At 35.8% G+C, this 57,671-nt stretch carries 46 protein-coding genes, 1 other RNA gene, 1 pseudogene and 1 riboswitch (1 of these 49 running past the window's edge); of the genes and pseudogenes, 41 read left to right on the top strand and 7 right to left on the bottom strand.

Annotated elements, in window-relative coordinates; all coding sequences use genetic code 11:
* The 36 genes from BUB48_RS13240 to BUB48_RS13065 all read left to right on the top strand — a co-directional run.
* On the top strand, positions 1–1,085 hold the 3' portion of the coding sequence (locus BUB48_RS13240) for an ABC transporter substrate-binding protein (RefSeq protein WP_073026705.1). The gene continues 385 nt to the left of window position 1, outside the view; 1,085 of the gene's 1,470 nt are visible here — the last part of the coding sequence; its start codon lies beyond the left edge, outside the window; its stop codon occupies positions 1,083–1,085.
* A 63-nt stretch (positions 1,086–1,148) separates the two neighbouring features.
* Complete coding sequence (locus BUB48_RS13235; RefSeq protein ID WP_073026704.1) at positions 1,149–2,177, top strand: FecCD family ABC transporter permease; 1,029 nt, start codon at positions 1,149–1,151, stop codon at positions 2,175–2,177.
* The gene (locus tag BUB48_RS13230) at positions 2,174–3,385 is read left to right on the top strand and encodes an ABC transporter ATP-binding protein (protein WP_242944218.1); all 1,212 of its coding nucleotides are present in this window, start codon (positions 2,174–2,176) and stop codon (positions 3,383–3,385) included. Before BUB48_RS13235 ends, BUB48_RS13230 begins: the two co-directional genes overlap by 4 nt.
* Positions 3,379–4,485, top strand: coding sequence for an adenosylcobinamide amidohydrolase (locus tag BUB48_RS13225; protein WP_073026703.1), 1,107 nt, complete (start codon positions 3,379–3,381; stop codon positions 4,483–4,485). The genes BUB48_RS13230 and BUB48_RS13225 overlap by 7 nt, the downstream gene beginning before the upstream one ends.
* 60 nt (positions 4,486–4,545) lie before the next feature.
* Entirely contained in the window at positions 4,546–4,821 is a 276-nt protein-coding gene (locus BUB48_RS13220; RefSeq protein ID WP_139249992.1) for a hypothetical protein, read from the top strand.
* 165 nt (positions 4,822–4,986) lie between these two features.
* Positions 4,987–5,421 carry a cobaltochelatase subunit CobN gene (locus BUB48_RS13215; RefSeq protein WP_139249991.1) on the top strand — a complete coding sequence of 145 codons (435 nt, stop codon included), beginning with the start codon at positions 4,987–4,989 and terminating at the stop codon, positions 5,419–5,421.
* Between the two features lie 292 nt (positions 5,422–5,713).
* Positions 5,714–6,754, top strand: coding sequence for an ATP-binding protein (locus BUB48_RS13210; RefSeq protein ID WP_073026700.1), 1,041 nt, complete (start codon positions 5,714–5,716; stop codon positions 6,752–6,754).
* A gap of 20 nt (positions 6,755–6,774) precedes the next feature.
* Complete coding sequence (locus tag BUB48_RS13205) at positions 6,775–8,712, top strand: magnesium chelatase subunit D family protein (protein WP_242944217.1); 1,938 nt, start codon at positions 6,775–6,777, stop codon at positions 8,710–8,712.
* Between the two features lie 13 nt (positions 8,713–8,725).
* On the top strand, positions 8,726–12,073 hold the full coding sequence (locus BUB48_RS13200) for a cobaltochelatase subunit CobN (RefSeq protein ID WP_073026698.1): 3,348 nt from the start codon (positions 8,726–8,728) through the stop codon (positions 12,071–12,073).
* A 166-nt stretch (positions 12,074–12,239) separates the two neighbouring features.
* Positions 12,240–13,304 carry a BMP family lipoprotein gene (locus BUB48_RS13195; RefSeq protein WP_084524624.1) on the top strand — a complete coding sequence of 355 codons (1,065 nt, stop codon included), beginning with the start codon at positions 12,240–12,242 and terminating at the stop codon, positions 13,302–13,304.
* A gap of 118 nt (positions 13,305–13,422) precedes the next feature.
* Entirely contained in the window at positions 13,423–14,943 is a 1,521-nt protein-coding gene (locus BUB48_RS13190) for an ABC transporter ATP-binding protein (protein ID WP_139249990.1), read from the top strand.
* A gap of 11 nt (positions 14,944–14,954) precedes the next feature.
* Complete coding sequence (locus BUB48_RS13185; RefSeq protein WP_207648346.1) at positions 14,955–16,067, top strand: ABC transporter permease; 1,113 nt, start codon at positions 14,955–14,957, stop codon at positions 16,065–16,067.
* 1 nt (position 16,068) lies between these two features.
* On the top strand, positions 16,069–16,950 hold the full coding sequence (locus BUB48_RS13180) for an ABC transporter permease (protein WP_073026696.1): 882 nt from the start codon (positions 16,069–16,071) through the stop codon (positions 16,948–16,950).
* 141 nt (positions 16,951–17,091) lie between these two features.
* Entirely contained in the window at positions 17,092–18,495 is a 1,404-nt protein-coding gene (rpoN, locus tag BUB48_RS13175; RefSeq protein ID WP_073026695.1) for an RNA polymerase factor sigma-54, read from the top strand.
* A 204-nt stretch (positions 18,496–18,699) separates the two neighbouring features.
* Positions 18,700–19,740, top strand: coding sequence for a sugar-binding transcriptional regulator (locus BUB48_RS13170; protein ID WP_073026694.1), 1,041 nt, complete (start codon positions 18,700–18,702; stop codon positions 19,738–19,740).
* Positions 19,730–20,740 carry a type I glyceraldehyde-3-phosphate dehydrogenase gene (gene gap, locus BUB48_RS13165; protein ID WP_073026693.1) on the top strand — a complete coding sequence of 337 codons (1,011 nt, stop codon included), beginning with the start codon at positions 19,730–19,732 and terminating at the stop codon, positions 20,738–20,740. Before BUB48_RS13170 ends, gap begins: the two co-directional genes overlap by 11 nt.
* Positions 20,741–20,777: 37 nt before the next feature.
* On the top strand, positions 20,778–21,965 hold the full coding sequence (locus BUB48_RS13160) for a phosphoglycerate kinase (protein WP_073026692.1): 1,188 nt from the start codon (positions 20,778–20,780) through the stop codon (positions 21,963–21,965).
* Between the two features lie 76 nt (positions 21,966–22,041).
* The gene (tpiA, locus tag BUB48_RS13155) at positions 22,042–22,788 is read left to right on the top strand and encodes a triose-phosphate isomerase (RefSeq protein ID WP_073026691.1); all 747 of its coding nucleotides are present in this window, start codon (positions 22,042–22,044) and stop codon (positions 22,786–22,788) included.
* An 18-nt stretch (positions 22,789–22,806) separates the two neighbouring features.
* Positions 22,807–24,093 (top strand): phosphopyruvate hydratase, encoded by a 1,287-nt coding sequence (gene eno / locus BUB48_RS13150; protein ID WP_073026690.1) that lies wholly within the window; start codon positions 22,807–22,809, stop codon positions 24,091–24,093.
* A gap of 117 nt (positions 24,094–24,210) precedes the next feature.
* Positions 24,211–24,441, top strand: coding sequence for a preprotein translocase subunit SecG (secG, locus tag BUB48_RS13145; protein ID WP_073026689.1), 231 nt, complete (start codon positions 24,211–24,213; stop codon positions 24,439–24,441).
* Between the two features lie 122 nt (positions 24,442–24,563).
* Complete coding sequence (locus BUB48_RS13140) at positions 24,564–26,525, top strand: sodium-translocating pyrophosphatase (RefSeq protein WP_073026688.1); 1,962 nt, start codon at positions 24,564–24,566, stop codon at positions 26,523–26,525.
* A gap of 194 nt (positions 26,526–26,719) precedes the next feature.
* Positions 26,720–26,995 (top strand): DUF1294 domain-containing protein, encoded by a 276-nt coding sequence (locus tag BUB48_RS13135; protein WP_073026687.1) that lies wholly within the window; start codon positions 26,720–26,722, stop codon positions 26,993–26,995.
* Positions 26,996–27,250: 255 nt separating this feature from the next.
* Positions 27,251–29,368 (top strand): ribonuclease R, encoded by a 2,118-nt coding sequence (rnr, locus tag BUB48_RS13130; RefSeq protein WP_175548424.1) that lies wholly within the window; start codon positions 27,251–27,253, stop codon positions 29,366–29,368.
* A gap of 109 nt (positions 29,369–29,477) precedes the next feature.
* Positions 29,478–29,942 (top strand): SsrA-binding protein SmpB, encoded by a 465-nt coding sequence (gene smpB / locus BUB48_RS13125; RefSeq protein WP_073026685.1) that lies wholly within the window; start codon positions 29,478–29,480, stop codon positions 29,940–29,942.
* Positions 29,943–29,944: 2 nt separating this feature from the next.
* Positions 29,945–30,297: a transfer-messenger RNA gene (gene ssrA, locus BUB48_RS13120) on the top strand.
* A 515-nt stretch (positions 30,298–30,812) separates the two neighbouring features.
* Positions 30,813–32,864, top strand: coding sequence for a sigma-54 interaction domain-containing protein (locus BUB48_RS13115; protein WP_073026684.1), 2,052 nt, complete (start codon positions 30,813–30,815; stop codon positions 32,862–32,864).
* 148 nt (positions 32,865–33,012) lie between these two features.
* A complete protein-coding gene (cuyB, locus tag BUB48_RS13110; RefSeq protein ID WP_073026683.1) occupies positions 33,013–33,702 on the top strand; it encodes a cysteate racemase in 690 nt (229 codons plus the stop codon).
* Between the two features lie 352 nt (positions 33,703–34,054).
* Positions 34,055–34,852: a M55 family metallopeptidase gene (locus BUB48_RS13105; protein ID WP_073026682.1), complete on the top strand. Its 798-nt coding sequence runs from the start codon at positions 34,055–34,057 to the stop codon at positions 34,850–34,852.
* A 228-nt stretch (positions 34,853–35,080) separates the two neighbouring features.
* A complete protein-coding gene (locus BUB48_RS13100) occupies positions 35,081–36,472 on the top strand; it encodes an APC family permease (RefSeq protein ID WP_175548423.1) in 1,392 nt (463 codons plus the stop codon).
* 81 nt (positions 36,473–36,553) lie between these two features.
* Positions 36,554–38,167: an amidohydrolase gene (locus BUB48_RS13095; protein WP_073026681.1), complete on the top strand. Its 1,614-nt coding sequence runs from the start codon at positions 36,554–36,556 to the stop codon at positions 38,165–38,167.
* 60 nt (positions 38,168–38,227) lie between these two features.
* Positions 38,228–39,865: an amidohydrolase gene (locus tag BUB48_RS13090; RefSeq protein ID WP_073026680.1), complete on the top strand. Its 1,638-nt coding sequence runs from the start codon at positions 38,228–38,230 to the stop codon at positions 39,863–39,865.
* 118 nt (positions 39,866–39,983) lie between these two features.
* The gene (locus tag BUB48_RS13085) at positions 39,984–41,177 is read left to right on the top strand and encodes a hypothetical protein (protein ID WP_073026679.1); all 1,194 of its coding nucleotides are present in this window, start codon (positions 39,984–39,986) and stop codon (positions 41,175–41,177) included.
* A 473-nt stretch (positions 41,178–41,650) separates the two neighbouring features.
* Positions 41,651–41,986: a hypothetical protein gene (locus BUB48_RS18145; RefSeq protein WP_073026678.1), complete on the top strand. Its 336-nt coding sequence runs from the start codon at positions 41,651–41,653 to the stop codon at positions 41,984–41,986.
* A gap of 13 nt (positions 41,987–41,999) precedes the next feature.
* Positions 42,000–42,824 carry a hypothetical protein gene (locus BUB48_RS18140; RefSeq protein WP_073026677.1) on the top strand — a complete coding sequence of 275 codons (825 nt, stop codon included), beginning with the start codon at positions 42,000–42,002 and terminating at the stop codon, positions 42,822–42,824.
* A gap of 196 nt (positions 42,825–43,020) precedes the next feature.
* Positions 43,021–43,707: a M48 family metallopeptidase gene (locus tag BUB48_RS13070; RefSeq protein ID WP_073026676.1), complete on the top strand. Its 687-nt coding sequence runs from the start codon at positions 43,021–43,023 to the stop codon at positions 43,705–43,707.
* Between the two features lie 71 nt (positions 43,708–43,778).
* The gene (locus BUB48_RS13065; RefSeq protein WP_073026675.1) at positions 43,779–44,951 is read left to right on the top strand and encodes a pyridoxal phosphate-dependent aminotransferase; all 1,173 of its coding nucleotides are present in this window, start codon (positions 43,779–43,781) and stop codon (positions 44,949–44,951) included.
* Positions 44,952–45,155: 204 nt separating this feature from the next.
* Here the strand turns inward: BUB48_RS13065 and BUB48_RS13060 are convergent, their stop codons facing one another.
* Positions 45,156–45,653, bottom strand: a complete 498-nt coding sequence (locus BUB48_RS13060) for a chemotaxis protein CheW (protein ID WP_073026674.1) — start codon at positions 45,651–45,653, stop codon at positions 45,156–45,158.
* 45 nt (positions 45,654–45,698) lie between these two features.
* Entirely contained in the window at positions 45,699–46,733 is a 1,035-nt protein-coding gene (locus BUB48_RS13055; protein ID WP_073026673.1) for a PocR ligand-binding domain-containing protein, read from the bottom strand.
* Positions 46,734–47,366: 633 nt separating this feature from the next.
* On the opposite strand from BUB48_RS13055, the gene BUB48_RS13050 reads away from it, so the two are divergent.
* Positions 47,367–49,415, top strand: coding sequence for a methyl-accepting chemotaxis protein (locus tag BUB48_RS13050; protein ID WP_073026672.1), 2,049 nt, complete (start codon positions 47,367–47,369; stop codon positions 49,413–49,415).
* Positions 49,416–49,638: 223 nt separating this feature from the next.
* Here BUB48_RS13050 and BUB48_RS13045 read toward each other — a convergent pair whose 3' ends face one another.
* The 5 genes from BUB48_RS13045 to pdxS form a co-directional block, all read right to left on the bottom strand.
* Entirely contained in the window at positions 49,639–50,322 is a 684-nt protein-coding gene (locus tag BUB48_RS13045; RefSeq protein WP_073026671.1) for a Crp/Fnr family transcriptional regulator, read from the bottom strand.
* A gap of 190 nt (positions 50,323–50,512) precedes the next feature.
* On the bottom strand, positions 50,513–51,154 hold the full coding sequence (gene pcp / locus BUB48_RS13040; protein WP_073026670.1) for a pyroglutamyl-peptidase I: 642 nt from the start codon (positions 51,152–51,154) through the stop codon (positions 50,513–50,515).
* Between the two features lie 39 nt (positions 51,155–51,193).
* Positions 51,194–52,150 carry a DUF979 domain-containing protein gene (locus BUB48_RS13035; protein WP_073026669.1) on the bottom strand — a complete coding sequence of 319 codons (957 nt, stop codon included), beginning with the start codon at positions 52,148–52,150 and terminating at the stop codon, positions 51,194–51,196.
* 19 nt (positions 52,151–52,169) lie between these two features.
* Positions 52,170–52,868, bottom strand: a complete 699-nt coding sequence (locus BUB48_RS13030) for a DUF969 domain-containing protein (protein ID WP_073026668.1) — start codon at positions 52,866–52,868, stop codon at positions 52,170–52,172.
* Positions 52,869–53,193: 325 nt separating this feature from the next.
* Positions 53,194–54,066, bottom strand: coding sequence for a pyridoxal 5'-phosphate synthase lyase subunit PdxS (gene pdxS, locus BUB48_RS13025; protein WP_073026667.1), 873 nt, complete (start codon positions 54,064–54,066; stop codon positions 53,194–53,196).
* A 126-nt stretch (positions 54,067–54,192) separates the two neighbouring features.
* On the opposite strand from pdxS, the gene pdxR reads away from it, so the two are divergent.
* The 4 genes and pseudogenes from pdxR to BUB48_RS13005 form a co-directional block, all read left to right on the top strand.
* Positions 54,193–55,602: a MocR-like pyridoxine biosynthesis transcription factor PdxR gene (gene pdxR, locus BUB48_RS13020; RefSeq protein ID WP_073026666.1), complete on the top strand. Its 1,410-nt coding sequence runs from the start codon at positions 54,193–54,195 to the stop codon at positions 55,600–55,602.
* 95 nt (positions 55,603–55,697) lie between these two features.
* Positions 55,698–55,796: riboswitch (TPP riboswitch) on the top strand.
* A gap of 138 nt (positions 55,797–55,934) precedes the next feature.
* Positions 55,935–56,252, top strand: coding sequence for a thiamine-binding protein (locus BUB48_RS13015; RefSeq protein WP_073026665.1), 318 nt, complete (start codon positions 55,935–55,937; stop codon positions 56,250–56,252).
* 270 nt (positions 56,253–56,522) lie between these two features.
* Entirely contained in the window at positions 56,523–57,038 is a 516-nt protein-coding gene (locus tag BUB48_RS13010; protein WP_073026664.1) for a cysteine hydrolase family protein, read from the top strand.
* A gap of 368 nt (positions 57,039–57,406) precedes the next feature.
* A pseudogene (locus tag BUB48_RS13005) lies at positions 57,407–57,671 on the top strand (IS982 family transposase); the annotation flags it as partial.

Here is a 57,671-nt window from a genome sequence, read left to right as displayed (position 1 = left end):
GATATGAAACCTCATATGATAGCAAAACTTCAAAATTAAGCATAATGATTAAAGCTCTTCCGAATTATTTCTCTCAAAACTTCAGAATTGAGTACTTAGACGATGGATGCAAATTGGTTACTGACGGAGAGAACATTAGACATCTTCTGGTGCCTCAAGGTAAAGAAGTGCCTAAAGGTTATAAAGCGGACAAAATCATAAGAATACCTTTGAAAAAAGTTATGTGTGCATCATCTACTCAGGTAGGTCCCCTTGTTAAGCTAGGTGTTCTAGATACTTTGAAAGCAGTAACAACTTCGGAGAAAAATTGGGAATTAAAAGAAGTAAAAGATGCTTTTAAAAGAGGCAGTGTAAAGTATGTAGGCGGAGAAGGTATGGCACAGCCGGATTATGAGGTTGTTAAGGTTGTTAATCCAGATATGGTCTTCGCGTATACAGGAGTATATGGACAACAAGCTATGATTGAGAAACTATCTGAAATGGGAATTAATTGTGCAATTAATAATGAGTATCTAGAATCTCATTATTTAGGGCGCATGGAATGGATAAAGTTTATGGCGGCTTTTTATGATAAGGAATTAGAAGCAGAAAAAATACTTAATGATGCGGTAAAGGAGATTGATAATACTATAGCAAAAATTGCCGGCCTTAAAGAGCCAAAGGTTGCTTTGGGCAAATCATACAAAGGTAAAATGTCTGTGGCTGACTCAGGATCTTATGTAGGTAAGTGGATAGAGATGGCAGGAGGACAATATGTATTTAGTAATGTTGGAGTAGGAACATCCGGGAGCACTCAAATAAGCATGGAAGATTTTTATGCAAAGGCCATAGATGCAGATATATTGATTTATTCGTCTACAATTAACTACATGAATAAACCAACTATTGAGGGAATTGTTGAAGAGAATCCATTGTTGGCTAATATAAAAGCAGTTAAGAATGGCAATGTATGGGTGTATAGTGCTGATTGGTGGCAGACCATTCCTGATACTGACCGTTTTGTTAAGGATTTTGCAGCAGTTTTCCATCCGGAAGCTTTTAAAGGCTATAAAGTAGAGAAATTAATAAAGCTTCCAAGAAAGTAGAGGAAGAATAACATACATAGGGGTGTCGCCACCCCTATGTATTCAATTGTGTTGGAGGTATTTATGAGAGACATTGAGATGAGCTACGGCAAATATGTAGTGATTTATCTAATATTGATTATGGTTCTAATTGCCGTTTTTGTGATTAGCATTGCTGTCGGATCTGTGAAGATAAGTATATGGGAAGTTATTGATATTATTTTAAATAAAGTTCAAGATGATTCAGTTAATTCTACCATTGTTTGGAAGATTAGATTGCCCAGAGCGTTGGCTTCTATGATAGGAGGTGCTGCAATTGCAGTAGCTGGCTTATTATTTCAGATTTTCTTTCGTAATCCTATTGTAGATTCTTATATTTTGGGTGTATCTTCCGGCTCTACTCTTTTTATAGCATTACTGATGCTGGGCGGAGTTACCTTTGGATTCTCCACTTTATCACCATATACTCTTTTTATTGGTGCATTTTTAGGAGCTATATGTGTTACTGCAATTATTTTGATAGTTGCCTATAAAGTAAGGGATATTGCAACATTACTCATTATCGGATTGATGATAGGATATCTTTGTACAGCTGTTACCAATATTTTAAAAACTTTTGCTGAAAATGAAAAACTTAAAGAGTTCATCATTTGGACTATGGGAAGTTTTTCAGGATTTACATGGGATCAGCTTAAAATAATGACTATCATAGTTATACCCTTTCTATTTGGTGCTTTTATGATTTCAAAACCATTGAATGCCTTTTTACTGGGAGAAGAATATGCCAAAAGTATGGGAGTTAATATTAAGTTCTTCAGGATTTGCATCATACTTGTATCCAGTGTATTGACGGCTGCAGTTACAGCTTTTGCGGGCCCTGTTGCCTTTATAGGAATGTCAGTGCCGCACATTGCCAGGCTATCCCTCAGAACTTCAGATAATAGGATGCTTGTTCCTTTGTCCATACTATTTGGAGGTACAATAACAGTTTTATGTGACCTTATAGCACGAACACTCTTAGCACCAGCAGAATTGACTATAAGCAGTGTAACCTCCTTTTTTGGGGTTCCAATTGTGATCTGGCTGCTTTTGAAAAGGAGGACTAAACTATGAAGATGTTGGAAACCAGGAACTTGACTGTGGGATATGGCAATAAAGAAGTAGTTAGAGAAATGAACATTGAAGTATTAAAAGGACAGATTTTATGCATTCTTGGACCCAATGGTTCAGGTAAATCCACCATTTTGAAATCCCTTTCCAAACTCTTAAATCCATTAAAAGGTGACATTTACATTAAAGGCGAGAAATTATCAGATATTAAGGGTACAAGCCTTTCAAAAACTCTGGCGGTAGTTTTGACAGAGAGGCTTAATGTTGGATTTTTAACTTCTTTTGATATAGTTGCTATGGGCAGATATCCCCACACAGGAATCCTTGGCAGATTGACAAAATCAGATGAAAAAAAGATTTGGGAATGCTTAGGCATGATAAACGGAGAAAACATTGCTACCAGATATTATAATGAGCTGAGCGATGGTGAGAAGCAAAAAGTTCTCCTTGCACGGGCATTAGCCCAAGAACCTGAAATTATCATACTTGATGAACCTACTACCCATTTGGATGTCAAACATAAGCTAGAGGTAATGTCTATTTTAAAAAAGTTAAGCAAAGAAAAAGGAATTACTGTAATACTATCCCTTCATGATATAGATATTGCATTAAAAAGCTGTGATAGAGTGATGCTTGTAAAAAAAGGAGCAATCGTAGATTTCGGTTTTCCGGAAGAAGTAGGAAGCAATAAATCTATTTCAGATCTATATGACATTAAAGATGCAGGTTTTAATGCATTTTTGGGTACTATTGAGCTTTCTAACCAAAGCAAACCTTCCGTATTTGTAATTGGTGGGGGAGGGCATGGAGTACCTATTTACAGGTTATTGACAAAAAAAGGTATAGGAGTAAATACCGGTATAATTCATAAAAATGATGTTGATTATGAAATAGCAATTACCATGGGGTTAGATATTCAAAGTGAAACTCCTTTTAGTGAAATAAAAGATGCTACATTAGAAAAAGCAAAATCCATGATAGATAAAGTGGATACAGTTATAGATTCTGGATGTCCCTTGGGAAATATAAACAGGAAAAACATTGAGCTTTTGGCATATGCATTGGAATCGGGGAAAAAGGTGTTATCTATAAGAGATAAGGATGAACTTCAAAGGTGTTTAGCTATGAATTATTTAAATTTAAAGCTTTGTGACAGTGTTTCTGAGATAATGGATAATCTTGATATAGGCGGGGAGGGTTCAAAATGGTGATATACAAATTGTCAACAGGAGACGAAGTCCATAGATATCAAAAAAGCATAGTGATAAAGTTTAAAGATGATAGGAAGGTGCTGAGTACATCCTATCTTAATGGAGGATATAATGAAAAGCTAAAAGCAGTATACAACTATGATGCTAATCCGAGAGCAGGAATGGAATGCAAGCTTAGAGCAAACACATTGCGTGAGCATATGATTTTAATTACTGAAGAAATTGGCCTTGACCCTTATACTACTACTGGTCTATCCACTGCAGCTTCTATGGATAACGTATCAATCAAAACTGTAAGCTATGAGGACTTGACAGTTACTGCCATAGTAACGGCAGGAGTGGAAGTTAACGGCGGACGGGCAGGTGATCCGGCTTCTTTTCATGAACGGGAAGGTAAAGCGGTAATGCTAAAAGAAGGAACTATAAATATTTTGTTATATATCGATGCGGACATGCCTGAAGGAAGCATGACCAGAGCCTTGGTAACCTGTACTGAAGCCAAAACAGCAGCGTTGCAGGAGCTTATGGCAGGCAGCAACTATTCGAGAGGTATTGCAACAGGATCAGGAACAGACGGAACAATCATCACCTGCAACAGCAAATCCAAATTAAAACTGATAAATGCCGGTAAGCATTCTAAGCTAGGGGAACTCATAGGTTTGGCGGTAAAGCCTGCCGTAAAAGAAGCCCTTTATCTTCAAACAGGCCTTTGCCCAAAGAATCAATTCAGTATGCTAAGGAGAATGAAAAGATTTGGATTGGATGTTGATAAAATATGGAATAGATACAAGACAATAAGCTCAAATCCATTGGATAAGCCGGAGTTTGTAAATGAACTTGAAGTATTAGATAAAGAGGAAGAAATTGTAATACTAACTTCTCTTTATGTTCATCTTATGGATCAGCTGGATTGGCAGCTTATTTCGCCACATCAGGCAATAGAGGAAGGAAAGAACATCATCCAAAGACTTAAAGCAAGATATGCGATAGGTCAGGAGTTTAATTTCCGGTGGAATTCTTGTGATGAAGCAATAGAAGCAATGACGGAAAACTACGGAGTCTTAATGGCTGCAATTATTGAAGGTGGTAGGCATGTATAGTATTGTTTTATAATGTCCCCTATGGATTCCTCATGCAATTTCAAGGAAGCAGGTAAGCTATTGCAGAAGGAGTACGATGAAGAGATCCTTATTGATTTTATGGATAGCTATAAAATAGATAACTACAAAAAAGAATACCAAAAATGCATAAGTAAGATAAAAGCTTCAGATATAGTATTAATAATAATGCATGGCGGTTTGACTCATTTTAAGAGTTTTGATTCCATAATAGGCAAATTCACAGGCATTAAGAAGTTTTTTATCCGTTCCGGTTTTGATGATGAAAATAAAATGATGTTGGGGAAATCAGGTTTATCCCAAAGAGAGTATCAATAGATATTAAAATATGTTTTATCAAGCAATAAACTTAATTGCAAAAATTTAATAAAGTATCTTGCAGCCTATTATGGTGGCATGAAAATTTAATATGATTTACCTAAGCCATTGAAATGGGAAGGAATTTATTATCCCGGAAAAAATATTGAAAATCATAGGGAGTATTTGGCTAAAGCAAATAGATCAGGAAAGCCTGTAATAGGAATATTGCTTTACAGCAATTTTATCCATGTGCCTGTTCTTCAAGGCATGAGCACTTACCAGGCATATGAAGATTGGGAGACCAATCTAAGAGGTTTAGATACAATGTCTCTTACCTCTAATGTATATTATCCAGAGTTTGATGGGCAGATAATCACGGTTACCATAGCGTATTGCCAGCTTATAGAAAATGATATAGTCCAGAAAATAGTGCACAAGCCTATTTATGAAAGAATAAATAAAATATGTAGGCTTGCATTAAATTGGGCAAAACTGGCCATAAAACCTAACAAGGACAAAAAAGTTGCAATAATATTTCATAATATGCCTCCTCGAAACGATATGATAGGATGTGCCTTTAGTCTTGATTCTCCTCAAAGTGTTTATCTATATGTATAAGCTTAGATGATTCCTTCGAAGTCAATGAATCCATCTGGTAGATTTGGCTTATTACTTGGCAATATCGGAGGTATAGGCCTTTAACGGAAGCCTTTATCCATGCTCATCTATAAAATATTTTACAAATACTCTTCCTCTTACTCATACAAGTATTGCATTAAGAAATATAGGAGAAGATGTGCAAAGCATGATTTTGCATGTGGTTGTACTGCTATTGTATTTCATAGTTTTATTTGTAGCAGGTGTTAAATATTGCAAAAATGTAGAATAGAAGTTGGAAGGAGTTTCAAAGATGAAAAACGCAAAAACGGTATATCCATTTACAGCTATAGTAGGACAGGAAAAGATGAAAAAGGCTTTGATATTGAATGTTATTAATCCTCTTCTTGGAGGAGTATTGATAAAAGGAGAAAAGGGAACTGCCAAATCTACTGCCGTAAGAGCTCTAGCAGAGCTGCTTCCCGAAAGAACACAAGTAGAAGGTTGTATTTTTGGTTGTGATCCTTATGATAAAAGCGGCATGTGCATCACATGCCTGAAAAAATTGGAAGTAAATGTAAAACTTAATGAAGTAAAAGGAAAAATGAAAGTTGTAGATCTGCCTATAAGTGCCACAGAAGATAGAGTTGTGGGAACTCTCGATATAGAATATGCAATAAAAAAAGGCGAGAAAAAGTTTGAACCCGGTATACTTGCTCAGGCAAACAGAAATATTCTTTATGTAGATGAGGTAAATCTGCTGGATGATCATATAGTTGACGTTCTATTGGATTCTGCGGCTATGGGTGTCAATACCATAGAAAGAGAAGGGGTATCATTTTCTCATCCTGCGAGATTTATTTTGGTAGGTACCATGAATCCAGAAGAGGGAGATCTTAGACCCCAGCTATTGGATAGATTTTGCATGGTAGTCAATGTTACAGGAGAAAGAGAATCAGAAAAAAGAATGGAAGTAATAAAAAATAGGTTGGAATTCGAGAAAGACAGTGAAGCTTTTGCAAAGAAATGGAAGTCTAAGCAGCAGGAATTAAGAAATAGGATAAAAAAAGCCCAAGAGCTTTTACATGAAGTTACTTATGACGATAGTATATTGGAGATGGCTGCAAGAACAAGCATTGAAATGGAAGTGGATGGTCACAGAGCGGATATTGCCATGATAAAGACTGCAATGACAATCGCAGCTTTTAACGGAAGAAATAAAGTTTTGAACAGTGATCTATTGGAAGCTGCAGAACTTGTTTTACCTCATAGAATGAGGAGAACACCTTTCGAAGAAGGCATATTCAACATGTCAAGGGTCGAGAATGTTATTGGGCAAACGCATCAAGGTTAATGAGAGGGAGGGCTTTGCAAGTGAATTATGATTATGTGTTTCCCTTCGCAGCAATTATAGGGCAGGAGAAAGCAAAAAAGGCATTGCTCTTGAATTTGATCAATCCCAAAATAGGAGGCGTGCTGTTAAGCGGTGAAAAAGGTACTGCAAAGTCAACCTTGGTAAGGGGTATGGCAGTTTTAATGAAAGGAATGAAAGTGATAAATCTTCCTCTGAATACTACAGAGGATAGACTGATAGGAACTATTGATATTGAAAAGACCATAACACAGGGAAGGAGAAGCTTTCAACCTGGCATATTGAAAGAAGCTCATGGAAACATACTGTATGTTGATGAAGTAAATTTGCTGAGTGAGCATTTGGTTAACTGTATTCTTCAAGTGGCATCCTCAGGTTTGAACAAAGTCGAAAGGGAAGGTATTTCTGTTGTTCATCCTTGCCAATTTGTATTGGTAGGCACCATGAATCCTGAAGAGGGAAATATAAGGTCTCAATTTTTAGATAGATTTGGCTTGTTTGTAGAGATTAAGGGTTGTGAAGACCTATATGAAAGAAAAGAAATAATAAAAAGAAGGCTCGAATATGAAAGATCTCCATTGGATTTTATAGAAAAGTGGAGATTGGAAACGGATGTGCTATCACAACAAATAAAAGCTGCAAAAAAATATTTGAGCAAAGTCCAAGTATCGGATAATGTGATGAAGCTGGCAGCGGAGCTAGCTAAGGAAGCCAATTGCGCCGGACATAGGGCTGAACTTGTAATTATTGAAACTGCAAGGGCTATAGCTGCATACGAAAAAAGAAGCAATATATCAGTAGGGCACATAAAAGAAGCAGCAGAATATACATTACCCCATAGAAAGAGGGAAAAAACCACTAAACAGGAGCTGCCGCCGGAGACTCCGGAAATGGAGGAACAGAAGGAAAGCAATGAACAGCAATCAAAACAACCGGAAGAATATGAACCATCAGATCAAGCGGAACAGGAAGAAGAATCCGAAGCAGAGCAACAGGAGGATCCTAATACTTTGGAGCCAAAGCAGCAAGAAGATGGAAACTCCGAAGTTAAGGATAAAAAAGAAGAAAATGATGAAATGAGTATTGATCAGATAGATGATATTGGACGAACCTTCATTGTGAAAAATTTGGATATAAAAGCTATAGATCGGAAGAAGCGTAAGGGTGAAGGCAAAAGGATCAGAACCAAAACCGATGCTAAAAAGGGACAATATATAAGGTATAAGATACCTAAAAATAAGCTGCAAGATATAGCTTTTGATGCTACATTGAGGGCAGCAGCCCCATATCAGGCAATCAGAGAAAAAAAAGGTCTTGCTATTACAATTGATAATAGTGATTTCCGTGAAAAAGTGAGGGAAAAACGAACCGGCAGTACAATAATTTTTATTGTTGATGCCAGCGGTTCCATGGGAGCGAAAAAGAGAATGTCTGCTGTGAAGGGCGCTATAGTATCTTTGCTTACAGATGCTTATCAAAAAAGAGACAAGGTAGGACTCATAGCATTCCGTAAAAAAGAAGCCGATGTGTTGCTCAATATAACCCGTAGCGTAGACATGGCGGAAAAATGCCTGAAAACTTTGCCCACAGGAGGAAAGACGCCTCTTTCTGCAGGTCTTTTCAAGGGATACGAAGTAATAAGAACAGCTCAAAAAAAGAATCCTGATATGCTGCCAATAATAGTACTGGTATCAGATGGCAGGACTAATGCGTCAATCAACGGCGGAGATCCTTTTGAAGAAGCCATGGAAATAGCTAAAAAGATTAGAATGGAAGGTATACGCTCCATTGTAGTAGATACGGAACAGGGATTTATAAAGTTAGGAATTGCGAAAGATATCGCAAATGCATTGGGAGCACTATATTGCAAGCTTGAAGAATTGGAAGGAGAGCAATTGGCAGAAGCGGTACGTCAGTGTGCCATAGATTGTAACTATTGAAAGGGGTTATGCAATGAATAAGTCAGATATTTATGATGGTATTTTTCATCCTGAGGCAGATATTATTTTTGATTCATCAGAAAGTTATATGAAGTGGTATGAAAAGCATAAAAAAACTGACAATGGTCCCTGGATAGGTTTGCTTATTCATCAGAATAACTGGTTAAAAGATAATATTTTGGTTGAAAAGGTATTGATAGAGGAATTTGAAAGGGCAGGAATAAATGTTATACCGGCATTTAGCTATTCAACATTTGAAAGCAAAAAAGGGATAAAAGATTTCAACAGTGTTATCAAAGATTATTTTTCAATTGAAGGCAGACTTGTAATCGATGGACTGGTGAATTTTCAGATGTTAACTGCCATAGGTAATGGTAAAAGCGGCAGTTCCTTTCATAATGGAGTAGAAATATTTAAGCAAATGGATATACCTGTTTTTAGACCTGTTACTAGCTACTTTCAAAGTCAAAAGGAGTGGAGAGAGAATAAAAGGGGACTGTCATGTGAAATATCCTGGGCATTTACAACAAGTGAAATGATGGGAATGATTGAACCTATAATAGTAGGTTGTCGTAATGATGTTGGCTTTACTGAACCCATAATGGAGCGTATAAATAGATTTGTAAAAAGAGTTTCTAAATGGTTGGAACTGAGGCAGTTAAAAAACAGTGAAAAAAAGCTTGTATTAATGATACATAGTGCTCCTTGTTCAGGTGTTGAAGCAACTGTAGGTATCGGAGTAGGGCTGGATGTGTTTGAAAGCGTGGTGAAAATATTAAAGGAACTTAAGAATAATGGATATAGGGTAGGAAAAATACCAGATACCGGCCAGGAGCTTTATGAAATAATTATGAAACGAAAAGCATATCAGGATTTTAGGTGGACTACGGTGGAAAGCATAGTGGATGCTGGAGGTGCAATTTATTGCATGCCCATGGAAGGTAAGCAGGGCTATATGCAATTTTATGATAGATTTGATGAAAAAATGAAGCAAAAGCTGGAGGAAACATGGGGAACCGTGCCAGGGGAAGGAATGGTGCTTAATGGGGAGATAATAATAAGCGGATTGGCATTTGAAAATGTTGCCATAATGCTTCAACCCAAAAGAGGTTGCTATGGATCAAAATGTACCGGTGAAGTGTGTAAAATATTGCACGATCCCCAATGTCCTCCACCTCACCAGTATATTGCCACCTACAGATATATAGAAGAAATAATGAAAGCAAATGCCGTTATACATGTAGGTACAGGGGGCAGCTTGGAATACTTGCCGGGTAAAGCAAATGCATTGTCTTCCGATTGTTGGCCTGATTTGGTTCTTGGAAATCTGCCCAATATATACATTTATAATGCAGGAATAGGAGTAGAAGGTACAGGCGCCAAAAGGAGAAGCAGTGCTATAATACTGGATTATATGCCTTCCAGTCTGGCAGTGGATATGGATAAGATAAAACTGGCAAAGCTTATAGGAGAATATCTGGAAGCAGAAGAAGTGAACAATGATCAAGCTGATTTAATGAAAAAAGAAATAGAGAACATGGCGCAGGCAATTCCCAAAGCCAAAGAAATTATAAACTCGGAGCAGAATTTTTTAGATGGAGCCAAAAAGTTAAAAGGCCTTTTGGTGCAATCGGTAAACAACAACAGAGAGCAAAAGCTTCATATATTTGGAGAAGTACCTATGATAAAAGAGGCAGCGGCTTATATAAAAGAATCAATTGATGGAAGCAGTAAAAACGCATCAAAAATGAGAAAGGTTTGTAAAGATGAATATGAATATAATGTTTTAATGATGGAATTGATTTATCAATGCATAGAAGGGAATGAAATTGATAGCCCATATATTAATCAAATACCCACGGAAGTTTTAGATGACATAAAGATTGAGATATTTGAAACCTATGAAAGCCTAAAACAGGTAAAAAATGAAATAAAGAGCATTATAAGAGCCCTGGATGGGAAATTTGTGGAACCTGGGTTGTCAGGAATACCGGGAGATGATCTGAGATGTATATTGCCAACTGGCAGAAATTTCTATATTATGAATATAGAAAAGATACCCACACGGGAAGCATACATGATAGGAGCTAAACTTGCAGAGCAGTTGATTGAAAGATATGTCAAAGAGGAAGGAACACTACCTGAGAAGATAGCCATGAATATGATTTCAACAGATATATCGAGGACTAAAGGGGAACAGCTATCCATGATGATGAACCTCATGGGGATAAGACCTGTATGGAATGATAACGGAAAGGTAGAAGGGCTGGAAGAAATACCACTGGATGAACTTAAACGTCCCAGAATAGATGTAGTGGTCAGAATATCGGGAGTTTTAAGAGACGCTTATCCGGAAGCAGTAAATCTAATGGATCAGGCGGTTATTTTTGCTTCTTCTTTAGATGAACCCTTGGATAAGAATTATGTGAGAAGGAACACATTAAAAATTGCTGAAGCGTTGAAGATGGCAGAAGCAGATAATATCGAAAGACGTTCAACCATCAGAATATTTGGTGACAAGCCGGGAGCTTACGGAGCAGGAGTTGATCTTGCACTTAAAGCAAGTGCATGGAAGAAAGAAGAAGATATAGCAAAAATATTTACAGCATTTTCTGGTTATGCTTATGGCAATAATTTGAACGGTCGTATAGCTAATCATGAATTCATAGAAAATGTAAAAGATGCAAATTTATCATATGAAGCTACTATCTCAAGAAGATATGACATATTATCTTCCGGCTTTGCTGCATCTGTAGAAGGTGGTTTTAAAACTGTTAAAGAAATGTTCTCAGATAAAGAAATCAAGCAATATCATGGAAATACTGCGGATAAAGATAACATTTTGGTTTCTGGTATAAAGGATGAAATAGAAAAAATTATGGAGGAAACTTTTTTTAATCCTCTATGGAATGAGAGCATTAAGGAAAGAAATTATACAGGGGCTGCAGAATTGATGAGAAGAATACAGAACATATTTGATTGGGAGTGCTTATCGGAAAATATTGACGATAAAAACATTGATAGGATAGTGGACACATATGCAAATGATGAAAAAATGAGGGAATGGTTTAATCAACATAATAAATATGCAATTGAAGAGATATGCCGAAGATTTTTAGAACTCCATGAAAGAGGCAAGTGGAAACCCAATCCTGAAGTCTTAAAAAAGTTACAGAGCATTTATATGCAGATTGAAGGAGATATGGAAGAGTTGCACGAAAACATTAAAGGTGAATATCAGGGCGGAGAAATAGAGATTTTGAATCAAGATGATATCAAAGAGTGGAATGATAAGCTTAAAGATTTAAATGAAATATTTCATATGATATCAACTGATACTGAGAGAGAGAATACGCTATAATAATTATTGATATGTATTAAATATTGAATTTTAGGAAACTATTTATTATATAGAAATGGAATATAATATAATATTATTACTACAATTAGGCAGGAATTTAAAAAGTGGTGTAGAATATGTAATAAGTGTTGCATATTTTATATAAAAATTAAGGGGGAAGATGCAATTGACAAAACGAAATATTTCTTTATTGTTGGCTCTTGTGATGGTATTGAGCCTTCTTGCTGGTTGTTCTAAACCTGCAGAACAAACACCTGCAGAGCAAACACCAGCTGAGACACCTGCAGCAGAAGCTCCAAAGTATTCCTTTGGTATGGTTACTGACGTAGGCGGTATCGGCGACAAATCCTTCAATGATTCTGCTTGGGCAGGAATTGAAAAAGCCGGTAAAGAACTTGGTGTTGAACCAAAATTATTGCAATCCACAAAGCAAGACGATTATACTCCAAACCTTGGAAGCATGGCTCAGTCAGTAGATTTGACTTTGGCTGTAGGTTTCTTGTTTGAAGATGCTATGAAGACTACAGCTGATCAGTATGGAGACAAGAAATTTGGTGTAATCGACACAGTTGTTGACAAGCCAAATGTTATGTCAATAACATTTAAGGAACATGAAGGTTCTTTCTTGGTTGGTCTTATAGCCGGTCTTACTACAAAAACTAATACTGTAGGTTTTGTAGGCGGTATGGACTTCCCAACAATTCATAAGTTTGAAGTTGGTTATATTGCAGGTGTTAAATCTGTTAATCCAAATGCAAAAGTTATAGTTAACTACACAGGCGCTTTCGACAACCCTGACAAAGGTAAGGAAGTTGCATTGGCTCAGCATCAACAAGGTGCAGATGTAATATTCCATGCCTCTGGTTCTTGCGGAATCGGTGTTATCCAGGCTGCTGATGAAAAAGGCTTCTGGGCAATCGGTGTTGACCAGGATCAGGCAAAAGAATCTAAGAACAACAAAGTTCTTTGCAGCATGATCAAGAGAGTTGATACAGCTACATACACAGTAATCCAAGCTTATGTTAACAACACATTCAAAGGCGGCGCAGCAAATGCTTTAGAGCTTGGACTAAAAGACGAAGGTGTTGGATACAGCGACGGTGGAAACAATGTTCCAGCTGATGTAGCAGCAGTTGTAGAAAAGTACAAAGCTGCAATAAACGATGGAAGTATAACTATACCATCAACAAGAGAAGAATTGGAAACTTTCAAACCTGTTGAAATTAAATAGTAAGATATCCAATAAATAATAAAAGCTAGATGCGCAAGCCTCTAGCTTTTATTATGATTTAATTGTATAATATTTTTAGCTTGTATAAAAAGTTAGTGCTAGGAAGGTGGGAAATTTATTGTCGGCTGTTATTGAAATGAAGGGTATTGGCAAGTCCTTTCCAGGCGTAAGAGCTAATGATAATATTAATTTAACAGTAAATGAAGGCGAGATACATGTTTTACTGGGAGAAAACGGCGCAGGTAAAACTACATTGATGAATATACTTTACGGTCTTTATACTCCTGATGAAGGAGAGATATATGTCAAAGGCAAAAAAGTAAGAATAAGCAATCCAAATGTGGCAATTTCTCTTGGTATTGGCATGGTACATCAGCATTTTATGCTGGTACCGCCTTTTACGGTGGCAGAAAACATTGTTCTTGGATTAGAGCCTAAGAAAGGATTATCTCTTGATATGGAGAAAGCTATCGCTGATGTTGAAGAGCTATCAAAAAAATACGAGCTTAAGGTTGACCCGGGGGCAAAAATTCAGGACATATCAGTAGGTATGCAGCAAAGAGTTGAGATACTCAAGACTCTATATAGAGGAGCTGAAATCCTTATATTGGATGAACCTACAGCAGTATTGACTCCTCAGGAGATAGAGGAATTGGGAGTTATATTGAAAAGTCTTGTAAGTCAGGGAAAATCAATAATACTCATCACTCATAAGCTCAAGGAAGTAATGAGCATGAGCGACAGAGTAACAATAATCAGAAGAGGTAAGGTTATTGATACTTTGAAAACATCAGAGACAACTATGGAAGAACTGGCAGAAAAGATGGTAGGAAGAAAGGTTAGTTTGAATGTAGAAAAAGCCGAAGCAAAAGTAGGGAATCCTGTTTTACAGGTAAAAGGTCTGAGAGCATTGGACCATAGAGGCATAGAAGCAGTTAAAGGCATAGATCTTGAAGTACGAAGTGGTGAAATTTTAGGTATTGCCGGAGTTGACGGCAATGGACAAAATGAACTGGTGCAAGCCATAACAGGTTTGAATAAGGTTGAATCAGGTGAAGTAATCTTAAATGGAAAAAATATCACTAATCTCACACCAAAAGAAATAACTGACAGCGGTGTTGGTTATATACCTGAAGATAGGCATAAAAGAGGTCTGGTGCTGAATTTTTCGTTATATGAAAATAGCATACTAGGTTCTCAAAGAAATAAGAAGTTCAAAAAAGGTATGGGGTTGGATTATAGGAAGATTAGAGAATATTCTAGAAGGCTCATAAAGGAATTCGATGTGAGAACGCCTAATGAAAGAGTCAATGCCAGATCATTATCTGGTGGAAATCAACAAAAGCTCATCATTGCAAGGGAATTGGACAGAGAACCTTCATTGCTCATTGCATCACAGCCTACCAGAGGATTGGATGTAGGAGCCATTGAGTTTGTGCATCAAAGACTTATTGAGCAAAGAGATAAAGGCAAGGCAGTTTTATTGGTGTCATTGGAGTTAGATGAAATCATGGATTTATCCGATAGGATTGCCGTTATGTATGACGGGAAGATTGTCGGCATTGTTAATGCAAGAGAGACCAACGAATTTGAACTTGGTATAATGATGGCTGGCGGCAAGTCAGAAGAAAAGCATTAGGGGGTGTAGAAATGGAAAGCAGGATGGATGAAATTAAAAGTACGCTTAGAAATACGATTAAAGAAATCCTATATCCCCTAACTGCAATAATAGTGTCCTTCATTGTTGGAGGAATTTTAGTATATGCTTTTGGCAACAACCCTTTTGCAGCATATAAAGCTTTGTTTTTAGGGGCATTAGGAGATTTAAATAAACTTGGTGAGACACTGGTCACTACTACCACATTAATATTGACAGGTTTATCTGTTGCTTTTGCATACAGATGCGGCTTATTTAACATAGGAGCTGAAGGTCAATATATAATGGGCAGCGTGGCTGCAGTATGGGTAGGATGGGCTTTTCAAGGTCTGCCTTCTATATTGCATGTAACCATCACATTATTGGCAGGAGCATTAGCTGGCGGTATTTGGGCAGGAATTGTAGGCTGGTTGAAGGCAAAAGTAGGATCTCATGAGGTTATCAATAGTATAATGATGAATTATATTGCCATGAATCTGAGCAATTATCTTATAATGACAGCCTTGAACGAGCCGGGCAAAGCTTTTTCCTATGAAGTTGCTCCTACTGCTAAGCTGTGGAGATTTGCAGAGAGTTTTGAGCAATTTAAGTATTCAAGACTTCATATAGGAATAATTATAGCTATTATAATAGCTTTTATAGCATACTATTTGCTCAATAAGACTATCACAGGATATGAAATAAGAGCTGTAGGTTTTAATCCAAGCGCTTCTGAATACGGTGGAATAAATGTAAAGCGCAATATTGTTTTGGCAATGGTTATATCAGGTCTATTTTCAGGACTTGCAGGCGGAATTCAGACAGCCGGTGTGCAATATAGGGTAAATAACTTATTTGGACTTACAGGATACGGCTTCGACGGCATATCGGTAGCTTTGGTAGCTAATAATAATCCTATAGGTGTTTTATTGTCTGCTTTTCTATTTGGAGTATTGCAGAAAGGCGGACCTATGATGCAGATTGAAGGCATACCGAAAGAAGTAGTTGGAATTATACAAGGTATCATACTTCTTTTTGTTGCTTCAAACTTCGTGAGAATAACAGTTCAAAGATATAAAGAAAACAAAGAGATAAAATCATATATGAAGAAAGAGGAGGTAAAGTAGCATGTGGAATATAATTACTATATTATTCGGAAGCACTATACGATCAGCTACACCTCTTATCTTTACAGCATTAGGAGGAACCTTATCTGAAAGATCAGGCGTTATAAATCTGGGTCTTGAAGGTATGATGACTGTTGGAGCTTTCAGTGCCGTACTAGTATCATATTATACAGGATCTCCTTTTTTAGGTTTGCTTGGAGCCATAGCAACCGGAGCCTTTTTTGGATGGCTTTTGGCATTTTTGAGCATTCATTTTAAAGCAAATCAAACAGTTGTAGGTACTGCAATAAACATATTGGCAAGCAGCTTGACAACCTTCCTATTGGTTGAAATATGGGGTAAACCGGGACAGACTGACAATGTTAATTATTTTACACCTTGGGGACCATTTAATATGTTTACCTATCTTGCATTTATACTGGTAGCAATATCCTATTTTGTTCTATATAAAACACCCTTTGGATTAAGGATCAGAGCTGTTGGTGAGCATCCTAGAGCAGCAGATATCTTGGGTGTAAATGTTTATAGAGTCAGATACACATGTGTAATAATAAGCGGCATTCTAGGTGCTATCGGAGGAGCTGCATTGTCCATTGGATCTATCAGCTTGTTCAAAGAAGGAATGGTAGCAGGTAAGGGTTTCATAGCACTGGCTGCTGTTATATTCGGTAAATGGCACCCAATTGGTGCGGCTTTGGCATGTTTGTTCTTTGGCTTTGCAGATGCCATTCAGACAGTGTCAATGTCTCTTGGAATAAATGTGCCAAAAGAATTCTTATTTGCCTTACCTTATATACTGACAATGATGGCGGTTTCCGGATTAGTCGGAAAATCAGTTGCGCCTGCAGCTGATGGAATACCTTATGAAAAGGGAGAAAAATAAGCTCACATTGTGGGCTTATTTTTTTCATGAGTGATAAAATGGCGTTGGCGAGGTTTTTACTGCAAATTTATTAGGATAAAGCTTGCGCATATGATATAATATTATGTAAAGATAAATACTCATTTATGGGGGTGAAGGCGGATGAGAATGGGATACGATTTGGTTTTAGAGCAGCAGCAGAAATTGATTATGACACCGGAGTTAAAGCTTGCACTCAAGATACTTCAACTTCCGACAATAGAATTAGAAGATTTGGTGAAGCAGGAACTTGAGACTAATCCTGTTCTTGATGTTATAGAAGACATTCCAGAAGAAAAGCCGGAAGACACCGATATAAACATAATGGATAAGAACAAACTGTTAGAAGAAATAGATTGGAAGGAATATTTTCAATATCAAGGCAAAAGCTATTGTTTAGAGAACGCCGCCATAGAGGAGAGTCAAGAAAATAACTATGAGAACTATGTAAGCTACTCGGATACATTGAAAGACCATTTGCTTTTTCAGTTGAGGGCATTGAAACTAAGTAAATGTGAAAGAGCAATAGGTGAATATATTATTGAAAGTTTAGATGACAATGGATATTTGACATCTTCAATAGAGCAAATATCAGAAGAGCTTTCACTCAGCAGGGAGAAAATCAAAAAAGTGTTAAAGGTCATTCAAACTTTTGAACCTTTGGGCGTGGGAGCCCTTGATCTTATAGATTGTCTTTTGATACAAGTGAATGCATTAGGCTTAGCTGATGATAACCTAATAACCATAATAAGAGAGCATCTGGATGATATCGGAGCCAATAGGCTTCATCATATAGCTAAGAAGCTGTCCATCTCAGTTGTAGAAGTACAACATTACAGCGATATAATAAAAGGCCTGGAGCCGAAGCCTGGGAGAGCTTTTTCATGTGGTACAGACAACAGGTATATAATACCTGATGTGTATATAGAAAAAGTGGATGATGAATATGTGATAACCATAAATGACAGCTATAGTTCTAAGCTTATGGTTAACAGATATTATAAGAATATTATTAATAATGGGGACAAGTCTTCTGATACTATGACTTTTATTAATGATAAAATTTCCTCTGCATTATGGCTTATAAAGAGTTTGGAGCAAAGGAAAAATACGCTGTATAAAGTTGTGAAAGCTATCGTAGATTATCAGATGGACTTTTTTGAAAAAGGAAGCAGATATCTGAAGACCATGACATTAAAAGATATTGCGGATGAGGTGCAGGTTCATGAATCTACAGTAAGCAGGGCTATAAGCGGTAAATATGCCCAAACTCCCAGGGGATTATTTGAATTGAAATATTTTTTCAAGAGCGGTGTAGGAAGTCAGAGCGGTGAGGACATATCATCCGAAAGCATAAAAAAGATGATAAAATCAATTATAGATGAAGAAGATAATTCAAAACCAATTAGCGATCAAACCATAGCAGATCTTTTAGGTCGCAAAGGCATAAAAATATCCAGACGGACAGTGGCAAAATATAGAGACGAAATAGGAATACCTTCATCCTCGAGAAGAAAAAGATATTAAAAGTATAATATGATTCTTAATGGATAGATAAATTTTATAATATAAAAAGAGGTTATAACCTCTTTTTTTGCTTCATTAATGATGATTAATTTGCTTTTTAATACTAAAGATTCTAATATTTGCTTATAAATAAAAAATATTGTATAATCACATTGGGACAAAAAATGAACGCGGGACAAAATAAGTCCTATATAGGAGGGTGAGATGAATTACTTTATTGAAATTCAAAAAATAATAGCTCCGGAAATATCTGAAATAATAGAAAAAAGGTACTCCATACTTCTTACTATTAAGTACAATCAACCAGTTGGTAGAAGAAATATTGCATATCTTTTGGACGAAACAGAAAGATGGGTAAGAAGTGAATTGGATATTTTAAAGAAGCAAAATCTCATAAAGGTTGAACCTCAGGGTATGAGTGTGACAAAAGAAGGGGAAGAAATACTAAATCAGATATCGGTATATATGGAAGAGCTTAAAGGTCTGAATATGTTGTCCAGAGAACTTGAAACAATGCTAGGAGTGAAAAAAGTTATAATTGTGCCTGGAGATTGTGAGAAAAAGCCAGAAGTATTGAAAGAAATGGGAAGAAAAGCATTCGAATATATAAAGGGATACATTAGAGATAACTCAATAATAGCAGTAACTGGAGGTACTTCAACAATGGCTGTTGCAGAAAATGCAAAAGATTTGGATAAAAAAGAGGTAGTGGTGGTACCTGCTATCGGAGGAAATAACGGAAGTCATGCAACACAGGCAAATGCGGTTGCTGAGAAACTAGCAGCTAAGATAAATGCAAGCTATTATCCTTTATATTTGCCTCAAAATATAAACGAGGAAATGTTGAAAACCATGTTAGCTGATCCAAATATATCAAAAGTTGTTGATTTGATTGACCGTGCTGATATTTTCATATTTGGTCTAAGCACATTTGAGCAAATTGCAAAAAAAAGGAAGCTAGATGATGAAATGAAGAATAATTTAAAAAGAAAAGGTGCTTTCGCTGAAGCTTTTGGTTATTACTTCAATAAAAAAGGTGAAGTCATACACAAAAGTGGAAGTATAGGTATAAAAATAGAAGGATATGGAAATATTAGCACTGTCGTATGTATTGCAGGAGGTTTAATCAAAGCTGAAGCGATTATTTCTATTAATAAAGGAAAAGAAAAAAATATTTTAGTAATTGATGAAAAAGTTGGAGAACAAATATATAATATAGGGAGGAGTATGAATAATGGCTATTAGAGTTGGAATAAACGGTTTTGGGAGAATAGGAAGACCATTTTTAAAAATTGCTCAAGAGAAATTTGGTGCGGACATGGAAATCGCATTGATAAATGATTTAACAGAACCTGAGACCCTTGCCCACTTATTGAAATATGACAGCACATATGGAATATATGATAAGGAAGTTGAAGCTGGTGAGGACTATATAACTGTTGACGGTAAGAAAATTAAAATAAGTGCTGAATCAAAGCCTGAGAACATAAGATGGGGTGACTATGGTGTAGACATTGTAGTAGAGTCTACAGGAAAGTTTGTTAAAAAAGAAGATGCCCAGGCTCATATTCGTGGAGGAGCAAGAAAAGTCATCATATCAGCACCGGCAAAGGATGAAGACATTACCATTGTCATGGGAGTTAACGAAGGTAAGTATATACCAGAAGAACACAATGTTATTTCCAATGCTTCTTGCACTACCAACTGCCTTGCTCCGATAGTTAAGGTTATACATGAGGCTTTTGGCATTAAGAAGGGATTTATGACAACAGTACACTCTTACACCAATGATCAAAGAATATTAGATTTACCACATAAAGATTTGAGAAGATCCAGAGCAGCAGCCTTATCAATAATTCCTACTACTACAGGAGCTGCAAAGGCAGTATCTCTTGTAATACCGGAGATGAAAGGCAAACTCACCGGATTGGCTATGAGGGTTCCAACTCCAAGTGTATCTGTTGTGGATTTTGTAGCTGTGGTAGACAAGAAGGCAACTGTTGAAGAATTGAATAGAGTTCTAAAAGAAGCCTCTGAAAGCAGTATGAAAGGCATCATAGAATATTGTGAAAAACCTCTTGTATCAATTGACTTTAAAGGCAATTCTCATTCAGCGATAGTTGATGCTTTATCTAGCATGGTTCTTGATGATGATATGATAAAGGTTGTGGCTTGGTATGACAATGAGTGGGGATATTCCAACAGATTAGTGGATTTAGTCAAATATATTGCCGATAGGCTATAATAACCAGATTAATGCTATATGTAATGGAGGTTTGGGAATGTTAAATAAAAGAACAGTTGAAGACCTGGAAGTGGAAGGCAAGAAAGTACTGGTCAGAGTTGACTTCAATGTGCCTATGGACAAGGAGGGAAATATAACTGACGACAGAAGGATTAGAGAGGCACTTCCTACCATTACCTATTTAAGGGACAAGGGAGCAAAAGTTATACTTATGTCTCACTTGGGCAGGCCAAAGGGAAAGGTTGATCCTCAATACTCATTGAAGCCTGTCGCAAAAAGACTATCAGAATTGCTGATGCAACAAGTGATCATGTCTCAAGATGTGGTGGGTGAAGACGCGCTAAAAAAATCAGAATCTTTAAAAGATGGAGATGTAATGCTTATTGAAAATGTAAGATTCCATGGAGAAGAAGAGAAGAACGCCCCTGAGTTTGCAAAGAAACTTTCTTCTCTAGGTGAATTATATGTAAATGACGCTTTTGGTACTGCTCACAGGGCTCATGCTTCTACAGCCGGAGTGGCGGATTATCTTCCTTCAGCCGTTGGATTCCTTATAAAAAAGGAATTGGATGTTATGGGAAAGGCTCTATCAAATCCGGAAAGACCATTTGTGGCTATATTGGGTGGTGCTAAAGTATCAGATAAAATAGGTGTTATTGAAAACCTTATTGATAAGGTAGATGCCCTTCTCATAGGTGGAGGCATGGCATTTAATTTCTTAAAAGCTATGGGTAAAGAAACAGGAAAATCGATTCTGGAAGAAGATAAAGTTGAGTTAGCCAGTGAGCTTTTGAAAAAGGCAGAATCAAAAGGTGTAAAACTTTTACTTCCTGTAGATATTGTAGTAGCAAAAGAGTTCAAAGTCGATGCAGAACACATGACTGTTGATGCGGGAGAAATACCTGAAGATTATATGGGTTTGGACATAGGAGAAAACACCAGGAGAATATACAGTGAAATAGTTGAGAATGCAAAAACCGTTGTATGGAACGGACCAATGGGAGTATTTGAAATGCCAGCATTTTCAAAGGGCACATATGCCATAGCGGAAGCCATGTCAAAGGTAAATGGCACAACAATCATCGGTGGAGGAGATTCGGCTGCTGCAGTGGAACAGCTTGGTTTCGGAGACAAGATGACTCATATATCAACTGGAGGGGGAGCCTCCCTTGAATTCTTGGAAGGAAAGACTCTGCCCGGTATAGCTGTGATAAACGATAAATAGAATAATATGGTTGACAGCCATTCTCCATAATCAGATAATAGATTATGGAGAATGCTTTGTATAAGGAGTGAAAAAATTGCGAAAACCAATAATAGCAGGCAACTGGAAGATGCATAATACTATCAGTGAAGCTAGAGAACTTATTGAAGCTTTGGTATCACTGATAGAAAAAAAGGATAGAGAAATAATTGTGTGTCCCAGCTTTGTCTGTCTATCGGAGGCATCTAAGCTTTTGAAGGGTTCGGACATTGCTTTGGGTGCTCAGAATATGTATTATGAGGACAAAGGTGCCTATACAGGAGAAGTCTCACCGTTGTTTCTAAAAGATGTAGGGGTGTGCTATGTAATTCTTGGTCACTCAGAGAGACGTCACATATTTGGTGAAAGTAATGAGCTGATAAACAAAAAAGTTAAAGCAGCTCTGAAACATGGACTTAGTCCCATATTATGTGTAGGTGAAACTTTGGACGAAAGAGAAAATAATATTACATATGAAATCATAGAAACTCAACTTTATGAAGGTTTAGCAGGTTTAGAAAATGAAAATATGGCAAAACTTGTAATAGCCTATGAACCTGTCTGGGCTATTGGTACAGGAAAAACTGCCACAAAAGAAGATGCAAACGAAGTTATAGGGTACATAAGGAGACTTCTATCTGAGAAATTTGGTAATGAAATAGCCTCCGGTACCAGAATACTTTATGGAGGCAGTGTAAAGCCCGACAATATTAAGGAACTAATGATGATGAAAGAAATAGATGGAGCTTTGGTAGGCGGTGCAAGCCTTAAAGCAGAAGATTTTTCTAAGATTGCTAATTACTAAGATAGGAAGGTGTATATAATGTCAGCGATTATTGATGTGCATGCAAGAGAGATATTAGACTCAAGAGGAAATCCTACCATTGAAGTGGAAGTAGAACTGGAAAGCGGAGCCTTTGGTAGGGCTGCCGTACCATCTGGGGCTTCTACAGGAGCATTTGAAGCAGTAGAATTAAGAGATGGAGATAAGAGCAGATACCTAGGTAAAGGTGTTCTAAAAGCTGTTGAGAATGTAAATGAAATAATAGCTCCTGAAATAATTGGAATGGAAGCTATAAATCAAGTTGAGATAGACGAGCTTCTAATAGAACTTGATGGAACACCCAATAAGAGTAAGCTAGGTGCTAATGCAATGCTTGGAGTATCGTTGGCTGTAGCCTATGCTGCTGCAGAAGAAGCTCAGTTGCCTCTTTATCAATACTTAGGCGGAGTAAATGCAAAGACATTGCCTGTACCCATGATGAACATATTAAATGGAGGCAAGCATGCAGATAACAATGTGGACATTCAGGAGTTCATGGTAATGCCTGTGGGAGCCAATAGTTTCAAAGAAGCTCTTAGAATGTGTGCAGAAGTGTTTCATAACCTTAAGTCAGTTCTAAAAGAAAGGGGATACAATACAGCTGTAGGTGATGAAGGCGGATTTGCACCTAATCTAACATCTAATGAAGAAGCATTGCAGGTTATAGTAGAAGCAATAAATAAAGCCGGCTATAAACCTGGAGATGATATATATATTGCAATAGATGCTGCTGCAACAGAGATGTACAAGGAAGATGGTCTTTACCATCTTGAAGGGGAAGGTGTAGTGAAAAACTCTGAAGAAATGGTGGCATATTATGAAGATTTGGTAAACAGGTATCCCATTATTTCCATAGAAGATGGATTGGCAGAAGAAGATTGGGATGGATGGAAGCTGATGACTGAAAAACTTGGATCAAGAATTCAGATTGTTGGAGATGATCTGTTTGTAACCAATACCCATAGGTTGTCAAAAGGTATTGAAAGAGGAGTTGCCAACTCTATACTAATTAAGTTAAATCAGATTGGTACATTGACAGAAACACTGGATGCGATTCAGATGGCCAATAGAGCAGGATATACTGCTGTTGTATCTCACAGATCCGGTGAGACTGAAGATGTTACCATAGCAGATTTGGTGGTAGCAGTAAATGCGGGACAGATTAAAACAGGTGCTCCATCAAGAACAGATAGAGTGGCAAAATATAACCAACTTCTCAGGATTGAAGAAGGTCTTGGAACCATGGCCAAATTTGCAGGAAAAAATGCATTTTTTAATCTCAAATGAATAATTTGTCCAAAAAATATTAATAATAGGGGATAGAATTGTATCCCCTGTTATTGTAATTTAGAAGTCTTTGTGCTAAAATTACTTTGTTAAACCCTTATGATGGGAGGTGCAGCAATGAGAACATTCTTAGTAATAATTCAGTTTTTAGTTTGCATTACTTTAATAATCAGCGTATTGCTCCAACCAGGTAAAAGCGCTGGATTGTCAGGGTCAATAGCTGGTGGTGCAGAACAGCTTTTTGGAAAGCAAAAAAGTAAAACATATGAAGCTTTGTTTGCAAAAGTAACTACTGCTTCAGCCATATTGTTTATGATTTTATCCGTAGTATTAGTGGCCATAAAGTAGCAAATCCCAAAAGTATATACTTATAATTTACCTGGCTAATAGTCAGGTCAATTTATGTATAGAAATCAAATTTAAAAAATGAAAATTTAATACAGACAGGTAAGAGGAGGTTTAAGGAAGAAATGGATTTAATGTGGTTAGCTCCTATTGCAGGAGTATTAGCATTGATTTTTGCCGGAATCCTAGCTTCAGGAATATTGAAGAAAGATCCAGGCAATGAAAAAATGCGCGAGATCATGGGATACATCCATGAAGGTGCTATGGCATTTCTCTATAGAGAATACAAAGTTCTTGCAATATTTATAGCAGCTATGGTAATTATAATCGGTATTCTATTAAAAAGCTGGCTTACAGCTCTATGCTTTGTAGTTGGTGCAGCATTTTCAATACTCGCTGGTTACTTTGGAATGCAGGTAGCAACTAACGCAAATGCAAGAACAGCCAATGCAGCTCAGCATGGTCAGAATGAGGCTCTTGGCATCGCTTTCAAAGGCGGCGCAGTAATGGGTATGTGTGTTGTGGGACTTGGATTATTAGGTGTTGGAACTTTGTACATTATATTTAGAGATGTGAACATAGTTACAGGATTTGGTCTTGGAGCAAGCTCCATTGCTTTATTTGCCCGTGTTGGCGGCGGTATATATACAAAGGCTGCTGACGTAGGTGCAGACCTGGTTGGTAAAGTAGAAGCAGGAATACCAGAAGATGATCCAAGAAACCCTGCTGTTATTGCTGACAACGTTGGAGACAATGTTGGAGACGTAGCAGGTATGGGTGCTGACTTGTTTGAATCTTATGTTGGATCAATCATATCAGCTATAACATTGGGAGCCGCTTTAAGTGCAAGTACTGAAGGAGTTTTATTCCCATTAATGCTTGCAGCTATTGGTATAGTTGTTTCCATTATTGGAACATTGTTTGTAAGAACAGGCGAAAATTCTAATCCACAGAGTGCTCTTATGAGTGGTACTTATGCAAGTTCTATATTAGTGATAATTGCTTCATTCTTTCTCAGCAAATTCTTGTTTGGAAATCTTGGAGCATTTATATCTGTAACAGCCGGTGTTGTTGCAGGATCCATAATAGGTTTTATAACAGAAGTCTATACTTCAGGAGATTTCAAATATGTTAAGAGAATAGCCCAACAATCTGAGACAGGGTCAGCTACAACAATAATAAGCGGTCTGTCTGTAGGAATGTTGTCAACAGTTGCGCCTATATTGTTTATATCAGCAGCAGTAGTTGTTTCTTATATGTTTGGAGGACTATATGGTATAGCTCTTGCAGCTGTAGGAATGCTCTCTACTACAGGTATGACAGTTGCAGTTGATGCCTATGGTCCAATTTCAGATAACGCCGGTGGTATAGCAGAAATGGCTGAATTGCCAAAGTCTGTAAGACAAATCACAGATAAACTTGACTCTGTTGGAAATACTACAGCTGCTATAGGTAAAGGTTTTGCAATAGGTTCTGCTGCATTAACAGCCCTTGCATTGTTTGTATCCTATTCGCAGGCTGTTCAATTGGATAAGATAGATTTATTAGATCCATATGTAATAGTAGGATTATTCATAGGAGGTATGCTTCCATTCCTGTTTGGTGCTTTAACTATGGATGCTGTTGGTAAAGTTGCTTTTTCTATGATTGAAGAAGTAAGAAGACAGTTTAGAAGTATACCTGGTATAATGGAAGGTAAAGCTAAGCCAGATTATGCAAAATGCGTTGATATTTCAACTGCAGCGGCTATTAGGCAAATGATGTTGCCCGGATTATTGGCAGTCGTAGCTCCTATAGCAATAGGTGCTATCCTTGGAAAAGGTGCATTGGGTGGACTTCTTGCAGGTTCTTTGCTAACCGGTGTATTGATGGCTATAATGATGTCAAACTCCGGTGGTGCATGGGATAACGCTAAGAAGTACATTGAAGCAGGTAATCATGGTGGCAAAGGCAGTGATGCTCATAAAGCTGCGGTTGTTGGTGATACCGTTGGTGATCCATTTAAGGATACTTCCGGACCATCAATGAACATATTAATAAAGCTAATGACAATAGTTGCTTTAGTATTTGCACCATTATTCCTATAATAAAGACATGTATTAATAAAAAAGACGCATTTATGCGTCTTTTTTATAAGCAATAGGAAAGTTTTATATGAACTTTCCGTAATGGCTTTCAAGAAAGGCTTCCAAAGGAAGCCTTTCTTATTAATTTATGTTTAGACTGTGTATATGTTCTATGTAGAATAGTCATCATGACCAATGGAGGTAAGAGATTTATAATGCTTATTAAAATAGTTACCATATATTTTATAATGGTTAATTCCATTGGATATTTTATTATGGCCGTGGACAAGAGAAAATCAATTAAGGATAAATGGCGCATCAAGGAGAAAACTCTCTTTGCCGTTTCATTAGTTGGGGGAGCATTAGGTATGATGTTGGGAATGAAAAGATTCCACCATAAAACCAGAAAACCTATGTTTAGAATAGGAATACCTATGCTGACCATTCTAAATATGGCTGTTTATATCTACCTTTTCTATAAGCTATATTAAAGAAAACAAATCACATTACATCAGTAAAAACAAGATGAAGACATTTTCAAATGTATAAAAAATACCTCTCGAAAAGAGGTATTTTTTGTATATAATAAAGGTATTACATAATTTTTGTTGAAAAACATATTATTATGATGTTTATATAGTAGTTTTGCATCTACTTCTTCTTGATGTAAAAATTATTATAAATGTTTTATATACATAAATCATGGGAATATTATTCATGAAATTACTTTTATTTTTAGGAGGGTAATGATGAAACTTTTTGATAAAATTTTGGAGTACATGAGAGAAGAAGCCTACAACCCAATGCTTTTCAATGAGTTGGCGGAAGCATTGGATATTGACGAAGAAGATATGGCAGAACTGGAAGAGACTTTGAACTATATGGAATCTGAAGGATATATAATTAAGACAAGAAAGAAAAGATACGGATTGCCAGAGAGAATGAATCTGGCAGTAGGAAGACTCCAGGGTAGCAAAAAAGGATTTGGATTCTTGATACCAGACAATCCTAATATTAGAGACCTTTATATACCTGTAGAAAATTTGAATGGTGCCATGCATAATGACAGAGTGGTTGCAAGAATCACAAAAGGCAACTTAGGAACCATAAAAAGTGAAGGAGAGATAATAAGAATACTCAAAAGAGCCAATGAATATGTAGTAGGCACGTTTGAAAGCAATAAAAAGTTCGGATTTGTAATACCTGATGATGTACGAATATATCAAGATATATTTATATCTCAGGAAGATTTTGGAGGAGCAAAAGACGGTCACAAGGTTGTTGTTCATATAACACGCTGGCCGGAAGGCAGAAGAAATCCGGAAGGAAGGATAGTTGAAATACTGGGACATAAAGATGATGTTGGCACAGATATCCTTTCAATCATCAGGGGGCATAATTTGCCTGAAGAATTTCCAGCTGAAGTGGAAGCTCAGGCAAACAAGATTCCTGATGTAGTTCAGACTGAAGCTATAAAAAACAGAAGGGATTTGAGGGACAAAGTCATAGTAACCATAGATGGCGAAGATGCAAAGGACTTAGACGATGCTGTATCATTGGAGGTTTTGACAAATGGAAACTATTATTTAGGAGTTCACATTGCGGATGTAAGCCAATATGTATTTGAAAACAGTCCATTGGATAAAGAAGCACTCAAAAGAGGTACCAGCGTATACTTGGTGGACAGGGTAATTCCCATGCTTCCTAGAAAACTTTCAAATGGCATATGCAGCCTTAATCCAAAGGTTGATAGATTGACATTGAGCTGCGATATGGAAATTGACGGTAAAGGAAATGTAGTAAATTATGATATATATGAAAGCGTAATAAGGACAACAGAAAGAATGACATACAAAGATGTGAATAGGATTCTTGAAGACGATGACGAGAAGGTAAAAGAAAGGTACAAGGACTTGGTGGAACTCTTCAAGAATATGGAAAAGCTCATGAATATTCTTCGAAAGAAGAGAAGACTGAGAGGAAGTATAGACTTTGATTTTCAAGAAACGAAAATAACATTGGATGAAAAGGGCAAGCCAATAGACATAAGACCATATGAAAGAGGAGTGTCGGAAAGGATTATTGAAGAGTTTATGATAGTATGCAATGAGACCATTGCAGAGCACATGTATTGGAAAGAGCTGCCTTTTGTGTACAGAGTTCATGAAGACCCAGATCCGGAGAAAATACTATCTCTTAATCAATTGGTTCATAACTTTGGATATAGTATTAAAGGTGTTGATGAAATACACCCAAAGGCATTGCAACAGCTTTTGGATAAAATAACAGGAAAAAGAGAAGAAAGATTGATAAGCACAATCATGTTAAGATCTCTCAGAAAAGCTAGATATGATGGAGCAAGTTTAGGCCATTTTGGACTTGCATCGAAATATTATTGCCACTTTACTTCTCCCATAAGGAGATATCCTGATTTGATGATTCATAGAATAATTAAGGAGGATCTCCATGGGAAGCTGACACCTAATAGGATTAAGGTCTTGAAAGAAATAATACCAAGTATTGCCGAACAATCTTCAATAAGAGAAAGAGCAGCAGATGAAGCAGAAAGAGAAGTTGAAGATCTTAAGAAGGCTGAATACATGTTGGATAAGGTGGGTGAGGAATTCGATGGCATCATATCAGGTGTAACATCCTTTGGAATGTTTGTGGAGTTGGAGAATACCATAGAAGGATTGGTACATGTGAGCAATATGGAGGATGATTTTTATACTTTTGATGAAGTTAATCATGTGATGATAGGAGAAAGAAAGAGAAAGATATATAGAATAGGAGATACAGTAAGAATAAAGGTGCTTTCAGTAGACATGGCCAATCGCAGCATAGACTTTGTGCTGGCAGAATGATAAAAATATTACATTGTCATTACAACTTATTTATGTTAAACTAAGAAAGTTGACAATTTGAGTTTTGGTTTATATAATAGATTTACAGTTTCATTCGGGTGGTATCGATATGGGCAAGGATAATATAAAAATACTGGCACAAAATAAAAAAGCTAGACATGATTACTTTATAGAAGAAACCTATGAAGCAGGCATAGAACTTTTCGGCACCGAAGTGAAGTCCATAAGGCTTGGAAAGGTGAATCTAAAAGATAGTTATGCAGGAATTCATAAAGGTGAGGTTTTTGTCTATAACATGCATGTAAGCCCATATGAAAAAGGAAATATATTTAACAAAGACCCGTTAAGAACGAGAAAACTATTGCTTAACCGATATGAAATAAACAAGCTTATTGGATATATTCAACAAAAAGGATACACCCTTGTACCTCTGAGTGTCTATCTGAAAGGCAGTCTTGTTAAAGTTGAACTTGCGGTGGCAAAAGGAAAACAGCTTCATGACAAGCGCCAGGCTATAGCAGAAAGAGATGCCAAGAGAGACATTGAAAGGAGCTTCCGAGGCAAGGCTTATTAAGCGGGGGCGTAATGGTTTCGACGGGGGTATCGAGAGCTGAAATAGCGAGCCGTGGACTCCGGCAACCACGTTAAAAGCTGGAAACTTAAATATAAACGCAGAAGATAATTTTGCATTAGCTGCCTAATTAAGGCGGCTCGTTCAACCCTAGCTTCCCGCAGCTTGGGATTGGGCGTCATCTAGCGGGGTACGCCACTGCCAAAGCTTTGAGGCAGCTGACGCATTATGAAGCTACTGAAGCTGTAAGCCTGTCAGCGGGCGTGCAGCAGAGGGAATGTTAAAACACTGACTGCGCTCGGAGAAGTTTCAGTTTGAGGACTTTCGGACAGGGGTTCGATTCCCCTCGCCTCCACCATACATGAGTTTAACAGGCTAGGAATATTGATTCTTGGTCTGTTTTTTGATTTATGCAGATATGAATTTGATTCAAAATTCTTTCTTTGCCTTTAGTAACTTTTCTGAACATCTGCCATTTCGTATAGCGAGTTTTACATCCTTATGTAACATAACTTCAGCACGAAATTTTTTTTGTTTTATTATTAAATATGTGTTAACTTATTTTTATAGGGAAATTGCTTAATTATGCTTAGTAACATATGTGTAAAAGTTTTTATGTATACTGGATTTAAATATTGAATGGCAAATAATTTTCTTCTCTTTCATGTTTATGGTAAATACTAACATATGAATAACTATTACTAATACCTTATAATTATCCTATCAAATAGTATTAAGGTATCAAGGTTCAAAATAAGTAAGAGCTTAACATATAACTACATTCTGCTAACTTTCATGATAATCGCAGAGACATTCTTTGAAATAGCCATCGTGTTTCTATGCAATAAAGTATTTTTGATAGGAGGCAAAATTGTGAAAAAACTTATAATAATTAGCCCAGGAAAGGTGACTTCAATAAACTTGGCTGTCCAGCTGGAGAAAATTTTTCGTCAGTATATAGAGATTCAACCATATTGCTTAGAAGATGATTTCGATTTTGATATGACTAATGCATTGGTAGTGTTATCATCACCCCAGGCTATTGATGCAAGGATTCAAAGCCTGATGAATGATGGTTTGAATTATATAATAGCGCGAAGGGTTATAAATCATAGATATATAGCAGAGCTTTTGAGTCTACCAAAGGCCACAGAGGTACTGCTTGTAAATGATAGAGCTGAGTCTACATTTCAAGCCATAACACAGCTCCAGGCTCTTGGGGTCAACTATATAAAGTATTATCCATATTACCCTGGAATAGCCGCTTATCCAGAATTAGATATTGCTGTAACTGTTGGAGAGCCCCATCTTGTTCCATATGGGATTAAAAAGGTAATTGATATTGGGACAAGGCAGATTGATATAACAACAGTTGCAGATATTGCAAAAAGACTTGGACTTATGGATGCTTTAGGAAGCAGGCTTTCTTCCCAATATATACATGAAATAATTGGGCTGTTGAATAGAATCAATGATAGCGCAAAGGAAATGAAAGTTATCAGTGACAGATTGAGAACGGTGGCAAATTGCTTAACAAAAGCAATTGTTTATATTGATAAGGATGGAAACATCATAACAGGAAATCAGGAGTTATATAACCTTTTGGAATGTTCCCATGAGGATATTATTGGCAAGAATCTAAAAGACGTATTGCCTGAAATTTCAGGAAGTGATATCAACAGTGAAAAGGTAGATGTTCTTCTAATACGTGGTAAACAATTACTTGTTACGTCTAGAGTGGTTAAAGGTACAGGCAGTGAGGACGGGATCATATATACCTTTGAGAAGAGTGAGGATATTGAAAAAAACGAGCATGAATTGCGCAGAAGAACAACAAATGTTGCCAGATCAAAATATTATACATTTGATGATATTATTTATAAGTGCAGCAATATGGATAAATTGATAGAAAAGGTAAAGGCTTTTGCACATACTGATTCTACCATACTTATACAAGGTGAAAGCGGTACAGGAAAAGAATTATTGGCTCAAGCAATTCACTGTGCATCAAAAAGAGCAAACGGTCCCTTTGTACCTGTTAATTTCGCAGCAATGCCAATGAGTTTGCTTGAGAGTGAGCTTTTTGGATATGAAGAAGGTTCATTTACAGGTGCCAAAAAAGGAGGTAAGAGGGGGCTTTTTGAAGAAGCTCACGGAGGGACCATTTTTCTTGATGAAATAGGAGATGCTTCATTAGAGTTTCAGTGCAGATTGTTAAGAGTAATACAGGAGCGTCAAGTTAGAAGAGTAGGAGGACTTAAGGAAATTCCAATAGATGTGAGGTTCATAGCAGCAACAAATCGCAATCTAACTGAAGAAATAAAAAAAGGCAACTTCAGAGCAGATTTATACTATCGTTTAAATGTACTACCTGTTCGAACACTTAGTTTGAGGGAAAGGAAAGAAGATATCCCAGTTTTAGCTGATTATTTTCTGACAAGATATAGTGATGGCAGTTTTAACAAAATTAAGGATGTTTTGCATGAAGATGCTATAGAAGCTCTTCTTGATTATGATTGGCCTGGAAACACAAGACAACTTGAAAATGCTATGGAGTATATAGCAAGTTTAGGTTCAAAAAATAGAAAGCTAGAAAGATCAGAGCTTCCTGAATATCTCATAAATGATTTTGATAAGACAGAAACTTCAATATTGAAAGATTTACTCGGAGAAAGTATGGTCTGGATTCTAGAAAAAATAAAAAACTCAGAGGGATTAGGTAGACGCTATATTGCAGAACTTGCAAAAAAAGAAGGTGTTCAGCTTACAGAGGGACAGATAAGGAGCTTGCTAAATAGTGCAGAGCAATTAGGTTTTGTGAAAGTGAACACTGGAAGAAAGGGTACAGTATTAACTGATAAGGGAATTAAAATACTTACTTCCATAAGCAATAATGGGAAAATGGGTGGAAAAATAGGGAATTAATACTTCCCGTTATTATGTGATATCTTTAGTAAGCAAGAGTTTTGCAGGATTTCTTATTTGGCACGAATGTTGCGTTGTGGAACCATGTTGCAAAATATACAAATTAGCAGTGCAACATAATATCGTATACTAATTGAGGTGATTTATAATGAAATTAGGAATTCTAGGCGGAATGGGTCCTGCAGCAACTTGCGACTTATATAGGAAAATAACCGAGAATACTCAGGCTACAAAAGATCAGGAACATATTCATGTAGTAATCGATAGCAATGCACAAATTCCGGATAGGACAGCATATATTTGCGGTACAGGAGAGGATCCTAGAATTGAGATGATAAGATCTGCTATAAGATTAGAAATGATGGGGGCAGATTATATAGTGATGCCTTGCAATACAGCTCATTATTTTTATGATGACATTAAGGTATACTGTAAGGTACCTGTACTGCATATGATACGCGAAACTGCTGCCTTTTTAAAGAAGAATTATCCCGACGATACTGAATATTTGTTGTTAGCAACTGAAGGAACATATACATCAGGAATATATAAAAATGCTTTTATGGAATATGGACTGGATATTATAGAACCGGAACAGGACGATAAAAAGGTAGTTATGAATTGGATATATAACGTAAAGTCAGGGAATTTTAATATATCTGCATCAGAAGTTAAAGAACTGATTAACAGATATGCAAAAAATAAAGAAATGAATATAATATTAGGTTGCACTGAATTGCCATTAATGGCTGAAAAGGTAGGTGCGCCTGAAAAGTATATTGATCCTGAGTTGGTACTAGCAAAGCGCTGTGTTGAAATTTTTAAAGGAAAAGAGTAGATATCTAAAAAATCAACAATTTGAAAAGTTATATGATGAAACCAGCTATTGAGCTAATAATTTTTCAATAAAATAAGTTATAATTATATGAGCGGGATAATATAGGTTTAGTTCTTGCAGTAGGAGGAATTAAATCAAGCAGTATAATATTGGGGGAGGATTATCTTTTTATAGCTGCTTGATTATTTATGAGTTTACAAGCTTGTGATTAAGATTCAAGTTAACATCATATGATTCCATTGGAAACCAATGGAATCATATGATGTCTTATAGGTTGCATAGGCTTTGTAGGTAATTTGTTATATGAACCTCGAGATAACTTAAGAAAATTGATTTATAAAGGGGTGTCATTATGAAAGTGTTTATCAGCGCTGATATGGAAGGTATAACATCTACCATAAAGTGGGAAGAGTGTAATGCTAACGACAAGTTCTATTCTATATTTGCAGAACAAATGACTGATGAAGTAGTGGCAGCCTGCGAGGGAGCTATAGCAGCGGGAGCAGATGAGATAGTTATTAAAGATGCCCATAATGGAGCAACAAATATTGATATAACAAAACTGCCTGATTGCGCTAAGATTATAAGGGGATGGTCTGGTCACCCATATACTATGGTTGAAGGTATAGATAGTACCTTTGATGCGGCAATGTTTGTTGGCTACCATAGTGCTGCTGGGAGAGAAGGGAATCCTTTATCACATACTATGACTAGAAAGCCATTATATATTAAGATTAACGGGGAATATGCTAGTGAGTTTATGCTGTATAGCTTCGCTGCGGCATATGAGGGAGTACCCACTGTATTTTTGTCTGGAGATAAAATGTTATGTGAAGATGCAGCCAAAATGCATCCTGGAGTTCATACAGTAGCAGTTAAAGAAGGACAGGGTGCTTCTGCAATGTGTATGTCAACAAAGAAATCATTAAGGCTGATAAGAGAAAAGGCAGAACAATCACTTAAACAAAATTTAAATAAGGCAAGAATAAGTTTATCGGATAAGTTTAATGTAGATATATGTTTTAAAGATCATATGCAAGCCAACAAAATGTCCTTTTATCCAGGAATGAAAAAGTTGGATAACAATAGACTGCTATATGAGACAGATGATTATTTTGAAGTATTGAGAATGGTAAATTTTGTACTTTAGATTGATAAAGACATTTAATGCAATTATTTCCTTGATACTATAAATTTAGTTCAGTGGTAATGGGTAAACGGGTATTAAAACAGGACGAGTTTCAGCCCCTTAAGATGTTTTACAATTCTGTAACCTACGAAAATACTTAACTTTCTTTATGGCACGGAAATTGCAAGTATATAATATTATAGCACCTACTATAATCCAATAAACATAACAGTAAAAGGAGGCTACGATATGGACAAACAAAAAGAAATTAAGATGATGCAATCTGAAGAAACTGAGTTTAAACGAGAGATAGGTGTTTTCGGTGGCGTCAGCATCATAGGAGGAATAATGATAGGTTCTGGTATCTTCTATCTTGGTTCCTATGTGCTTGAGCGAACTCGTATGAGCATGGGACTGGCTCTTCTATGCTGGATAATAGGTGGATTAGTCTCATTGCTTGGCGGGCTTTGTTTTGCTGAATTGGGAGCATCTCATCCTAAAGCAGGTGGTATGACAGTTTATCTAAATGAGGCATATCATCCAATTGTAGGTTTTATGAATGGTTTTACCAGTTGGCTGGTTAGCGGTGCAGGATCTATAGCAGCAATTGCAATTGCACTCCCGACAGCTCTAAGATCTTTTGTACCTCTTAGTGATGTAGCGGTAAAGGCTATAGCCATAGCACTTATAGTAGGACTTACTATTTATAACTATTTTGGTGTTAAGGCGGGTTCTATTTTGCAGAATATATCCATGGTTGCAAAATTGATTCCTATTGCAATTATTATGATAGGTGCTTTAATCTTTGGTAAAGAAACTCCTAACCTAAGTTTGTTGCCTGCTGATGGTGGTTCAGTAAGCTTTGGAAGTATTATTGGAATGATTGCTTTTGCTACTGTGGCAACATTATGGGCATATGAAGGTTGGACTAACCTAAACACTGTAGCAGAAGAAATGAAAAATCCTAAGAAAAACCTTCCACTTGCTTTGATTGTAGCAATTGGTGGTATTACTGTGCTTTATACTCTTTTTAATTTTGCAATTTATAGGGTACTTCCTCATTCTGAAGTTGTTTCTATGATTGAGTCTGGAGACTTATATCTAGGCACTGCAGTTGCCAAGAGGATTTTGGGAGATACTGGTGGCGTAATTGTTATAGTTGGTATGATAATTTCTATGTTTGGTTCTTTAAATGGAATGATAATAGCATTTCCTCGTATTTATTATGCAATGGCAGCAGAGGGACATTTCTTCAAAAGTTATGGAAAGCTACATCCTAAATATAAGGTTCCAACTGCTTCTTTGATAGGACAGTGCATTATTTCTGTAATATTGGTTCTTTTAAGAAATTTGGATCAGCTTACATCCATGGTTGTTTTCTGCGGTATGCTATTTAATGTTTTAGTTGTTGTAGCAGTTTTGGTTTATCGTAAAAAGTTCCCGGATTTAGAAAGACCATACAAAATGTGGGGTTATCCAGTAACTGTAATAATCACTATATTGTTGTTTATAGGTCTAATGATTAATACACTAATAGAAGATCCGGTAACAGCACTCATAGGCCTTGTAGTTCCTGCTATAGGATGTTTATTCTATTTATATTTTGACAAACAGTTGAAGAAGGAAACTGCTAAAAGATAAGCATCAGTGGTAGGCAAAAGTTGAATAAAATAAACCCCAGCCCTACTAGTAGTGCTGGGGTTTTAAATAAGGAGGCAAGCAATGAAAACAGCAATTTATAATGGTAAAGTGTACATTGAGCGTGGTCATTTTGAGCAGGCGGTACTTATATCAGATGGAATTATTGAAAAGGTAGGGACAAACGAAGATATTTTGGCCTGTGCTTCACAAGACTGCGAAGTAATTGATGCAGATGGCAAAACTATTCTGCCGGGTTTTAATGATTCACACTTGCATTTAGGTTCAATAGGAGAATGGTTGACTTACGCAAATTTAAGTGGAGCTACTTCTATTGAAGACATTGTAGAGATAGGTAAACGCTTTATAGAGGAAAATCCTGAACTCGTTAAGCAAGGTCTCTATGGAATTGGGTGGAATCAGGACTATTTCACCGATGAAAAGAGAATACTCACTCGTCATGATCTAGATCGCATATCAACAGACATACCCATCGTATTTGAAAGGGTGTGCGGACATATCGTTTCAGCTAATACTAAAGCTTTGGAGGTGGGCGGCATAACAGCTGACACACCTCAGGTTGATGGTGGTGTATTTGAAATTGGTGATGATGGTCAGCCAAATGGTATATTTAAGGAAAATGCCACATATCAAATTACTAAAGTAATTCCACCACATACTTTTGAAAAGCTAGAACAGTTATATATAAAAGCTATGGAATATGCAGTAAGTGTAGGAGTGACCTCTGTTCAATCTAACGATGTGCGAGACCATAATTATAAGGAAGTATTTCGGTTGATGCATAAGCTTCATGATGAAGGCAAATTGCTGGTTAGATATCGTCATCAGTTCTCCTTCTTGGATATAGAAAATTTCAAGGACTTTCTAGCCACTGAATTCAAGGATTATAGATACGATAACAAGTTTTTGGCCTTGGGGCCCCTTAAACTATTTAAAGATGGTTCACTTGGTGCCAGAACGGCTTTAATGCGTAAAGGATATTTGGATGATCCAGGTAATTATGGGGTAGCTTCTCTTAGCGATGAGCAGATGGATGAACTATGCGGCTTAGCAGTTAAAAACGGAATTCAGGTTATTACTCATACAATTGGAGACGCTGCCATTGATGATACAATAACAAATTATGAGAGGACCATGAAAGAAGGAAAAAATTCTCTGAGACATGGAGTAGTTCACTGCCAGATTACAGACTTACCTATACTAGAACGAGTTGCAAAGCTTGATATATTGGTTATGGTGCAGCCCATATTTTTAAATTATGATCTTCATGTTGTAGAAAGCAGAGTTGGCAAAGATTTGGCTAGTACTTCCTATGCATTCCACACTTTAGACAAACTAGGCGTTCATGTTGCATATGGCACTGATGCACCGATAGAAGATTGCAATCCTTTCTTTGGCGTTTATTCAGCTGTTACACGAAAGGATTTAAATGGCTTCCCAGAAAGGGGCTTCTATCCAAAAGAATGTGTAGATTTGGAGCAGGCAATAGATAATTATACCATTGGCAGTGCTTATGCAGAGTTTTTAGAAGATGTGAAAGGACGAATAAAACCGGGATATTGGGCAGACCTTATTATACTTGATAGGGATATCTTTACAATTCCTGTCGATGAGATTAAGGATATTAAGGTAGATTTGACTATATGTAATGGAAAAGTCGTTTATAGAAGGGTATAATAAGGGGCATAATCATCAAAGTTTCTTTAACACTTATCATAAAAATAGGAGGCAATGCAATTGATTACTTTGTTTGTTAATGGAAATATTCACACAATGGATGAGAACCTACCTCATGCAGATGCTATGGTAGTTGATGATAATAAGTTCATATTCGTAGGTACTAAATCAGAGGCATATGAGTTTTTAAGCAAATCCGGTGCTGAATATAAAGAAATTGACTTGGGTGGCAAGCTGGTTCTCCCAGGTTTTAACGATTCCCATATGCACTTTATTCATTTTGCAAAGAGTTTTAAGAGTGTAAGTCTTTCAGGTGCAAAAAGCATTAAGGAGATAAAAGAGCGCATAAAGAAGAGCCTTGAGAATAGAAAACCGGGAGATACATCTTGGTTGGAAGGTGAAGGTTGGAATCAGGATTATTTTGAGGATGAAAAACGCTTCCCCAATAAATTTGATTTAGATGAAATAAGCAGCGATGTTCCTATGCTTATGATGCGCACATGTTTCCATATTGGAGTTTTAAATTCTGCTGCATTGAAAGCTTTAGGAATTAATAAAGAGACTGCTTCTAAGTACGGCGACCTAGTTGGACTGTTACCTGACGGTGAGCCAGATGGCATAATAAAGGAAAGTTTATTGGACAATACCAAAGCAAAAATTTCTACTTTAAATCTAGAAACTTTAAAAGAAATTATTGTCACAGCTCAAGACAAAGCTTTTGCACAGGGATTGACATCAGTACAAAGTGATGATATTGGCTATGTTCCCAACTATGACTATGATTTGTTGTTTAGAGCATTTAGCGAACTGGAATCTGAAGGAAAACTTCATATTCGATTGGGTGAACAATGTTTATTGGAAGAGACTTCATTGGTGAAGAAGTTCTTTGAAAAGGGTTATCGCCATGGATGGGGCACAGATAAATGCCGGGTAAACTGCATCAAGCTTTTGGCTGATGGTTCGTTGGGGGCTCGTACAGCGGCTCTAAGACAGCCATATGCTGATGATGGGAATACTACAGGTCTCAGAATGTTTACTCAGGAAGAGTTGGATGAATTAGTTTTATTATCGCATAAAAATGATTGTCCTGTAGCTATTCATGCTATCGGTGATGGTGCCATAGAGATGGCATTAGATGCAATCGAGAAAGCTCAGAAAGCTTATCCAAGCCATAATCCAAGGCATGGAATTGTTCACTGTCAAATAACAGATGAGGCACTCATCAATCGTTTTAAAGAATTGAATGTTCTGGCCTTTGTTCAGCCAATATTTATTGATTACGATATGAACATAGTATATGATAGGGTAGGCAAAAAATTGGCGGAGACTTCCTATGTGTGGAAGACCATGGCAGATAAAGGTATTCACGTATCCTTTGGAACCGATTGTCCTGTAGAATCTCTTAATACTATGCCTAACATATATTCAGCAGTAACAAGAAAGAATGTGACCGGTGATCAAAAGAAGGTATATCTTTCTAATGAAGCAATGAGCATGGAAGAAGCTATACATGCCTATACTGTAGAAGGGGCATATGCATCAGGAGAAGAAGATATCAAAGGTTCAATAACAAACGGCAAGCTTGCAGATTTTATAGTGCTTGATCGTGATCTTTTCGATTTGAGTTGCGATGAGGATATATTGGAAACAAAAGTTGTCGAAACATATGTAGATGGGAAGTTGGTTTATCGAGCATAGCTATTATGTGGCTACCTTTCAATAATTTTTGGAAGGTAGCTATTTATTGAACATTATACGTTAGAATTAAAATTAATAGTTTGAGAAATAAGCATATTTAGAAAGGAAAGCTTCGAGTATGAAAAGTTGCAAAGTGTCCATATCAGATGAAGCAAAAGGATTATTTTCTGTGGTAGGACATGTAGGAGTGGGACATGTTCACAGCCATAGCTCTTTTGTACAAGATGATTCTGCAGGATTTGCTTTAGTAGCGTCTCTAATGAGAGAAGCATTGGGAGTGGATACAAGAATAAAAAATATAGAATGCGACATATACAAAGGTTTTATAACGGTAGAAACATATGGTGAAGGCATAGGAACAGCTTATGCTCGCCGTGGTATAACACCGGCAGAAGCAGAATTGCTAAAGAGAGCGATAAATGAAGATGGAATATATACACAAAGAATAGCAGTAAAAACCTTTGGACGCATGTATGGACAAGGAGTTATGGAAACACCTGTTGCTTTCCAAGGGGCCATAGCATTGGCTGTATTGGATTCTTTCCATAAGAAATCTCCGGATAAGGTATATATAACAACTGATAAGTATGAAGGAAGTATTGATAAAATGGCTGCAACAATTATAGACGTGGATGGAATTCCAGTTTCTCTGCTGCTAAATATAAATGGTTCCGACGGAGGGATAGGACCTAACGAAGATAATGAAGGCAATACAATGTATGGGCCCAAGAGTGAACTGATGAAAAGAGTAGGAATTGACAGCACACCTACAATTATTGTAGAAAGCAAGGCATATATACCAGGATTGTCTGATAAGATTGATAGAAACACATTTTTATTCCGAGCCCAAGAATCGTTGGACAACGTGGATATAGCCAATAGATTGGTTAAAGCAGCTAAAGAGATTGGAATTCATTATATATATTTAAATAACGCCCTTCCTCAAAATAAGGGACAGCTGGCTAAAGCTACTGAAAACTTTGCTGAGAGAATAATCCAATTGGGGCAAAAGCTAAAAGATGTAGATTCATCTTTCGATAAAGTGTCAATCATTGCTGACATGGCTAAATTAATAAGCGAAGATGCAGGAGGTATAAGCTTCATGTCTAACAGTGTTCATGATGAAGTAAGATCTCCAGGCATTGTTCCAGGGACAGCTGCAGTAATTTCAATGCTGGTACCTGCTTCCTATAAAGATTATTGGAAAATTCCAGTACTGGATCAAGAAGATATTGAGGCATATAGGAAAATAATAATGCTTGCTATTAGTAATTTGCTTAGCAAAGATAATTTCAGTGATAAATCAAAATAAAACTGAAAATAGGAATTTTATAGCTTGAGATTATGTCAAAATACCTTTAACACAATTTAATTGGGCTAAAGTTTTTTTGGCATCTCATATGAAAATATAATTCTACCTTATTATTACTTTCTGTAATGGGTTTCAAGAAAGGCTTTCTTGATTGTTATAAAGGCTTCCTAAAGAAGCATTTATAACTTTGATGCGCCTAAGTGATATGCATATTATGCAGTGAGTTTTGAAATATGGAGTTATATTTATGATATAATTACTAAAAAAGTATATAATTTGTATACTGAAATGCTGGTTATGTGATGAATATCGAATTAATTAAAAATTAAGGAATTTGTTGATTCTGTGTAGAAGTTGGTTAAAGCTTACTTTGTTGGTTATTGGAACGACTTCTACAGTTTTCATGAGAAATAGAATATCCAGAAACGTTTAGTATAGCTATTAAACATAGCATACAAAAGGCGGGATATACAATGTGTGATACGTTGGTTGCTTTATCAAATGCAACGAAGGACAACTCGGTGATATTTGGTAAGAACAGCGACAGAGAACCTAATGAACCACAAATAATGATTAGAGTACCTCCTAAAAAGCGAGATAAAAACAAAAAAATTAAATGTACATATATAGAAGTTGACGGAGAAGAGTTTACATATGAAGCAATATTGATAAAGCCCCACTGGATATGGGGTGCCGAAATGGGGATAAATTATAAGGGATTAGTCATTGGCAATGAGGCGGTATTCACAAAGGAAAAGCTGAAGTCAAAATCTCCGCTATCACAATTCTTTTATCATAGCGGATCATAATAGTGCTTATGTGTTGGAAACTGCCGGTAAGAATTGGGCAGTAAAGCAAATATATGATATATATACTATTTCAAACTCCCTTACCCTGAAAAAAGATTTTGACCGATGCAGTAGTGATTTGATAAACGATGCCATTAGCAAAGGATGTTGCAAGTCTAAAGAGGATTTCAGCTTCAAGGATTGTTATGAGGATAAGTTGTATTCATTTGCTTCAAAAGGAGATTATAGGCGGCAGTACACAATGGATTCCTTGAGAAGCAATGCTAGAAACATTGATGTGGGTTATATGAAGAGAATACTGAGAAGCCATTGTAATGATAAAGTTGGGAATTTCAGATCCGGCAGCATGAAAAGCATATGCATGCACGGAGGGGGAGTTATTTCAAGCCAAACCACTGGAAGCATGATAGCACAGTTGAGGAGTGGCAGTATAACATTGTGGTGTACAAATACTTCTCTGCCATGTCTATCTTTGTATAAGCCTTACTGGTTTATTGAAAACAAGGAATTGTTTTTTACTGAAGAACAGCAATCAGAAGCTGTAGAATATTGGAAGAAAAATGAGTTGTTACATAGGATGGTGCTTAATGGACAAATAGCAGATATATCATCATTTACAGCCAAGAGGGATGAAGTAGAAGCACAGCTGATGAAGCTTGCTGATCAAGTCAAGTCTGATGAGGATAAAATAGAAGTTATGAGATTAGCAAAGCAATCAGAGCAGGAGTTATGTAAAATATTATCGGATAGTATTTCAACGGCTAAAAAGAAAAGATGGAATCTCAATTTGTACTACAATTGGTATTGGAAGAAGCAAAATAATAGTCTCAATAGTTAAAGATCAGCAGTAACCATGATGGTTATGTATATACCGCCATCATAGTTGTTTAAGTTTAATATATTGTTCAGTTTTTTTGTATGTGGTCAACATATATGGTATAATTAGCAAGCAAACATCTAAGTATCTATATAAATGATGGCATAATTTATATATATTTCCTGTGATAGATAATAGAAATAAATGGAGAATTCATATGAAAAGCATTAGAATTGAAGATATTGATATAGAAGTAATCAAAAAAAGCATCAAGAACATGTACATATCTGTATATAAACCTGACGGTAGAGTGCGAATTACTGCACCTAAGAAAATAAATGATGGGGATATTTGGAATTTTGCTGTTTCAAAGTTAAACTGGATAAAAAAGCAACGGGCTAAATATCAGAATATGGAGATAGATCCTCAAAAACAATATGTTTCAGGAGAAAACCATTACTTTCAAGGCAGAAGATATTTATTAAATGTCATATATACAAGAAAAAGACAAAGAGTAGAGATATGCAATAATCGAATGGATTTTTACATTAGAGAAGGAAGCACCAGGGAGCAAAGAGAAAAAGTGATGATTGAATGGTATCGAAGCCAGCTTAAAAAAGATATCTCAAAGTTCATTGAAAAATGGGAGCAAGTAATGGATGTAAAGGTGACTTCTTATGGAGTTAAGCTTATGAAAACCAAATGGGGTACCTGCAATCCTGTTGCAAAACGAATCTGGATCAATCTAGAATTGGCAAAAAAAAATCCAAGATGCCTTGAATACATAGTAGTTCATGAGATGGTACATCTACTTGAAAGACATCATAATAAAAGGTTTTATGCTTATATGGATGAATACCTACCTGGCTGGAAGGAGATAAAAGAAGAGTTGAATCAACTATAGGTTGTGGTATAGTTTGAGTGTATTAATATAGTGATATAAATTATAACGGCTTTTTACAAGGAGGTAGAAAAATGCCGAGACTAAGCGATCGTGTTGATTTGTTTACTGATTCTGTCATAAGGCGCATGACAAGAATATCTGATGCCTATGGAGCCATAAATCTTTCTCAGGGATTCCCTGATTTTGATCCACCTAAGGAGATATTAGATGCATTGGCTAATATAACATATACTGGGCCCCATCAATATACAATTACATATGGATCTTATAATTTGCGAAGTGCATTGGCAAGAAAGCATGGTAAAGCTATTAATCGTACAATTGATCCTGATAAGGAAGTACTTGTTACTTGCGGTGGTACTGAAGCTATGATGTGTGCTATGATGACCATATGCAATCCAGGTGATAATGTAATTATTTTCAGCCCTTTTTACGAGAATTACATGGCAGATATAATTCTCTCAGGAGCAAACCCCATATATGTGCCACTGAATCCGCCGGATTTTAGTTTTGATAAACAAGTGCTGGAGGATGCCTTTAAGCAAAATGTTAAAGCGATAGTTGTTTGCAATCCGTCAAATCCAACTGGCAAGGTGTTTACTAAGGAAGAAATGGAGTTTATAGGTTCTTTGGCATTAAAGCATGATGCATTTGTAATCACCGATGAAGTATATGAACATATAATATATGAACCTTATCAACATGTTCATATGGCAGGATTGCAAGACATGTATGACAACACAATAACTTGCAGCTCTTTGTCAAAAACTTATTCTATAACAGGTTGGCGTTTGGGATATCTCATAGGACCGGAAAAGGTAATGGAAAATGCAAAAAAAGTTCATGATTTCCTAACTATATGTGCTCCAACTCCGCTTCAGGAGGCTGCCTGCATAGGTGTCAACTTTGATGATTCATACTATAAAAAATTGCAAAAAATGTATACCGAAAAGCGAGATTATTTCTGCAAACGTCTTGATGATATAGGATTAAAACATACGACACCACAGGGTACCTATTTCGTAATGATGGATATATCAGAGTTCTTGTCAATGGATATATTTAAAGGATGGACTGATTTGCAGTTTTGCGAATGGATGATAAAAAAGATAGGTGTTGCTGCAGTTCCGGGATCAAGCTTTTTCAGGGAGCCTGTGAATAATCTAATTAGATTGCATTTTGCAAGAAGTCGAGATATATTGGATGAGGTGTTGAATCGATTGGAAAAACTAGTCAAAATTTAATATGAATTTTGTATCAAAACAAATGCATATTTCAAGCATGTATAGACAATGGAAGAATGTGGAGCAATGAGAAATGAAGCAAAAGAGTTTTCTTAAGAATTGAAAGTAAATCAAAATAGCTGCATAAATATTAAGAGATTAGAGGAAAGGTCATCCTTCTAATCTCTTAATATTTATGTATCGTTAATATGTACGTAATATGAATTAGATTTTATCATTGATTGCTTCTATATTCTGTCCTTCGATTAATGGAACAACAAGATCCTGTTCTTCCGCTGTTAGAACTTTTTGAACATCCAGTATGATGATCATATGTTCATTTGTTTTAGCTATACCTGAAATGAATGTACTGTAGATATTGTTAGAAAACAGTCTGTTTGTAGGTTCAATATCTTCATCGCTAATCTTAACTATATCTATTACCTCATTCACAATAAGACCAATCATGAAATCATCTACTATGGCAATTAGTATTTCATCTTCTTTGGTAATATTGTTATTTGCTAAGTTGAAACGTTTTCTTAAATTGTACAGTGGGATGACTTTACCTCTTAGGTTGATTATGCCTTCAATGAAAGTAGGAGAGTTAGGAACATTGTAAATTAAAAAATCCTTCAGTTTGTTTATTCCGTTAACAAAATCTATCCTAATGCCATATTGTTGCTTTTCTAATTCGAATATGATAAATTGAGCATTTGACATGCAAAAACCCCCGATCGCTTTATTATAAGGTTATGCCCTATAGAACTATTTACTATGAGCAAGTTCGTTTAAACTTTCGGATAGAGAGGATATTTCTTCTATACTTGCAGTCATTTCTTGTACAGCAGCGGATTGCTCTTCTGTAGCAGAAATAGTGGTATCTCCTATTTTTACAGTGTTTTTAATAGAAGCTTGAATTTTATCAACAAAGGATCTTATTTTTGCAACGGTTTGCTTTGATTCACTGGATAGCTTGCGTATCTCTTCTGCGACGACTCCAAAGCCTAGCCCAGCGGTGCCTGCTCTGGCTGCTTCAATAGCTGCATTTAGACCAAGCATGCGAGTTTCATCTGCAATTTCCTTAATAAAATCTAAAACTTCACTTATTTGCTCAGACATTGTATTAACATTATTAATTTCTGCATTGAGCATTTTTTGAGAATTATTAACTTCTTGTGCTGAGGCTGCGAGTTGTTCCATGGTAGCAGCTATTTGATTTAAACTCTCATTTAATGTATCGGTAGCGTCTGCTAATTTTCGTTGATGATACCAATTTTTTGCCATACTATTAGCTACAAAGTATAATACTTCAGCAGCAGCCAAGATTTCTTCGTTTGACATTAATCTTATTTCTTTGGCAGCAGATACAAAGGCTGCTTCATCTACATTTATTTCTGAGGCAATTTGCTTATACTTGTCTTCATTCTGAAAGTTCTCCAATACTTGACCTCCTAGAATTGTGCCAATTAATTGACCTTCAAGCATGATGGGAGCAGCAAAATCGATTAATCCAGCATGACATTCATAGGTGACAGGTTTACCCAATCTAGCAGCTTCTTCTCCCCCTTTGCGGTGAGATTCCGCACAACGATTATCTCCAATTTTAGTAGAATGAACATAGTTGCAAAACCTTGTGTATCTGCTGGGGTTTGTTACAGGGATTCCATTAGTATCAACAGTGACACTTGCCAATCCTATGGCAGTAGCAAAATCGTCTTGGAATTTTTGCAGAAAATCAATGTCTATTACATCTTGTAATTTGATATTAGTGAGATTCATTGTTGTCTTTTCATTGCTCATTACAATCCCTCCCGAATTATAATATGCAAAATATGGAGTAATTTGACCATATATGTCGAATTGATATTAGTATAGCATTACACAAATTAAAAGTAAAGAAAATTAGGAATTGTTTAAATTATTGCAAAGAGGAAGAATGCAAATAAAAATAATTTAGAAATTATATTCTTTCCAAATTAATGAAGAAGAACTGTGTGATTATAATTTTACATATGATTCTCAAGAATCAACACAATACCAATATTTTATTATTTTTTGCAATGTCTAAGTATTATTAAAAAAATTAACTTCAACGATACGTTGCATAAATTATGTCTAATCATGACTATATATGTAAAATTATGTTGTTTAATTAGGACATTGGTACTATAATAAACATAAGAAGAGTTTTATTTTACGATGATGATAAAATGTCAGGAATGAGTTAAGCGATGTATAAAAATTATAATTACGAAGAAGCAAATATTTTGTCATATCAGTCAAATAATGAAATAAATCAAGCTTTGTAGAATTGAATCATGTTCTGTTTCTGGAAACAGATGCAATAAGCATTTAAGCAAATACTTATTCAGCATTCATTCAAATTGTGTGGTTCTGCGATTAAAAATAGTATATATGAAAGGAGAGGCTTTTATGAGGTTCAAGAGTATAAGAGCAGCTTTATTGAGTATCACTATTTCTTTAGTAGTTATAGGTATGTTTGCTGTCACGGCAACAAGTTATTTCTTTTCAAAGGCCATAATCAATAATGAAATTGAAGAAAAGATGTCTCATCAAATAAACACCATTACTGAAGGAATTGAAAAGAGACTATGGAAGCATGAGCAATTGGCAATTAATATAGCAAAATCAGTAGAATCTACCATACATATAAAAGATAAAAATGTCTATATTTCAATGTTAAAAAGTATTGTGGATACAAATGAAGATACCTATGGGAACGGCATATGGTTTGAACCCTATGAATTTAGTGCAGAAGAAAAATACTTTGGACCCTATGCATATAAAGATGGAAATAATATAGAATTAACAATGGATTATAGCAACGAACAATATGATTATTTTGCATATGATTGGTATCAAAAAGCAAAAAATTCTGGTGGAGAAGTTCAATGGAGTAATCCATATTACGATGAAATTTCTGATATTACCATGATTACAACTTCTGTACCGTTTTTTCATAATGGAGAAGTTAAGGGAGTTGTCACTGCAGATATTAATTTAAGCAGTATACAAGAATTAATAAGCAATACGGTAGTAGGAGAAACGGGTAAAGCATTTTTAATAAATAGAGAAGGACTTTTTATAGCCCATAGTGATTCTGAAAAAGTAATGAAAGAGAATATCTTAAACGATCCTAATCAGAGTTTTTCTGAAGTTGGAAAAAGGATGTTGGAAAGCAAAAACGGCAATGCTTCATATTTGGATGGCAATGAAAAATATAAGTTGTATTATTACAATTTCCCAAAGACTAATTGGATAATTGGGCTTACTATATCTGAGAAGGAATTATATGAACCGTTAAATGTTTTATTGCGAAATGTAGTGATTTTGTTTTTCGTATGTATTTCTATTGTTACATTGGTAATAATATTGTTTACAAAAAATATTATTAGCAGAATCGTTAAAATAAAGGCTACAGCAGAGTTATTGGCACAAGGAGATCTAACAGTAAAATGTGATGTTAATTCTAAGGATGAATTAGGTGCCCTTTCTAATAGTTTTGATAGAATGATAAATAATATGAAGAAACTGCTGATTGGTGTCAGAAATGTGGCTGAGGAAGCGGCACATTCTGCTAACAGCTTAGCTGCTATATCAGAAGAAACAGTTGCATCATCTGAAGAGGTTTGCAGAGCAGTAGAAGATATAGCAAAGGGCGCTGGAGAACAAGCATCAGATGCAGAGCAGAGTTCTATCAATGCAGCATCTTTAGATGAAAAATTCGAACAATTGAAAATTAAGAGTAAAACCATGTATGATAACGCAAAAGAAGTTAATGATGCCAATAAGGATGGCATAATTGCTGTTGAAGAGCTAATTAAGAAAACTAAGTTGAACAATGAATCAATGATCAAAATTCAAGAGACGATAAAAGATTTAAATATTAAATCAAGTAAAATCAATGAAATATTAGGCACTATTTCATCTATTGCTGGACAAACAAATCTATTGGCACTTAATGCTTCAATAGAAGCTGCAAGAGCAGGAGAAGCGGGCCGCGGTTTTGCTGTAGTAGCAGAAGAAATTAGAAAGCTTGCTGAAGAATCAAAGGAAGCAGCTGATAAAATAAAGGAAATAGTGGAGGAATTGCAAGCAGAAAATAACAATGCTATAGAAAGAATGAGTGAGGTAAAATATATAACACAAGAGCAGACATCGGCAGTAGAAGGAGTAAATAGGACATTCAGCATAATCTCAAGATCTATTGGTAACATAACTGATGAAATAGATAAAGTCAATAAGTTTATTGATGAATTAAGTATTAATAAGGATATAATAGTTAAATCCATCAGCAGCATTTCTGCAGTTTCAGAGGAAACGGCCGCTGCAACTGAAGAAGTCACAGCTTCTTTAAATGAACAAGTGAAGGCCATTGAGGAAGTAGCCAAAAATGCAGAGCGCTTAAATGAATTGTCAATGGAATTAAATCAACAGATTAATCAGTTCAAGTTTGAATAAAAGTTGGAAAGTTCAATCATATAACATGAAGAAATCTGTTCATTAGTTATAAAGTTATCTATGAAAGTATATTGTATGGATATAACTATGTTGGCAGTAACATTATAAATTAAAAAAGGAATATAGCATACTAAAAGGAAGATGAGAAACTCATTATACTTTTAGTATGCTATATTTATGAAAAAAGTAAAAACTTGGGGGTGAAATGAATTATTAAACATAGTTATTCTTCAGCAATTGTGTCAATATATTGCTTCAAAGCTTCAGGCTTATTGATAACTATAGATTTGTTTTCGTAACTTATAACATTTTCATCTAACAACTTATTTAGGCATCGAGTAACTGTTATTCTGGAGCAACCTATATTGTTAGCCAATTCCTGATGTGTGAGGGGCAAATTGATACTTGCCTGACCTGATTCAGTGCGATCTGCACATGAATAAAGTCTCAATAATGCATCACAAATTTTTCCGATGGCATCATTAAAGATGGAGTTCGTAAGTTGAAGCAAAATTATTCTAAACTTTCGTGTTATACTATGTATAAAATGCCTATAAATTTCTGGATGCATTTCAAGTGCCTTTTCTAAAGTATCTCCGGTTATAACAGACATCTGGCCATCGGTTTTTCCTTTAGCAATAATTGAATCAGTGCCTCCGCAAAAGAAATTCATTTCTCCGAATATCTCGCCTGGTCTTAACACATATAGCAGCTTTTCATGTCCTTTTGTACTAATAACACTTTGGGTTATATGTCCTTTTAAAACTATAGCTACATAGCTTTCTGATTTAATATTAATTAACTCATTCTTTTTAAAATCTTTTATGGTGCCAATTTTACTGAGATTATCTAAAAAAAATTTTCTCATGATCAATTGTCTATTATCATCGAAGAAATCATTATACATATTTTTCCCTCCTTTTAAAGTCTAGTCATGCAGATATTCAAAATTGAATGGTATAATTATCTATAACGAAAGCTTACATAATATGATATTAATAATATCAGAAAAACAGATTAATCTTAAATAAATTAAAGATAATCTGTTTTTCAATCATTATCAGAAATATATTATGTTTATAAACTCTACTAATGTTTTAGCATATTGTGCCAGCAGAGGCTTTTAAGTCAGTTCTATTTTCAACTGCAGCTTTTATAGCGCATCTTATACCTTCTGTAATCATGGAAATTTCCATGAAAGGGGTGTTAGGTTTATTGATTACCTGTTCTGCGCTGAAGGGAACATGAATAAATCCTCCACGTATGTTTGGGTATTTTTTATTAATCAGATACAAAAGGCCATACATAATGTGATTGCATACAAAAGTACCGGCAGTGTTTGATACTGAAGCAGGAATATTGGATTTTTTTATTTCGTTTACCATAGCTTTTATTGGAAGATTAGAAAAATAAGCATTTTCTCCATCTTCAAAAATGGGAGTATCTATTGGTTGATTTCCTTCATTATCTTCAATACGTGCATCATCAATGTTGATTCCAACTCTTTCGATGGTTATATCGTATCTACCACCGGCCTGACCGACACAAATTACGATATCAGGCTGCTCTTTTATAATCAATTCTTCTAATTTGTGAATGGATTTATAGAAAACTGTTGGGATTTCAGATTTAACAATTTTTGCCCCTGCAATATTGTCATCTAATTTTTTTACAGCTTCAAATGAGGGGTTAATGCTTTCTCCGCCAAATGGTTCAAATCCAGTTACTAATACTTTCATACAGCACCTCCAAAATATAACAATATTGAGTTCAAGATTTTAGAATGCCCAGACATACATCAAGATTATATGAATTATCAACATAACAATAGCTACAGGAGCTTGATACTTTATTAGTCCATATTTTCTATCATCTATTTCTAGAATAGCTGTAGGAACTATATTAAAGTTTGCTGCCATTGGTGTGAGCAAAGTACCGCAGAAACCAGCAGTAAGTGCTAGTGTTGATGCTATTGCAGGATCAGCACCTTGCATAAACACAAAAGGTACACCTATTCCCACAGTAATTACAGTAAAGGCAGCAAAACCGTTTCCCATAATCATTGTAAACAATGCCATTCCTATACAGTAGGTAACAACACCTAAGAAGATATTACCTTCAGGAATTACTGTTTTGATAGCACCGGCGATTACATCACCAACACCTGCCACTGCAAAAACTGAGCCAAGGGCTGCCAATAACTGTGGTAATATGCTGACAGGTCCTACTACTTCAAGAAGTCTTCTGCCATCTTCTATCATTTCACTGCATTTTCCCTTAGTGATCATTAGAGATAATATTGATGCGACTACCGCAGATATACCTAATGCTACCAATGAACCCAATTGCTTCGTCCATAGCTGAGCAATAACAAATGCCACAATAGCCAAAGATAAAGCCGGTATGAATATTTTATTTCCTATTATTGCAGCCATTTTTTCTTTAAAATCTGCTGTGGATTCATTAAAAGTATTGTATTTCACTTTTTTTGAAGCAGATAGAATAGCCATTGCCAAAACAAGATAGCCAACAACTGTATTATTTATATATATTTCACTATTTCCCCACAGTGTTCCTATTCTGCTGAAAGTAAAAATAAAGCCTAAAATACTCCAGAATAATGCAGTTGCTAGTTTTGAAGGATGTTTTTTATCCTTGCATGTACTATATACTGAGAAAAAACATATAAGACCACATAATATATATAACAACTCTGTTAATGAATCTTTTAACATGATAACACCCTCTTGAACATTAATTTATATTAGCTTTTTCAGATTTATCAAAGGTTTTAAGGTATTTTTTATCAAACTTTTTATCGTAATATAAAAACTGCAATGTGCCTACTATCATAATAATTAATGCTATGGGCAATGAAGCTTTAGCGACATCTATGGCTTCCAGATAATAACCTTGTTCCTTCATAACGCCAACAATTAGCAACACGCCTCCCGATGCTACAAAGAAGTTTTGACCGAAAAAGTTGCCATAATTTTCAACAGCACCTTCAAGACCCTTAATTGTTTGAACATCCTCTTCGTCCAGTTTTCCATATCTGCTGGTTGCGGCTCCTTCAGCCATAGGAAGAATAAGTGGTCTGATGAACTGAACGTGACCTCCCATCCTTAGGCCGAACATGGCTGATACTGTTCTTATTATTAAGTAAAGTGAGGTTAATTTACCCATGGTTAAGGATTTTATTTTTCCAATTAGAAAAGCTGCTCTCTCTCTCAAACCATATCTTTCAAGTAGTCCTATTACAGGTAGAGAAATAATAAAAATTGACATATGACGATTTGTTACAAATCCTTCTCCTAAAATTGTCATAACTTCGTTGAAGGATAAGCCAGATACAAGACCCGTTGCTATTCCTGCAATAACAACAACAGCTATGGTATCTAGCTTTAGCATGAATCCAATAACAATAATTACAATTCCGATAAGCTTAATCATCATTTCAACTCCTTTCAATTTTTATAGAAATAGCTTTTAATCAGATAGCTATAGTATTTAATTCAGCAATAATCATGGGATTTCATGTACTTGAATAATACTACGCTATCAAAATACAAGAGAAATTTGCATGGAAATATTGTGCGTTAATTGCAAATTTTCTCAATATACTAGTATATTGAGAAGTATATCATAGGATAAAATATTTTTTTGTAGCATAGGCTACAATATTGAAAAATATTTTTGGAGTCTGTAATAATTGCAATTTTTATGTAAGAACAAGGAAAATAGGAGGTTAACAAATAACATTAACCTCCTAATATTTTTATATTCCACGTTGTGACATTAAATAGCTGATTTCCTGTTCATTAATTCCAACCATTGCTTCGCCAAGGTCTTCAGATATTTCTGCCAGAATCTTAGAATCATTATAATGAGCTACAGCTTTTACAATTGCCTTTGCTCGTTTTGCAGGATTACTTGATTTAAATATGCCAGACCCAACAAACACACCTTCAGCACCAAGTTGCATCATTAAAGCCGCATCTGCGGGCGTTGCTATTCCACCTGCAGCAAAGTTAGCTACAGGAAGTCTGCCATTAATGTGTACGTATTTGGCCAGTTCATAAGGAACCTGTAATTCTTTAGCTGCATGGAAAAGCTCCTCTTCTTTCAGGCTCTGCAGCTTCTTGATTTGTTGATTCATCTGTCTCATGTGGCGTACAGCTTGAATTATATCTCCAGTTCCCGCTTCGCCTTTAGTACGGATCATTGATGCACCTTCAGCAATCCTCCTTAATGCCTCTCCTAAATCCCTTGCACCGCATATAAATGGAACATGAAATTTAGTTTTATCAATATGAAAAGTATCATCTGCCGGTGAAAGAACTTCGCTTTCATCGATAAAATCAATGTTAATAGCTTGAAGAATTTGTGCTTCTACGAAATGACCGATGCGGACTTTTGCCATTACCGGTATTGATACTGCCTGTTGTATGCTTTTTATTATCTTAGGATCACTCATCCTAGAAACCCCGCCTGCGGCACGGATATCGGCGGGTACCCTTTCTAATGCCATAACGGCACATGCACCCGCTTCTTCAGCAATCTTTGCTTGCTCAGGCGTTGTTACATCCATAATAACACCGCCCTTTAGTTTCTCAACTAATTTTTTACTTTTCTCATGAATATTTTCCACATGAATCAACTCCTTTACTTTATTGACAATCTTATCCAACTGATACTATTATATTGTTAAACTGATATCATAGATAAGTATCAGATTGAGCAAAATTAATGGTATCAGAATATGAGGTGATATGTTATGGATATGCTGACACTTTTTATTAAGGAAGATAACAAAATCCCTATTTATGAACAGCTTTATTCTTTCATTAAGTCGGAAATTCAATCAGGAAGAATTTCTTATAATGCAAAGCTTCCTTCTAAGAGAAAGCTGTCATCATATTTAAAAATCAGCCAAAATACCGTTCAAGCAGCATATGACCAGTTGATGGAAGAAGGATATATTTATTCAAAGGAAAGAAGCGGCTACTATGTAAGCAAAATTGATAACATTTATAAACTTGGTATTCGTGACGTATATAATAAAAATGAACTCGATATGTGTCAGTCCAATGTAAAGTATGATTTTTCATATCATAGGGTGGATGAACAAGCTTTTCCATTTGGTATCTGGAGAAAGCTTTTTAAGGATGCTGTTGATGAATATGATAAAGAGCTGCTCAGGATTGGAGATTCACGTGGCCATATTGGCTTGCGCAGCAGTATAGCTGATTATCTTCATCAATCAAGAGGGGTAAATTGCTCACCTGATCAAATAATAATAAGTTCTGGAACTGAATTTCTTTTTCAAATATTGTTTCAATTATTTGATAAAGAATATGTTTTTGGCATAGAAAATCCAGGTTATGAGAAGCTTAATATGTTGTTTTCCAGCAATAGAGCAAAGTTTAAAGCTATAAACATCGACAGAGAAGGGATGATGTTAAAAGAAATAATCCAAAACAATGTAAATGCAATATGTATTACTCCGGCTCATCAATTTCCTACAGGAGAGATTATGCCTATTAATAGGAGAATTCAAATATTGAACTGGGCTAATGAATGCAATAATCGTTACATTATCGAAGACGACTATGATAGCGAGTTTAAGTATAGTGGTAAGCCTATACCTGCTTTACAAGGACTCGATACTAATGAAAAAGTTATTTACATGGGATCATTTTCAAAGGCTCTTTCTCCATCTATTAGAGTAAGCTATATGGTTCTTCCTAGGCATCTTTTAAAGAAATATATTAAAGACTTGTCCTATATTATTTGCCCTGTTCCAATAGTAGTTCAAAAGGTGCTTTTCAAGTTTATTCAGGGTGGATATTTTGAAAGGCATCTAAATAAGATGCGAAACATATATAAAAGAAAACGAGAATTGTTAATAAGAAGTATAGAAGAATTAAATTGTGGTATTGAAGCATTGGGAGCTGAAGCTGGATTGCATTTGCTGCTTAAAGTTAACAATGGAATGACAGAAGAGCAACTAGTTTCATCTGCCTTAATCAATGGTGTTAAAGTCTATGGAATATCCAAGTATTATTTTGATAAAAGGTATGTTGACAAATGTCCCAAAATAATAATGGGATATGCTGCGATGAATGAGCAAGAAATCAGAGATGCTGTTAGAATGTTATATAAATCATGGTTTTTGAATAATTAATTTTTTAGTTAATATTTGAGTAAAATCATATGTATTATATGTACATAAAACTTAAATACTTGACACCATAGTAAATAAGTGGTAATATTAAAAAAAACATATTGCGGGGGAACTCATATGAGTTGAGAAGGTAAAACCTGACCCTTTGAACCTGTCAGTTAATACTGGTGTAGGGAAGCAATAATCTATAAAGTGAGTAATGCCTACCTAATTCAGTAGGCATTTTTATTTGCAGAGACTTAAGGTTTACTTTAAGCTATGCTTCTTCTATATGAGGCTGATATGATTGAATAAAAATTCAAGCATTTTGCTAAGAAAGAGGAGGTTAAAATATGAATACATTAGTTGCAGTTGCAATTGCGCCTTGTGGCATAGGCGATGAACTTTCAACTGAAGTAGCAGAAGTTATAAAGGTAATTCGTGATTCTGGATTGCCTAATCGTACTACTTCCATGTTTACAGAAATCGAAGGCGAATGGGATGAGGTGATGAAGGTTGTAAAAGATGCCGCATTTATACTTGCAAATAAGGGTATTCGCACTGAAGTGGTTTTAAAGGCAGATATACGTCCTGGATACAGTAACATGATAAATTCAAAAGTTGATAAAATCAACAGTATTCTAGCAGGACAAAATGAGCAGCAAAGATAGCTTTGACATTTAAAATCATGAGGGAAGTATATAGAAATAAGAATAACTTGTTTTAGTGATTAAAAACAGTGTGTATTTTATATGGCTCGAAAATAGTTGATTAAAGTGCATACTTCAACCAAAGTAGCAGGATGGTTCTTTTTTGCAGAAAAGAACACTATCAAATATTGAACGAGTTGCTCATTTATGGAAAGTATGGTATTATTTCTAAGGTGACGGGATGGAGTTGGATGCTCCTACTACACTGATAAACGGGAAGGAGAGTCTCGTATGAAAGCTTTATTGGTTATTGATATGCTAAAGGATTTCATCGATGAAATGGGAACATTGAGTGTGGGTCTAGCAGGGAAAAAAATCGTACCTTTTATAAATGGAACCATTGATAAGTTTAGGAAAGAAGGCTTTCCTATTGTCTTTATATGTGATAACCATGAAAAGGATGATAAAGAGTTTGATATGTTCCCTCCTCATTGCATTGCCCAAACTGAAGGAGCAGAGATAATAGAAGATATAAAAATTAATCCGGGAGACAAGGTAATTAGAAAAAGACGCTATAGTGCCTTTTTTGGGACCGATTTGGATTTATACCTGAGAGAAAAGGGTATAGATGAACTTTATTTAGTTGGAGTATGCACAAACATTTGTGTGCTTTATACGGCTGCTGACGCAAGAAATCTGGCATACAAAGTAAATATTTATAAAGACGGTGTAGCATCTTTTAATGATGATGCCCATGAATTTGCGCTTAAGGAAGCGGAGAGCACATTAGGCTGTCAAATTATCTAATGATAATTAAAGCAACATTAGATAACTCAGTTGCATGCATTTATAAATCTAATGCGATAGAGCGGTTTTTAGTGCGGGTATAAACTTATACAACTAAAGAAGATAATAAAGTAGCCATGTTTGCCTTTATAGCAGATATGGCTACTTATTTGCAATTTTAATAAATCATAGGGAAATGTAAAAATCCTTAAATTTTAATTTTCGTTAAATTCGTACACAATCAATTCATAAATAAAATAGAATAAAAGTACTATTTAATTTAACTCGTTGTGCTAGCTTTGAATTACCAAAAATCTACAAATGAAAAACTCCAACATATTATGTAACCTATCATTAATAACCAAGAAAATGATAGGGAGGTCACATATATGCTGGAGTCTGATAGAAACTATTTTATCAAAGAAATTGGAGATTTAAAAGACTTTTTAACTGTCTCTTATGTCATAATTGACGATATCTACCAGGAAGTTACTCCAACACATATTAAAAATCGTTGTAATATCAATACTTCTAAGATGAGTGATAGTGAAATAATTACCTTAAGCATTGTTGCTAAATTACTAACCATTGATTCAGAAAATGCCTGGTTTGGTTTCTGTAATAAGAATATGAGAGACTTGTTTCCAAGGCTTT

This window comes from Lutispora thermophila DSM 19022 (assembly GCF_900142105.1).
In the GTDB taxonomy this organism is placed as follows: Bacteria; Bacillota; Clostridia; order Lutisporales; family Lutisporaceae; genus Lutispora; species Lutispora thermophila.
Note: the sequence above shows the minus strand (reverse complement) of the source record. Positions and strands in the feature narration are given on the sequence as shown.

Excerpts from the sequence above, each read along its gene's own strand:
- BUB48_RS13235 (WP_073026704.1), top strand. The coding sequence starts at position 1,149 with ATGAGAGACATTGAGATGAGCTACGGCAAATATGTAGTGATTTATCTA.
- BUB48_RS13230 (WP_242944218.1), top strand. The coding sequence starts at position 2,174 with ATGAAGATGTTGGAAACCAGGAACTTGACTGTGGGATATGGCAATAAA.
- BUB48_RS13225 (WP_073026703.1), top strand. The coding sequence starts at position 3,379 with ATGGTGATATACAAATTGTCAACAGGAGACGAAGTCCATAGATATCAA.
- BUB48_RS13210 (WP_073026700.1), top strand. The coding sequence starts at position 5,714 with ATGAAAAACGCAAAAACGGTATATCCATTTACAGCTATAGTAGGACAG.
- BUB48_RS13200 (WP_073026698.1), top strand. The coding sequence starts at position 8,726 with ATGAATAAGTCAGATATTTATGATGGTATTTTTCATCCTGAGGCAGAT.
- BUB48_RS13185 (WP_207648346.1), top strand. The coding sequence starts at position 14,955 with ATGGAAAGCAGGATGGATGAAATTAAAAGTACGCTTAGAAATACGATT.
- BUB48_RS13180 (WP_073026696.1), top strand. The coding sequence starts at position 16,069 with ATGTGGAATATAATTACTATATTATTCGGAAGCACTATACGATCAGCT.
- rpoN (WP_073026695.1), top strand. The coding sequence starts at position 17,092 with ATGAGAATGGGATACGATTTGGTTTTAGAGCAGCAGCAGAAATTGATT.
- BUB48_RS13170 (WP_073026694.1), top strand. The coding sequence starts at position 18,700 with ATGAATTACTTTATTGAAATTCAAAAAATAATAGCTCCGGAAATATCT.
- gap (WP_073026693.1), top strand. The coding sequence starts at position 19,730 with ATGGCTATTAGAGTTGGAATAAACGGTTTTGGGAGAATAGGAAGACCA.
- BUB48_RS13160 (WP_073026692.1), top strand. The coding sequence starts at position 20,778 with ATGTTAAATAAAAGAACAGTTGAAGACCTGGAAGTGGAAGGCAAGAAA.
- eno (WP_073026690.1), top strand. The coding sequence starts at position 22,807 with ATGTCAGCGATTATTGATGTGCATGCAAGAGAGATATTAGACTCAAGA.
- secG (WP_073026689.1), top strand. The coding sequence starts at position 24,211 with ATGAGAACATTCTTAGTAATAATTCAGTTTTTAGTTTGCATTACTTTA.
- BUB48_RS13140 (WP_073026688.1), top strand. The coding sequence starts at position 24,564 with ATGGATTTAATGTGGTTAGCTCCTATTGCAGGAGTATTAGCATTGATT.
- BUB48_RS13135 (WP_073026687.1), top strand. The coding sequence starts at position 26,720 with ATGCTTATTAAAATAGTTACCATATATTTTATAATGGTTAATTCCATT.
- rnr (WP_175548424.1), top strand. The coding sequence starts at position 27,251 with ATGATGAAACTTTTTGATAAAATTTTGGAGTACATGAGAGAAGAAGCC.
- smpB (WP_073026685.1), top strand. The coding sequence starts at position 29,478 with ATGGGCAAGGATAATATAAAAATACTGGCACAAAATAAAAAAGCTAGA.
- cuyB (WP_073026683.1), top strand. The coding sequence starts at position 33,013 with ATGAAATTAGGAATTCTAGGCGGAATGGGTCCTGCAGCAACTTGCGAC.
- BUB48_RS13105 (WP_073026682.1), top strand. The coding sequence starts at position 34,055 with ATGAAAGTGTTTATCAGCGCTGATATGGAAGGTATAACATCTACCATA.
- BUB48_RS13100 (WP_175548423.1), top strand. The coding sequence starts at position 35,081 with ATGGACAAACAAAAAGAAATTAAGATGATGCAATCTGAAGAAACTGAG.
- BUB48_RS13095 (WP_073026681.1), top strand. The coding sequence starts at position 36,554 with ATGAAAACAGCAATTTATAATGGTAAAGTGTACATTGAGCGTGGTCAT.
- BUB48_RS13085 (WP_073026679.1), top strand. The coding sequence starts at position 39,984 with ATGAAAAGTTGCAAAGTGTCCATATCAGATGAAGCAAAAGGATTATTT.
- BUB48_RS18145 (WP_073026678.1), top strand. The coding sequence starts at position 41,651 with ATGTGTGATACGTTGGTTGCTTTATCAAATGCAACGAAGGACAACTCG.
- BUB48_RS13070 (WP_073026676.1), top strand. The coding sequence starts at position 43,021 with ATGAAAAGCATTAGAATTGAAGATATTGATATAGAAGTAATCAAAAAA.
- BUB48_RS13065 (WP_073026675.1), top strand. The coding sequence starts at position 43,779 with ATGCCGAGACTAAGCGATCGTGTTGATTTGTTTACTGATTCTGTCATA.
- BUB48_RS13060 (WP_073026674.1), bottom strand. The coding sequence starts at position 45,653 with ATGTCAAATGCTCAATTTATCATATTCGAATTAGAAAAGCAACAATAT.
- BUB48_RS13055 (WP_073026673.1), bottom strand. The coding sequence starts at position 46,733 with ATGAGCAATGAAAAGACAACAATGAATCTCACTAATATCAAATTACAA.
- BUB48_RS13050 (WP_073026672.1), top strand. The coding sequence starts at position 47,367 with ATGAGGTTCAAGAGTATAAGAGCAGCTTTATTGAGTATCACTATTTCT.
- BUB48_RS13045 (WP_073026671.1), bottom strand. The coding sequence starts at position 50,322 with ATGTATAATGATTTCTTCGATGATAATAGACAATTGATCATGAGAAAA.
- pcp (WP_073026670.1), bottom strand. The coding sequence starts at position 51,154 with ATGAAAGTATTAGTAACTGGATTTGAACCATTTGGCGGAGAAAGCATT.
- BUB48_RS13035 (WP_073026669.1), bottom strand. The coding sequence starts at position 52,150 with ATGTTAAAAGATTCATTAACAGAGTTGTTATATATATTATGTGGTCTT.
- BUB48_RS13030 (WP_073026668.1), bottom strand. The coding sequence starts at position 52,868 with ATGATTAAGCTTATCGGAATTGTAATTATTGTTATTGGATTCATGCTA.
- pdxR (WP_073026666.1), top strand. The coding sequence starts at position 54,193 with ATGGATATGCTGACACTTTTTATTAAGGAAGATAACAAAATCCCTATT.
- BUB48_RS13015 (WP_073026665.1), top strand. The coding sequence starts at position 55,935 with ATGAATACATTAGTTGCAGTTGCAATTGCGCCTTGTGGCATAGGCGAT.
- BUB48_RS13010 (WP_073026664.1), top strand. The coding sequence starts at position 56,523 with ATGAAAGCTTTATTGGTTATTGATATGCTAAAGGATTTCATCGATGAA.